At 63.4% G+C, this 56,138-nt stretch carries 55 protein-coding genes (2 of these 55 only partly in view); 25 read left to right on the forward strand and 30 right to left on the reverse strand.

Translation table 11 applies throughout. The annotated features are described in order from the left end of the window. The 6 genes in view from DTX69_RS17265 to pcaF are tightly spaced (at most 3 nt apart) and all read left to right on the forward strand, a layout consistent with a single transcriptional unit that may run on beyond the window. Window positions 1-129 carry the final stretch of an enoyl-CoA hydratase family protein gene (locus DTX69_RS17265; protein ID WP_119302793.1) on the forward strand. Its footprint begins 705 nt before the window's first position, so only the last 129 of its 834 coding nucleotides appear in the window; its start codon lies off the left edge, out of view; it ends in the stop codon at window positions 127-129. Further along, complete coding sequence (locus DTX69_RS17270) at window positions 129-1,301, forward strand: acyl-CoA dehydrogenase family protein (protein WP_119302794.1); 1,173 nt, start codon at window positions 129-131, stop codon at window positions 1,299-1,301. The genes DTX69_RS17265 and DTX69_RS17270 overlap by 1 nt, the downstream gene beginning before the upstream one ends. Beyond that, a complete protein-coding gene (locus DTX69_RS17275; RefSeq protein WP_284735846.1) occupies window positions 1,298-1,735 on the forward strand; it encodes an acyl-CoA thioesterase in 438 nt (145 codons plus the stop codon). The genes DTX69_RS17270 and DTX69_RS17275 overlap by 4 nt, the downstream gene beginning before the upstream one ends. Continuing rightward, a complete protein-coding gene (locus tag DTX69_RS17280; RefSeq protein WP_119302796.1) occupies window positions 1,713-2,108 on the forward strand; it encodes a RidA family protein in 396 nt (131 codons plus the stop codon). The genes DTX69_RS17275 and DTX69_RS17280 overlap by 23 nt, the downstream gene beginning before the upstream one ends. A gap of 3 nt (window positions 2,109-2,111) precedes the next feature. Continuing rightward, window positions 2,112-4,088 (forward strand): 3-hydroxyacyl-CoA dehydrogenase NAD-binding domain-containing protein, encoded by a 1,977-nt coding sequence (locus DTX69_RS17285; protein WP_119302797.1) that lies wholly within the window; start codon window positions 2,112-2,114, stop codon window positions 4,086-4,088. Continuing rightward, on the forward strand, window positions 4,085-5,290 hold the full coding sequence (gene pcaF / locus DTX69_RS17290) for a 3-oxoadipyl-CoA thiolase (RefSeq protein ID WP_119302798.1): 1,206 nt from the start codon (window positions 4,085-4,087) through the stop codon (window positions 5,288-5,290). The genes DTX69_RS17285 and pcaF overlap by 4 nt, the downstream gene beginning before the upstream one ends. A gap of 23 nt (window positions 5,291-5,313) precedes the next feature. On the opposite strand, the gene DTX69_RS17295 is transcribed toward pcaF, so the two are convergent. The 9 genes from DTX69_RS17295 to DTX69_RS17335 form a co-directional block, all read right to left on the reverse strand. Beyond that, window positions 5,314-6,000 (reverse strand): class II aldolase/adducin family protein, encoded by a 687-nt coding sequence (locus DTX69_RS17295; protein WP_119302799.1) that lies wholly within the window; start codon window positions 5,998-6,000, stop codon window positions 5,314-5,316. A gap of 24 nt (window positions 6,001-6,024) precedes the next feature. Then, the gene (locus DTX69_RS17300) at window positions 6,025-7,098 is read right to left on the reverse strand and encodes an ABC transporter ATP-binding protein (protein ID WP_119302800.1); all 1,074 of its coding nucleotides are present in this window, start codon (window positions 7,096-7,098) and stop codon (window positions 6,025-6,027) included. A gap of 22 nt (window positions 7,099-7,120) precedes the next feature. Beyond that, window positions 7,121-7,939 carry an HAD-IIB family hydrolase gene (locus DTX69_RS17305; protein WP_284735848.1) on the reverse strand — a complete coding sequence of 273 codons (819 nt, stop codon included), beginning with the start codon at window positions 7,937-7,939 and terminating at the stop codon, window positions 7,121-7,123. Then, window positions 7,932-9,461 carry a xylulokinase gene (locus DTX69_RS17310; protein ID WP_119302801.1) on the reverse strand — a complete coding sequence of 510 codons (1,530 nt, stop codon included), beginning with the start codon at window positions 9,459-9,461 and terminating at the stop codon, window positions 7,932-7,934. The genes DTX69_RS17305 and DTX69_RS17310 overlap by 8 nt, the downstream gene beginning before the upstream one ends. Window positions 9,462-9,529: 68 nt before the next feature. Then, a complete protein-coding gene (locus DTX69_RS17315) occupies window positions 9,530-11,050 on the reverse strand; it encodes an ABC transporter substrate-binding protein (protein ID WP_119302802.1) in 1,521 nt (506 codons plus the stop codon). Between the two features lie 43 nt (window positions 11,051-11,093). Further along, window positions 11,094-11,984 (reverse strand): carbohydrate ABC transporter permease, encoded by an 891-nt coding sequence (locus DTX69_RS17320; protein WP_119302803.1) that lies wholly within the window; start codon window positions 11,982-11,984, stop codon window positions 11,094-11,096. After that, window positions 11,984-12,922, reverse strand: a complete 939-nt coding sequence (locus DTX69_RS17325) for a carbohydrate ABC transporter permease (RefSeq protein ID WP_284735849.1) — start codon at window positions 12,920-12,922, stop codon at window positions 11,984-11,986. The genes DTX69_RS17320 and DTX69_RS17325 overlap by 1 nt, the downstream gene beginning before the upstream one ends. Then, a complete protein-coding gene (locus tag DTX69_RS17330; protein ID WP_119302804.1) occupies window positions 12,923-13,645 on the reverse strand; it encodes an SDR family oxidoreductase in 723 nt (240 codons plus the stop codon). 86 nt (window positions 13,646-13,731) lie between these two features. Beyond that, window positions 13,732-14,733: a sugar-binding transcriptional regulator gene (locus DTX69_RS17335; protein ID WP_119302805.1), complete on the reverse strand. Its 1,002-nt coding sequence runs from the start codon at window positions 14,731-14,733 to the stop codon at window positions 13,732-13,734. Window positions 14,734-14,898: 165 nt separating this feature from the next. Between DTX69_RS17335 and DTX69_RS17340 the strand changes: the two genes are divergently transcribed. The 3 genes from DTX69_RS17340 (at window position 14,899) to DTX69_RS31020 (ending at window position 16,932) form a co-directional block, all read left to right on the forward strand. Continuing rightward, complete coding sequence (locus DTX69_RS17340) at window positions 14,899-16,212, forward strand: iron-containing alcohol dehydrogenase (RefSeq protein ID WP_119302806.1); 1,314 nt, start codon at window positions 14,899-14,901, stop codon at window positions 16,210-16,212. Between the two features lie 120 nt (window positions 16,213-16,332). Continuing rightward, window positions 16,333-16,710 (forward strand): DUF805 domain-containing protein, encoded by a 378-nt coding sequence (locus DTX69_RS17345; RefSeq protein ID WP_284735867.1) that lies wholly within the window; start codon window positions 16,333-16,335, stop codon window positions 16,708-16,710. 39 nt (window positions 16,711-16,749) lie between these two features. Next, the gene (locus DTX69_RS31020; RefSeq protein ID WP_119302808.1) at window positions 16,750-16,932 is read left to right on the forward strand and encodes a cbb3-type cytochrome oxidase assembly protein; all 183 of its coding nucleotides are present in this window, start codon (window positions 16,750-16,752) and stop codon (window positions 16,930-16,932) included. On the opposite strand, the gene DTX69_RS17355 is transcribed toward DTX69_RS31020, so the two are convergent. From DTX69_RS17355 to DTX69_RS17420, 14 genes are all read right to left on the reverse strand, one after another. Next, complete coding sequence (locus DTX69_RS17355; RefSeq protein ID WP_119302809.1) at window positions 16,917-17,687, reverse strand: SDR family NAD(P)-dependent oxidoreductase; 771 nt, start codon at window positions 17,685-17,687, stop codon at window positions 16,917-16,919. The two genes, DTX69_RS31020 and DTX69_RS17355, sit on opposite strands and share 16 nt — an antisense overlap. An 11-nt stretch (window positions 17,688-17,698) precedes the next feature. Further along, window positions 17,699-18,616, reverse strand: a complete 918-nt coding sequence (locus DTX69_RS17360) for an SRPBCC family protein (RefSeq protein WP_119302810.1) — start codon at window positions 18,614-18,616, stop codon at window positions 17,699-17,701. A gap of 11 nt (window positions 18,617-18,627) precedes the next feature. Further along, window positions 18,628-19,821 carry a Tm-1-like ATP-binding domain-containing protein gene (locus DTX69_RS17365; protein WP_119302811.1) on the reverse strand — a complete coding sequence of 398 codons (1,194 nt, stop codon included), beginning with the start codon at window positions 19,819-19,821 and terminating at the stop codon, window positions 18,628-18,630. After that, a complete protein-coding gene (locus DTX69_RS17370) occupies window positions 19,822-20,673 on the reverse strand; it encodes a sugar phosphate isomerase/epimerase family protein (protein ID WP_119302812.1) in 852 nt (283 codons plus the stop codon). It abuts the gene before it with no gap. A 128-nt stretch (window positions 20,674-20,801) separates the two neighbouring features. After that, window positions 20,802-21,590, reverse strand: a complete 789-nt coding sequence (locus tag DTX69_RS17375; RefSeq protein ID WP_119302813.1) for an AraC family transcriptional regulator — start codon at window positions 21,588-21,590, stop codon at window positions 20,802-20,804. 111 nt (window positions 21,591-21,701) lie between these two features. After that, on the reverse strand, window positions 21,702-22,460 hold the full coding sequence (locus tag DTX69_RS17380) for a type 1 glutamine amidotransferase domain-containing protein (protein WP_162917306.1): 759 nt from the start codon (window positions 22,458-22,460) through the stop codon (window positions 21,702-21,704). A 31-nt stretch (window positions 22,461-22,491) separates the two neighbouring features. Then, entirely contained in the window at window positions 22,492-23,322 is an 831-nt protein-coding gene (locus tag DTX69_RS17385; protein ID WP_119302815.1) for a phosphoenolpyruvate hydrolase family protein, read from the reverse strand. Further along, entirely contained in the window at window positions 23,323-23,787 is a 465-nt protein-coding gene (locus DTX69_RS17390; protein WP_119302816.1) for a hypothetical protein, read from the reverse strand. Beyond that, window positions 23,784-24,872, reverse strand: coding sequence for an ABC transporter ATP-binding protein (locus DTX69_RS17395; RefSeq protein WP_119302817.1), 1,089 nt, complete (start codon window positions 24,870-24,872; stop codon window positions 23,784-23,786). The genes DTX69_RS17390 and DTX69_RS17395 overlap by 4 nt, the downstream gene beginning before the upstream one ends. A gap of 2 nt (window positions 24,873-24,874) precedes the next feature. Next, window positions 24,875-25,825: a carbohydrate ABC transporter permease gene (locus DTX69_RS17400; RefSeq protein WP_284735850.1), complete on the reverse strand. Its 951-nt coding sequence runs from the start codon at window positions 25,823-25,825 to the stop codon at window positions 24,875-24,877. Then, entirely contained in the window at window positions 25,822-26,901 is a 1,080-nt protein-coding gene (locus DTX69_RS17405) for a carbohydrate ABC transporter permease (protein ID WP_119302819.1), read from the reverse strand. Before DTX69_RS17405 ends, DTX69_RS17400 begins: the two co-directional genes overlap by 4 nt. A 188-nt stretch (window positions 26,902-27,089) precedes the next feature. After that, complete coding sequence (locus DTX69_RS17410; protein ID WP_119302820.1) at window positions 27,090-28,523, reverse strand: extracellular solute-binding protein; 1,434 nt, start codon at window positions 28,521-28,523, stop codon at window positions 27,090-27,092. Window positions 28,524-28,580: 57 nt separating this feature from the next. Beyond that, complete coding sequence (locus DTX69_RS17415) at window positions 28,581-29,666, reverse strand: ABC transporter ATP-binding protein (protein WP_119302821.1); 1,086 nt, start codon at window positions 29,664-29,666, stop codon at window positions 28,581-28,583. 266 nt (window positions 29,667-29,932) lie between these two features. Next, complete coding sequence (locus DTX69_RS17420) at window positions 29,933-30,586, reverse strand: GntR family transcriptional regulator (RefSeq protein WP_119302822.1); 654 nt, start codon at window positions 30,584-30,586, stop codon at window positions 29,933-29,935. A 241-nt stretch (window positions 30,587-30,827) separates the two neighbouring features. Here DTX69_RS17420 and DTX69_RS17425 point away from each other — a divergent pair, with 241 nt between their 5' ends. The 3 genes from DTX69_RS17425 (at window position 30,828) to DTX69_RS30720 (ending at window position 32,588) form a co-directional block, all read left to right on the forward strand. Continuing rightward, complete coding sequence (locus DTX69_RS17425; protein WP_119302823.1) at window positions 30,828-31,664, forward strand: alpha/beta hydrolase; 837 nt, start codon at window positions 30,828-30,830, stop codon at window positions 31,662-31,664. 76 nt (window positions 31,665-31,740) lie between these two features. Continuing rightward, complete coding sequence (locus tag DTX69_RS30715) at window positions 31,741-32,310, forward strand: TauD/TfdA dioxygenase family protein (RefSeq protein WP_284735851.1); 570 nt, start codon at window positions 31,741-31,743, stop codon at window positions 32,308-32,310. After that, on the forward strand, window positions 32,277-32,588 hold the full coding sequence (locus DTX69_RS30720; RefSeq protein ID WP_284735852.1) for a TauD/TfdA dioxygenase family protein: 312 nt from the start codon (window positions 32,277-32,279) through the stop codon (window positions 32,586-32,588). Before DTX69_RS30715 ends, DTX69_RS30720 begins: the two co-directional genes overlap by 34 nt. 3 nt (window positions 32,589-32,591) lie before the next feature. On the opposite strand, the gene DTX69_RS17435 is transcribed toward DTX69_RS30720, so the two are convergent. Beyond that, complete coding sequence (locus tag DTX69_RS17435) at window positions 32,592-33,467, reverse strand: DUF1028 domain-containing protein (RefSeq protein ID WP_119302825.1); 876 nt, start codon at window positions 33,465-33,467, stop codon at window positions 32,592-32,594. 150 nt (window positions 33,468-33,617) lie between these two features. On the opposite strand from DTX69_RS17435, the gene DTX69_RS17440 reads away from it, so the two are divergent. The 5 genes from DTX69_RS17440 (at window position 33,618) to DTX69_RS17460 (ending at window position 40,830) form a co-directional block, all read left to right on the forward strand. Further along, window positions 33,618-35,207 (forward strand): ABC transporter substrate-binding protein, encoded by a 1,590-nt coding sequence (locus tag DTX69_RS17440; RefSeq protein ID WP_119302826.1) that lies wholly within the window; start codon window positions 33,618-33,620, stop codon window positions 35,205-35,207. A 91-nt stretch (window positions 35,208-35,298) separates the two neighbouring features. Beyond that, window positions 35,299-37,224 (forward strand): S9 family peptidase, encoded by a 1,926-nt coding sequence (locus tag DTX69_RS17445; RefSeq protein WP_119302827.1) that lies wholly within the window; start codon window positions 35,299-35,301, stop codon window positions 37,222-37,224. Window positions 37,225-37,235: 11 nt separating this feature from the next. Then, window positions 37,236-38,186: an ABC transporter permease gene (locus DTX69_RS17450; RefSeq protein WP_284735853.1), complete on the forward strand. Its 951-nt coding sequence runs from the start codon at window positions 37,236-37,238 to the stop codon at window positions 38,184-38,186. After that, window positions 38,183-39,031 (forward strand): ABC transporter permease, encoded by an 849-nt coding sequence (locus tag DTX69_RS17455; RefSeq protein WP_119302829.1) that lies wholly within the window; start codon window positions 38,183-38,185, stop codon window positions 39,029-39,031. The genes DTX69_RS17450 and DTX69_RS17455 overlap by 4 nt, the downstream gene beginning before the upstream one ends. After that, window positions 39,028-40,830 (forward strand): dipeptide ABC transporter ATP-binding protein, encoded by a 1,803-nt coding sequence (locus tag DTX69_RS17460; protein WP_119302830.1) that lies wholly within the window; start codon window positions 39,028-39,030, stop codon window positions 40,828-40,830. The genes DTX69_RS17455 and DTX69_RS17460 overlap by 4 nt, the downstream gene beginning before the upstream one ends. Before the next feature lie 236 nt (window positions 40,831-41,066). Here DTX69_RS17460 and DTX69_RS17465 read toward each other — a convergent pair whose 3' ends face one another. Next, window positions 41,067-42,638, reverse strand: a complete 1,572-nt coding sequence (locus DTX69_RS17465; protein ID WP_284735854.1) for a winged helix-turn-helix domain-containing tetratricopeptide repeat protein — start codon at window positions 42,636-42,638, stop codon at window positions 41,067-41,069. A gap of 722 nt (window positions 42,639-43,360) precedes the next feature. Continuing rightward, the gene (locus DTX69_RS17475) at window positions 43,361-44,920 is read right to left on the reverse strand and encodes a winged helix-turn-helix domain-containing protein (protein ID WP_119302874.1); all 1,560 of its coding nucleotides are present in this window, start codon (window positions 44,918-44,920) and stop codon (window positions 43,361-43,363) included. A 197-nt stretch (window positions 44,921-45,117) separates the two neighbouring features. Here DTX69_RS17475 and DTX69_RS17480 point away from each other — a divergent pair, with 197 nt between their 5' ends. The 8 genes from DTX69_RS17480 (at window position 45,118) to DTX69_RS17515 (ending at window position 51,981) form a co-directional block, all read left to right on the forward strand. After that, entirely contained in the window at window positions 45,118-46,119 is a 1,002-nt protein-coding gene (locus DTX69_RS17480; RefSeq protein ID WP_284735855.1) for an adenylate/guanylate cyclase domain-containing protein, read from the forward strand. An 88-nt stretch (window positions 46,120-46,207) separates the two neighbouring features. Further along, window positions 46,208-46,648 (forward strand): DoxX family protein, encoded by a 441-nt coding sequence (locus tag DTX69_RS17485; protein WP_119302876.1) that lies wholly within the window; start codon window positions 46,208-46,210, stop codon window positions 46,646-46,648. Between the two features lie 578 nt (window positions 46,649-47,226). Further along, entirely contained in the window at window positions 47,227-47,970 is a 744-nt protein-coding gene (locus DTX69_RS17490) for an SDR family oxidoreductase (protein ID WP_119302832.1), read from the forward strand. A gap of 49 nt (window positions 47,971-48,019) precedes the next feature. After that, window positions 48,020-48,433, forward strand: a complete 414-nt coding sequence (locus DTX69_RS17495; protein ID WP_119302833.1) for a cupin domain-containing protein — start codon at window positions 48,020-48,022, stop codon at window positions 48,431-48,433. An 11-nt stretch (window positions 48,434-48,444) separates the two neighbouring features. Next, entirely contained in the window at window positions 48,445-49,203 is a 759-nt protein-coding gene (locus DTX69_RS17500) for an SDR family NAD(P)-dependent oxidoreductase (RefSeq protein ID WP_119302834.1), read from the forward strand. 30 nt (window positions 49,204-49,233) lie between these two features. Continuing rightward, window positions 49,234-49,971 carry an acetoacetate decarboxylase gene (locus DTX69_RS17505; RefSeq protein WP_119302835.1) on the forward strand — a complete coding sequence of 246 codons (738 nt, stop codon included), beginning with the start codon at window positions 49,234-49,236 and terminating at the stop codon, window positions 49,969-49,971. 18 nt (window positions 49,972-49,989) lie between these two features. Further along, entirely contained in the window at window positions 49,990-51,174 is a 1,185-nt protein-coding gene (locus tag DTX69_RS17510) for a DUF3734 domain-containing protein (RefSeq protein ID WP_119302836.1), read from the forward strand. Window positions 51,175-51,198: 24 nt separating this feature from the next. Continuing rightward, on the forward strand, window positions 51,199-51,981 hold the full coding sequence (locus tag DTX69_RS17515; RefSeq protein WP_119302837.1) for a 3-hydroxybutyrate dehydrogenase: 783 nt from the start codon (window positions 51,199-51,201) through the stop codon (window positions 51,979-51,981). Window positions 51,982-52,259: 278 nt separating this feature from the next. Here the strand turns inward: DTX69_RS17515 and DTX69_RS17520 are convergent, their stop codons facing one another. The 4 genes in view from DTX69_RS17520 to DTX69_RS17535 are tightly spaced (at most 23 nt apart) and all read right to left on the reverse strand, a layout consistent with a single transcriptional unit that may run on beyond the window. Beyond that, complete coding sequence (locus DTX69_RS17520; protein WP_119302838.1) at window positions 52,260-53,480, reverse strand: NAD(P)/FAD-dependent oxidoreductase; 1,221 nt, start codon at window positions 53,478-53,480, stop codon at window positions 52,260-52,262. A 7-nt stretch (window positions 53,481-53,487) separates the two neighbouring features. After that, window positions 53,488-53,805, reverse strand: coding sequence for a 2Fe-2S iron-sulfur cluster-binding protein (locus DTX69_RS17525; protein WP_119302839.1), 318 nt, complete (start codon window positions 53,803-53,805; stop codon window positions 53,488-53,490). Window positions 53,806-53,817: 12 nt separating this feature from the next. Further along, window positions 53,818-55,107: a type I glutamate--ammonia ligase gene (locus DTX69_RS17530; protein WP_284735856.1), complete on the reverse strand. Its 1,290-nt coding sequence runs from the start codon at window positions 55,105-55,107 to the stop codon at window positions 53,818-53,820. A 23-nt stretch (window positions 55,108-55,130) separates the two neighbouring features. Continuing rightward, window positions 55,131-56,138 carry the 3' portion of a cytochrome P450 gene (locus tag DTX69_RS17535; protein WP_119302840.1) on the reverse strand. It continues 252 nt past the right edge of the window, so the window shows 1,008 of its 1,260 coding nt (coding positions 253-1,260); its start codon lies beyond the right edge, outside the window — the gene reads right to left on this strand; the stop codon is at window positions 55,131-55,133.

Consider the following 56,138-nt stretch of genomic DNA (forward strand, 5'->3'; position numbering starts at 1 on the left):
ACCATGGGGCTCGACGAGCTGATTGAAGCGGAGGCGCAAGCCCAGGCGACCTGCATGACGACAGGCGATTTCCGCCGCGCCTATGAAGCCTTCGCTGCCAAGACGAAGCCGACGTTCGAGGGCAACTGATGGCGACCGGTCCGACCCGCGATCATCTCCAGTGGCCCTTCTTCGAGCCGAAGCACCACGCGTTCGTGGAGCGGCTCGATTCGTTCGTGGCCGGCGGCACGCTCGCGCAGATCGATCATCACGACGTGGACAATGCTTGCCGCGCTCTCGTGCGGATGCTCGGCAAAGCCGGCCTGCTGGAGTCGGCTGTTGCAGAATCGGCACCGGGCGCCCCGCCGATCGATTCCCGCCTGGTCTGCGTCGCGCGCGAGACTCTGGCCTGGCACGATGGCCTCGCCGACTTTGCCTTCGCCATGCAGGGCTTGGGCACCGGCGCGATCGCGCTCTCGGGTTCACCCGAGTTGCGCGCCGCAATCCTGCCCAAGGTGCGATCGGGTGAATGGCTGGCAGCCTTCGCGCTCTCCGAGAAGGATGCCGGTTCGGATGTCGGCGCGATGACCTGCGCCGCGCGGGACGACGGCGAGTCCTACGTGCTCGATGGCGAGAAGACCTGGATCTCCAACGGCGGCATTGCCGACATCTACACTATATTCGCGCGGACCGGGGAGGCTCCGGGCACGCGCGGCATATCGGCCTTTGTCGTGTTCGCAGACGACCCTGGCTTCTCGGTCGTCGAGCGAATCGAAGTGATGGCCCCACATCCGCTCGCGACCATCCGGTTCGAGAACTGCCGCATTCCGGCCTCGCGGCGGCTGGGTGCGCCGGCGGAAGGCTTCAAGATCGCCATGCGCACGCTCGACATCTTCCGTGCGTCGGTCGCCGCAGCGGCACTCGGATTCGCGCGCCGCGCAATGGACGAAGCCATTGCTCACGTCAAGGCGCGCCGCCTGTTCGGCGCGAGCCTCGCCGACCTGCAGTTGACCCAAGCGGCGCTCGGCGATATGGCCGCTGGGATCGACGCCGCTGCGTTGCTGACCTACCGCGCCGCCTGGCGCCGGGACGTGCAGAAGCTGCCGGCCACGCGCGAGGCGGCGATGGCCAAGATGAACGCGACCGAGACGGCGCAGTGGGTGATCGACCGCGCGCTCCAGATGTTCGGCGGGCGCGGTGTGCGCTCCGGAGAGGTGATTGAGAAGCTCTATCGCGAGATCCGAGCGCTGCGCATCTACGAAGGAGCGACGGAGGTGCAGAAGCTCATCATCGCCCGCGAGCTGCTGAAGGATGCGCAATGATGGCGACGTTCGAAACCACCCGTATCCTGCATTTCGGCGATTGCGATCCCGCCGGCATCGCCTATTACCCGCGTTATTTCGACAAGCTCAACAGCGTGGTCGAGGATTGGTGGGGCAGCATGGGCGTGCCCTGGAAAATCCTCTTCCTGGAGAGGCGCATCGGGCTGCCTACCGTACGATTCGAAGTTGATTTCCGCGCGCCGGCTTTCCTGGGAGATAGCTTGGTGTTTTCCCTCGCTGTCGCCCGAATCGGCCGGAGGTCCGTCGACCTCGATCACAGCGTGCGACGCGATGATGCAATCCTGTGGCAAGCCAAACAAGTCCTCGTCCCCACGTCTCTGGAGACGCACAAGTCGATCACCTGGCCCGACGATCTGCGCGCCGCGCTGATATCCTTTCAGGAGTCACCCGATGCACACCATCCTGCAACCTGAAGGCTGGGCCAATCCCGTCGGCTACGCCAACGGCATTGCGGCGCGAGGCACGCTGGTCTTTGTCGGCGGTCAAGTCGGCTGGAACCGAGACTGCAAGTTCGAGACCGACGACCTGGTCGGGCAGGTCCGCCAGGCGCTGCAAAACGTCGTCGACGTGCTCGCGGAAGCCGGCGCAGGGCCGCAGCATCTCACCTCCATGACCTGGTACTTTACCGACAAGGCCGCGTATCTCGCGAACCTGAAGCCAATCGGCGATGTTTATCGCGAACTCATGGGCCGCCATTATCCCGCCATGGCCGCCGTTGAAGTGACGGCCTTGATCGAGGATCGAGCCAAGGTGGAGATTCAGGCCATAGCCGTGATCCCGGACTGAGTCATGCTGGCGTTTTCCGACACCGTGCGTGGACGCATCGTCGACGGCGTTCTGGCCATCGAGATCGATCACCCGCCGGTCAACGCGCTGTCGATCGATGTGCGTGCCGGCCTCAGCGCTGCGCTGAGACGCGGGCGCGATACGCCCGATGTCGACGCGATGGTCATCACCGGCGCCGGCAAGATCTTCATCGGCGGGGCGGATATCCGCGAGTTCGGCCAGCCGCCGGCCGAGCCCATCCTGCCCGCCATTGTCGCGGCGATCGAAGCTTCGGCAAAGCCGGTCGTGGCCGCGATCAATGGCGCTGCGCTCGGAGGTGGATTGGAAGTGGCACTGGCGGCGCATCGGCGGATCGCGATGCCTTCGGCCACGTTTGCGGCGCCGGAGGTGAAACTCGGCATCGTGCCAGGCGCTGGCGGAACCCAGCGCTTACCGCGCCTCATTGGGATTCCCGCCGCCATCGACCTCATCGCCAACGGCAGGACCATCGGCGCCGAAGAGGCGCTCAAGCTCGACATCCTGGACCGGATCGAGACCGGCGATCTCCTGGCTGCGGCCATTGGAGAGGCACGTGCGCTGATGGGCAAGCCGCTGCGCAGGACAGGCGAATGCCAGGCTCCGGCCCTGCCGCACGAGGCGATCGACACCGCAGAGAAGAAGGCGCTTGCCCGTGCCCGCGGCCAGATTGCACCGCGCGAAGCCGTGCGGCTCGTCCGCCTCGCAGCCGAGCGCCCGCTGCCGGAAGGTCTGGCCGAGGAGCGTGCAACGTTCCTCCGCCTCCGGGATTCGGAGCAGGCGGCAGCCTTGCGCCACGTCTTCTTTGCCGAGCGCGCGGCGGCCAAGGTGGAAGGCCTAGAGAGCGTCACCCCGCGCGACGCCCGGACCATCGGCATCGTGGGGCTGGGCTTGATGGGCTCGGGCATTGCGACGGCGGTGCTTGACGCCGGCCTCACCGTTATCGCGGTGGAGCAGAACGAGGATGCCGCCTCCAAAGGACGCGTGCGCATCGAAGGCCTGCTGGACCGATCCCTGCAGTCGGGCCGAATCGACGCGGCCGGAAGACAAGAGCGACTGAGCCGGCTCAGCACCAGCGGCGACATGACGGCACTGAAGGATGCCGACCTGATCATCGAGGCGGTGTTCGACGATCTCGACGTCAAGACCAACCTGTTCCAGCGGCTCGATGATGTCGTCCGCCCAGAGGCGATCCTCGCCACCAACACGTCTTATCTTGATCCGGACCGGATCGCGACCACGACCGCACGGCCCGAGCGCGTTCTGGGCCTGCATTTCTTTTCGCCGGCGAACGTCATGCGCCTGGTGGAGGTGGTACGCTGCGCGCGCACGGCGCCGGACGTGCTGGCGGCCGGCGTGGCCTTTGCCAAGCGCTTGCGCAAGCTGCCGATCGTGTGTGGCGTGACTGAAGGCTTTATCGGCAATCGCATCTTCTCCGCCTATCGGCGCGAAGCGGAGTTCCTGCTGGAGGATGGCGCGCTGCCGCACCAGATCGATGCGGCCATGGAGGAGTACGGCTTTGCCATGGGACCCTTTGCGGTCTTCGACTTGGCCGGGCTGGAGATCGCCTGGGCGCGTCGCAAGCGACAGGCCGCCACCCGCGATCCCAAGGAGCGCTATGTCGACATTCCGGACCGCCTGTGCGAGGCCGGCCGCTTCGGCCAGAAGACCGGGCGTGGCTGGTACCTGTATCAGGACGGCAAGCGCGTCATCGACCCGGAGGTCACCGCCATGATCGAAGCCGCGCGCGCGGCCAAGGGACTCGCGCCGCGTGCGATCTCTGCTGGAGAGATCACGCAGCGCCTGCTGGCGGCGATGGCAACGGAAGGCACGGCATTGCTGTCGGAAGGTATCGCGGCACGACCGAGCGACATCGATCTCGTCATGATCAACGGCTACGGCTTTCCGGCCCACAAAGGAGGGCCGATGTTTGTGGCTGAGCGTATGAAGGAACAGCGCACATGACTGAAGCCTTCATCGTCGATGGGGTGCGCACGCCAATCGGACGCTATGGCGGCGCCCTCGCCCACGTCAGGACCGATGATTTGGCGGCCCATGCCGTCAAGGCACTTCTGACCCGCTTTCCTGCGCTGCAAGGCGACAGGATCGATGAACTCGTCCTAGGCTGCGCCAATCAGGCCGGCGAAGACAACCGGAATGTCGCCCGCATGGCCGTCCTGCTTGCCGGCCTCCCGACTTCTGTTCCCGGCACCACCATCAACCGCTTGTGCGGCTCGGGTCTGGATGCCGTCGGATATGCTGCGCGTGCGATCCGCGCGGGCGAAGCAGATATTGTGATCGCCGGCGGTGTCGAGAGCATGACCCGGGCACCACTGGTCCAGGCGAAGGCGGAGACCGCATTCCAGCGCGGCGCCGAGATCCATGACACCACCATCGGCTGGCGCTTTGTCAATCCGCTGATCGAACGTCAGTACGGCATCGATTCGATGGCCGAGACTGCGGAAAACGTTGCGGAAGAGTTCGGCATCTCGCGCGCTGACCAGGATGCCTTTGCCTTGCGCAGCCAGGAGCGCGCGGCAGCGGCCCAGGCGAACGGCCGGCTGGCCCGGGAAATCGTGGCCGTTCCGGTCAAGGAGCGCGGGCGCGAACTCCGGCTGGTCGAGCATGACGAGCATCCGCGCGCGACGACCCTCGAGAAGCTTGCCGCGTTGCCAGCGCTGTTCCGGAAGAACGGGACCGTAACCGCCGGCAACGCTTCCGGCATCAGCGATGGCGCAGCGGCCTTGCTCATCGCATCACAGCGCGCGATCGAGCAGCACGGATGGACGCCGCTTGCCCGCATCACGGGAATGGCGACGGCGGGCGTACCGCCGCGCATCATGGGCATCGGTCCCGTTCCAGCCGTACGGAAGCTGCTGGAGCGCACTGCCCTCGGCATCAGCACGTTTGATGTCGTCGAGCTCAACGAAGCGTTTGCGGCTCAGGCTCTCGCATGCCTGCGACAGATCGGCATTCGGGATGACGCAGACTTCGTCAATCCGAACGGGGGCGCCATTGCGCTTGGTCACCCATTGGGCATGTCCGGAGCACGCCTGGCGCTGACAGCGGCACTGGAACCCCGCGCGCGCGACGCCAAGCGCGCGCTGGTGACCATGTGCATCGGCGTCGGGCAGGGAATTGCACTTTCGCTGGAGCAGGCCCGATAGCGCAACGCACCGAATGCCCTTGATCAGGCTCGGCCTGCCGTCGACGCCTTGCGTGGTTTCTGGCGCGGGCCGTAGTTCTTGAATTTCTCGATCACATGCGCGATCTCGGCATCGGGGAGGATCTGCGCGTTGTCGAGCGTCAGCGACAGATAGTACTGCCGCGCCAAGGTCTCGATCTCGACCGCCAGCCACAAGGCGCGCCGCACGTCCGGCCCGGTCGCGATCACGCCGTGGTTGCGCAGCAGGCAGCAGGTCCGCCCTTCCATTGCCTTGATCGCCAGGTCCGACAGCTCCTCCGTACCGTACGTCGCGTAGGGCGCAACGCGGATGTCCGGTCCGCCGGCAGCAGCCACCATGTAATGAATGGCCGGGATCGGCTTGTTGCAGATCGCGAGTGTCGTCGCGTAGGTGCTGTGCGTATGGACGACCGATCCAACCTCGGGCCGCTCCTGCAGGATGCGCAGATGGAAGCGCCATTCCGACGACGGCGCCAGCGTGCCACTCCATTTCTCGCCATTGCCGGCGACCGGCGTGGTGACGATATCCTTCGGCCTCAACTCTTCATAAGGCACGCCGGAGGGCGTGATCAGCATCAGCTTGCCGCAGCGCGCGCTGATGTTGCCCGAGGTGCCCTGATTGATGCCGAGGCCGTTCATCGAGCGGCAGGCATCGATGATGCTCTGCCGAAGCTTCAGTTCTGCTTTATCCATTTCACTTTCCTTGACTGTGCGCGGTCAGGCGACCAGAGCCTTGCCAGTGGCCTGATCGAACAAATGCACCCGGTCGAGCATCGGCACCAACCGCACCTCGTCGCCGGTGTCGAGCTGCAGCCGGTCTTGGGTCACCGCGCAGACCTCTTTCCCCGCCAGATCGGCATAGATGTGAATCTCGGCGCCGGTTGGCTCCACAACCATGACCTTCGCGCCGATACCAACTCCATTGCCGGACGGCCTCAGATGTTCGGGCCTTATGCCATAAACCACCTTCTGGCCTGGATTAACGGCCACCTTTTGCGGCAGCGGCAGTGTGATGCCGCCGGCCTTCACGACGGGCGCGCCATTCTCCGCCGCGACCTCGCCACGCATCAGATTAATGCCGGGCGAGCCGATGAACTCGGCAACAAACAGGTTGGCCGGGCGGTCATAGACTGCGAGCGGACCTCCGATCTGCTCGATCCGGCCGTCCTTCAGGATGACGATGACGTCGGCCATGGTCATGGCCTCGATCTGGTCGTGCGTGACGTAGATCGTGGTGGTGGACAGCCTCTGATGCAGCGCCTTGATCTCGGTGCGCATCTGGACACGCAGCTTCGCGTCCAGGTTCGACAAGGGCTCATCGAACAGGAATACCGCCGGGTCGCGCACGATCGCGCGGCCCATGGCGACGCGCTGGCGCTGTCCGCCGGAGAGCTGCCGCGGATAGCGACCGAGATAGGGTGTGAGGTCGAGGATCGAGGCCGCCCACTCGACCCGTTTCTTGCTCTCCGCCTGCGGCATCTTCTTGAGCTGCATGGAGAACGCCATGTTGTCGAACACCGACATATGCGCGTAGAGCGCGTAGTTCTGGAACACCATCGCGATGTCGCGATCCTTCGGATGCAGGTCGTTCACCACCCGCCCTCCGATTACGATCTCGCCAGAGCTGATCTGCTCCAGTCCCGCGACCATGCGCAGCAAGGTGGATTTGCCGCAGCCGGACGGGCCGAGCAGAACGACGAAGCGGCCATCCTCGATGCCGAGGTCGATCCCGTGGATCACCTGCAGATCTCCGAAGCTCTTGGTGACGTTGCGAACCGTGACAGCAGCCATATGCCCTAGCTTTCCCCTGCGATCAGGCGCGTTGCCGCACCGATAAGATCCTGTTTGCGATCTCGACAAAGCCGGCGCCCCCGCGCGCTGGCGCGACAAACGCCGGCAGCGACTGCATGCGTGCGGCGAAGTCCCGCACGTTAGCGACACCGCAGGCGAACGGAAAGAACGCGAACATCGGCTCGTCATTTGGGCTGTCGCCGCAGAAGACGAACTGTGACTTGGTTGTTTCGAGATCAAGGCCGAGTGCATCCCGCACGAAGATGCGGGTCATCGACAGCTTGTCGTATCGGCCGAACCAGCCGTTAACGTGAATCGAGGAGACCTTGGCGACCGCGCCAGCCTTGTGAAACAGCGCGACAATGCGATCCACGGCCTCCGCCGTCAGCGGCGCGACATCTTCCCGGAAGTCGATCGCGAGATCGGCCTCACGATAGAGCTGATCGGCTGCGATCGCGGCGCCCGGCACCTCCTTGAGGATGTGCTCGGCCAGGCGCTCTAGCTTGCGGCGGTTCTCCACGCGCTCCGCGGGGCTCGCGGCGAAATGGCGGATCATCTTGCGCGCGGGGTGGTCGTAGCGGAAATAGAAGGCGCCGTTCTCGCCAACCACACCGGCAACCGGCCAGAAGCGTGCGACCATGTCGCACCAGCCGGCCGGTCGGCCCGTGATGGGAACGACAGCCAAGCCGGATTCATGCAGCCGTTCCAATGCGGCGTAGGCGTCAGCCGGCAGCCTGCCGTCAGTCGTGATCGTGTCGTCGATATCGGTGAACACGCCGATGAGGGCGCGCGCGACCTCTGCCGGCAGGGTAGAGATCGGCTGCATGCGCGCGTCAATCATGACCGCGCTCAACGAAGGCCGCCATGCGGGCATTCCAAGCAGAAAGCGTCGGCCACAGATCTTGATAGATCGTCCGCAGCTCGGCATAGCGCGCGACACGTTTCTCATCGGGCTCGAACGTGCGGGTGATTTCGCCCGCCATGGCGACGGAGGCCTCTGCGAAGGTCGAGAACCACCCGCAGCCCTTTGCCGCCGCCATGGCCGCCCCGAGCGATGATGCTTCCACCGTGGTCGACCGCTGCACCGGACGCGCGGTCGCATCGGCGATGATCTGGCTCCACAGATCGGAGGCCGCGCCGCCGCCGATCGCGACGTAGCGATCGATCTTTGCCCCCGTCGCCTGCTCCGCCTGGTTGGTGCAGATCGCCTGCTCCAGCGCGATGCCCTCGAGCAGCGCGCGATAGATGTCACCGCGATGGGTAGAGCCGGAAATTCCGGCGATCACGCCACGCGCCGCGCTGTCCCAATGCGGTGTCATGCAGCCCTGCCAATAGGGCACCAGCGTCACGCCGCCGGCCCCGATTGGGCTCGCCGCTGCCTCCGCTTCAAGCTTGCACAAGAGCTCGCGCCGGTCGCTCGACTCGGCCAGGAACAGTTCGCGCGCCAGCCAGTCGACCAGAAACGTGCCGGAGCGCAGGCAGGTCTCGAAGATGTAACCTGCGTCAGCAACCGCGATCTCAGTCCGGAAGGCGCGGTCATAGGCGTATTCGGTGCCATAGCTGCCGGACACCACGGCCGTGCCGAGATTGACGTAGGCCAGGCCCGGCGCGCCCACGCCGACGCCTGCGCCCGCGCATTGGCCGTCGCCCCCGCCGACCACCACTGGCGTGCCGGGTTTGAGCCCGGTCACAGCAGCGACGGCTTCGGTAAGTTCTCCCACCGGCGTGCCCGGCGCCACGAGCCGCGGCATCTTAGCGGAGTCGATGCCGGCGGCCTGGAGGATCTCCTCCGACCAGACGCGTCTGCGCATATCGAGCGCACCGGTGGGATCGGCCGAAGCGAGGGAGGTCGTCCATCGGCCGGTCAAGCGAAAGGTGAGATAGGCCTGCACTTCCGCAAGGCGGTGCGCGCGGTCGAGGATCGCAGGCTCGTGCTCGCGCAGCCAGATCATGCGGTAGAGGCACGGAATGACGTCCAGCGGCTTGCCGGAGATAGCATGCACCCGCTCGGCGCCGAACGTCTCGCCGAAGCGCTTCTGCTGCGCCCGCGCCCGATCGTCGAGCCAGACCATCCCGGGCCTCAGCGCCGTTCCGTCCTCGGTGAACACGCCGAAGGTCTCGCGCTGATTGGAAAGGCCGACGGCGGCAATGCGCGCGGGGTCGACCTTCGCAGCTACATCCTTCAAGGCCTGCGCGGTGGACTGCCACCACTCGTTCGGGTCCTGCTCGAAGAAGCCAGGCTCGGGGTTCGACATGGCAATCGGCGCCCGCCCTTCCGCGAAGGCCCGGCCGCGCCGGTCCCACGCGATCGCCTTGGTCGCGGAGGTCGAGGAGTCGATGCCGATGACGAGATCAGAAGTCATGTGCCGTCGTTGGAAAGAGGTGGGCGGAAGCAGTGGGAGCTACCTCCGCCCGAGTCATGGCGATCCGGTTAGAGTTCCGCTTCCTTCACCTTGGAATCGACTATTTTGGCCACCGCGTCCATGCAGGCCTTGGCGCTGCCGCCATAGGCCTGGCCGGTCAGCAGCTTGCCGAGCTCGGTCGGGATCTCGTTGGTGGAGAGGCCCGCCCACAGCGGCATGTCCGGCTCCGAGGCCATCACATTGTCGATGGTCCATTTCACGATGTCGAGGTGGCGGGTCGTGCCGGGCATGACCTTTGCCTTTGCCTTCACGCGCTCGTCGGCGAAGGAGGATTCGCGCATCGGCGCGAAGCCGCCGGCCAGGGTGCACTGGGTCATGATCTCCTTCGAGCAGGCCCACTGCATGAAGATCCAGGCTGCTTCCTGATTCTTCGAATAGGCGGAGAGGCCCATGATCGAGCCCCCCTGGTGGCCGAGATTGGGAATCTCGCCGAAGCCCGCCTCCGAGACGGACCGCAGGCCGACGCTGGATTGTAGCGGCTTGGCCGGCTCCCACAGCCCCTTCACCTTCGAATCGTCTGCGTCGAGACCGGGGAAGAACTCATCCCAGCTCTGCACCAAGGCCACTTGGCCCGACTGCATCATCTGGAACTGGCCATCCCAGGTCGCGGCGGTCGAGTTCGGCGGCGCGACGGTCAGCAGATCCTGGTACCACTCGAGGCCCTTGATGCCCTGCTCGTCATTGCCGGCGAAGGTCTTGTCCGGCCGGAAGATTGAGCCGCCATGGCCCCACACCGCCTGGGTCCAGTCGCATTCGAGCGAATAGTGGCCGGACTTCGCCTGTAGGCCGGTGCCGAACACGCCGTTGGCTTTCTCTGCATCATAGATCGCGTGTGCGGCCTTGGTGAATTCCTCGTAGTTGGTGGGCACCGCGATGCCGTGCTTCTCGAGCAGGTCCTTGCGGTACATCAGCACGAAGATCGGGATGTCGAAGGGAACGCCGACCAGCTTGCCGTTGTAGCGGGCGAGACCTTCGACCAACGGCTCGGAGAAATCGTCCCAGTCGAAGCCCGGCATCGCGAGGTCCGGATTGGAGTTGTACAGCTCGACCGGATCGACGCAGTCAGGCGCGAAGGTCGCGACCCAGGACTGATCGAGATAGTACAGGTCATACGTGCCGAGTTGGCCCTGCACGTCCTGCGTCGCCTTCGCCAGCACCTGCTCCAGCGGCACGATCTCGACTTCGACCTCGATGCCTGTCAGGTCGGTGAACTCGTTCTTGATCTGATTGAGAACGACGGTGGGTGGCGTCGCCTCGCTGGTGTAGCGGATCCTGGCGCCCTTGAACTGGCCGCCGACCTCCTTCAGGAACTTTACCTGGTCGTCCGGCAAAGCGGCATTCGCCCGGCTGACCAGGCCCGGATTGCGGAATGGCCGCGTGTTGCCGAGCATCGCCATCGAGAAAGCCGAGAATCCGATACCGGCGAGGCCCATGCGGCGCAAGAACTCGCGTTTCGTGATGCGGCGGCTGGCAAAGGCAGCAGCCGAATCCGCGATGAACGTCTGCTTGTCGTATTGCTTGAAACCCATAGCGCTCCTCCGTTGTGTGTCGAGCTTCGCGCTCGTTCCGTTGTCATTCCTTCAGTGACCCGAGGGTCAGTCCGCGCACCAGTTGCTTCTGCACCAGCAGGATGAAGATGAAGCTCGGAACGATGGCGGACGTGCCAAGCGCCGAGATGAAGCCCCATTCCGATCCGGTGGACGTCACAAAGGTCGAAATCTTGACCGGTAGCGTTCGTATCGAGCTGGTCAGGAATAGTGAGAGCAAGAATTCGGTCCAGGAGAATATGAAGCACAGCACCGCGGTCGCCGCGACGCCGCCGGTCACCATCGGCAGCACCACCTTCCGGAAGATCTGGAACCGTGTCGCGCCATCGAGCATCGCGGCTTCGTCGATCTCCACCGGCACGTCGTCGAAGAAGCTCTTCATCAGCAGAACGGCCAACGGCACGTTGATGAGCGTATGGATGAAGATGAGGCCAAGCAGTGTGTCGCGCAGGCCAAGAAAATGGAACATGAAGACGACCGGCACGATGATGGCGATCGGCGGCACGAAACGCTGCGACAGGATCCAGTTGAGATAGCCCTGCCGGCCGCGGAATTTCATCCGCGAGAGAGCGTAGGCTGCGGTGACGCCCGCGAACACAGTCAGGGCCGTGGAGCAAACGGCGACGATGATGGAATCGATGATGGTCTGGCGCGAATCGTAAGAGCTGGCGCCGCCAACGCCGAAGGTATTCCCGGATTCGATGGCGAGCTCCGCCCGCGACTTGCCGAGCAGCACCACCTCGTAATTGACGAGGGTCGGTTCGAAATCGAAGAACACCACCTCGTCCTTGTTGAAGATGGCGGAGGTCGGCTTGAACGAGGTCAGCCCCCACCAGAATAGCGGGAACATGAAGATGCCGACCACGATGATGGCGGTGAGATCGCGGAGCAGGCGCTTGGCGAGGCTGGGCGACATCAGAACCTCACCTTGAAGATCTTGATGAACATGGCCGAGGTGATCAGCAGCAGGATCAACGTCAGCAACGCGATGGTCGAGGCGTACGGAAAGTCGGCATTCTTGAAATAGATCGTGCCGGCATAGGCGGTCAGGGTCTCGGTCGCGGTGCCCGGGCCGCCCTCGGTCATCACTTTGATGTAGTCGTAGATGCGGAACAGGTCGACGCCGCGGATCAGCACGGCGAGCGCGATGATGCGCGAGAGCATCGGCAAAGTGAGCCTGAAGAAGGCCTGGGTCGCGCTGGCCCCATCGATGGCAGCCGCCTCGAACGGCTCCTTGGGCAGCGCCCGCAGGCCAGCCATCATGATCAGCACCATGAACGGCGTCCATTGCCAGATGTCGGCGAGCAGGATCCCGAACAAGGCGGTGCTCGACGTCGCCAGGATCGGATAGGCTGGCGACCACAGGCCCAGCGCATAGAGCGTGCGGCTGAGCACGCCGAACGAGCCGTCCAGCATGAGCAGGAACATCATGCCGGTGACGGCCGGCGGCACCACTAACGGCAGGGTCATGAGCGCACGCAGGACGCCGTAGCCTTTGCGATCCGAGTCCAGCAGCAGCGCGATTGCGAGGCCGAGAACGAGTTCGACGAAGATCGCAATTCCGGTATAGAGATAGGTGTTCCCGATCGCGTTCCACACGCGCTCATCCCCGAGAATCTTGACCCAGTTCCAATCAGGATCGAACACGCTGAGGCGCGTCACGGGGTTGCGCTTGTGCAGCGACAGCCAGAGCGCATAGAGCAGCGGATAGACGCCGAACGCGATCAGCACCGCCGTCACCGGGAACAGCCACGGCAGGGGATGCTCCGAGCTCAGGATATGCCGGAGGTTCAAGCGGCCGGGCCGCCGCATGCTGCCGTCGCCGGCGATCGAGATCTCCATCCGCTCCGCCACTCAATACTCCTGCCGGGTCGGCGTGATGCAGATCTCCTGGATCAGGACGTTCTGCGGCAGCTTGTAGGCGAACAGGATCGACTGCGCGACGTGATCGGCCGAGATGCCGCCGCCCATCTTCACCTTGTTGGCCTTGTAATTGGCGAGGGTATTCTTGTCGGTGACGTGATCCAGCACCTCGGTCTCGATTACGCCGGGTGATATGACCATCACGCGCACATCGTGCGGCGCCAGGTGCTGGCGCAGGCTGTCGGATACGCCGTGCACGAAATACTTGGTGCCGCAATAGACCGTGTGGTCGGGGTAGACCTTGCGGCCGGCGATCGAGCTCATCTGCACGATGGTGCCGTGGCGGCGGGCGATCATGCCGCCCATGACGGCGTGGATAGCGTTCATCACGCCGTTGACGTTGATGTCGATCATCTCGTCCCACTCGGCGGGATTCTGCTTCGTGATGTCGCCGAGCCGGGCGATGCCGGCGTTGTTGAACAGGCAATCGGTGGGGCCGTACTGCGCCTCCGCTTCCTTGATAGCCCTAACGACAGCGTCGCGATCGCGCACGTCGACGGCGCGGCACATCGTGTCGGGCAGGCCGAGCTCTTCCATGCGTCCCAGCCGCCGGGCCAGCAGCAGCAAAGGATGCCCCTCGGCGGAGAATGCTTGCGCGGTCGCAGCGCCGATTCCGGAGCTGGCACCAGTGATGACGACGAGCGGTTTTGCCATTCCGTCTTCCTCCCGGTCTTCCATCTCGTTCCAGGCTCTTTGGCCCGGTTTGTCAGAGAGCGCGTGCTTGTGCCGCGCCCAATTCCCTATTCGCGCTCGACCAGAGCCTGCGCGGTCGTTTCGTCCGTCACCAGGATGGTCGCGTAACCGCCGCGCAGCATCGCATCGATCGCCTCGACCTTCTCCGGACCGCCGGCGACGCAGATGCGCTCCGGAATCTTGGCGATCTCGCGCAACGAGATTCCGATCATCTGCTCGTCGAGCGGGCCAAGAACGGGATTGCCCTCGCGGTCGAAGAAACGCCCGGCCATAACGCCGATCGCCCCGCCGGCGACATAGGGCCGGAGCTTTTCCGGCGTCATGTAGCCGCTGCGCAGGGCGGTGCTGGCGCTGCTGAGATTGGCGACGCCGAACAGGATCTTGTTGCAGGACCTGATGAGCTTGAACTGCTCGACCAGGGCCGGTTCCTGCATGAACAGCTTCTTCACCTCCGGCTTCGAGACGATGCCCGGCGCGTGCAGATTGATGCAGCGCGCGCCCAGCCGGTTGGCGATGTTGGAGGTGCAGAGTTCCGGCGAGAATTCGAACGTGCCGATCGCGCTGCCGGTGATCTGCACCACGGACACGGCCGGCAGGCGGACCCGGGGCAAGGCGGCGGCCAAGGCAAGCACCGTGCGGCCCCAGGAAACGCCGAGAATATCGTTGGGTTCCAGTATTTCGGTGAGCAACCGCGCGCCCGCACGTCCGATGCGTTCGTGTAGCGCAAGCCGGCCGCCATCGTCGGGAATGACCACGCAGCTCTTGAGACCGAAGCGCTTGCAGAGGTCGCGCGAGGCCCGGACGGCCTGCAGATGCTCCGATGCGACGGCGATGGTCACGGCGCCGCGATCCCGCGCTTCCTGCAGGAAGTTCACCACGGAAGCGCGCGACACGCCCAGCCGGTCCGCCACCTCTTCCTGCGTCATGCGCTCCTCGTAATAGAGCCAAGCCGCCCACACGATCGGGTCGCCCACGAACTCCGGCGGAGGCGATAAGGTGCTCCGCTTGACACGGGTCTGCGTCGCTTTGCGCTCCAGGATGCGCGCCATGCTTCGCCTGTTCTGATGAGCGTTTCAGATAAACGACACTACAGATTGACATTTGTCAAGGTCGCTGGAACTATGCCACTCGCTCGTGACGTTTGTTGTGCACTGCAACAGCGGTTGGATCGCTCGTCGCGAAGAGTTGCGCGTTTGATTCGGGAGCATGCGCGGATGGCACGCTGGACATCGCTGATCGACGACATGGTCGCAGGCCGATGGACGAATCCCGAGACCGGGAAGCCCGGGACCGTTCCCTACAAGATGGTCGTGATCGAGGAGCGGCTGGACGGCGCCGAGGCGGACCTGGTCGGCAAGCTTGGTTTCCGTGGCCGGCTCGCGGTGGTGTCGGACGAGAATACCCATGGCGTGATGGGCGCGCGCGTCGAAGCAGCGCTGAAGAAAATCGCGACAATTGACAGCGTGGTCCTCGATCACCCGCACGCCGATGAAGGGACCATCGCGCTGCTGCAGGATCGCGTGCGGCACGCCGATGCCGTGGTCGCAGTCGGTTCGGGCACGATCAACGATCTCTGCAAATACGTGACGGCGCAGGACGGTCGGCCCTATTGCGTGTTCGCCACCGCGCCATCGATGAACGGGTACACGTCGACCACCGCCTCCATCGCGCAAGCCAACGGGCTGAAGCTTTCCAAGCCGGCGCACGCACCGAAGGGCGTGTTCATCGACCTTGCCGTCAATGCGGCGGCGCCGACCTACCTGATCGCGTCAGGCTTCGGCGATTGCCTGGCACGGTCGGTGGCGCAGGTCGATTGCTGGCTCTCCAAGACGATCATGGGCACCTCCTATTCGGAGGTGCCTTTCCAGCTCGAGTTGGCAGACGAGGCGGAACTGATGAAGCGTGCCGCGGGTCTCGCCAAGGGCGACATCGAGGCGGTCGGCTACCTGCACCGGGTGCTCACCCTGTGCGGCTTCGGCGTCAGCTTTACCGGCACGACCAATCACGGCTCGATGGGGGAGCACCAGATCTCGCACTACATCGATTGCTTCGCGGGGGAGCGGCACCCCGGCACCTTGCATGGCCAGCAAGTCGGCGTCGCCAGCCTGACTATGGCACGGCTCCAGGCGAAGCTGCTTGCTTCCGACAAAGCGCCGGTCATCCATCCCACGCGGATCGACGAAGCCGACATGCGGCGGCGCTTCGGCGCAGATGCGGCGAAGATCTGCCAAGCGGAGATGGCGCTGAAATCATTCGACGCGGCCGGCGCCGACAAGCTCAACGCCAAGCTGGAAGCGATCTGGCCTGAGCTGCGCGCGGAATTGACCGAGTTCACTGTGCCGGTGCAGGTGATGCGAGACGCCCTCGCGGTCGCGGGCGGGCCGACCACGGCCGCGGAGCTGGGCCTCGACGTCGCCTTCTATCGCGAAGCCGTATGCCATGCGCGCGAGATCCGAAGGCGCTATTCCGCACTCGATGTGGCAGCCGATGCCGGCATTCTCGAGGCGTTCGCGGCCGGCGAAGGGTAAGCGCTATTCCGTGGGTCTCGCCACTCTCAGCCCGCGGCCATACGCGGCCATTTTCCAGTTACCTTGACAGTCTACAATCTTTGAGGGAGCATCCAAGCAGCTTCGCAACGTCTGGGGACAATCAATGCGGGTGCCGCAGGTTCTGCTTTCACTGAATGGCCGGATAATCGGCTAACCTTCTGGGTGGTCTTCGTTCCTTGGTTGGTCCTGATCTTCTTGTTCAACGGCGCAGTTGGTGGGTTGGCCGCTTACGATAACCGCACAGGGGCCGTCCCGGTCTGGGTCTGGCTGGTAGGCCTGATCGTTTCGATTTTACTCATCTGGATTTATTTCGCGATCCTTGTTAAGCGGCTTCATGATCGCGACAAGTCGGCAAAGTGGCTGCTCCTTTCTGTCGTGCCGATCATTGGTTTCATCTGGGTTATCGTTGAGCTTGGGTGCTTCAAAGGCACAGTTGGAGCGAACCGATATGGCTCAGGCGGCAGCTTCCAGATATGATTCTCAGGCACCGACATCTGCGCGCCGACCCGGTGAGGCTTGCCGGCGGAGGGAAAGAGTTGGCGACGAGCTGATCTCAAAGAGCATCCCGGCGCTCTGGTCTGGCATCGCGGGTACATCCGCATAGCGCCCAGCCGTGGGCCGCTGCGCAGCGGGCAATACGACGACCTGGACAGCGCCGCCAGCCGGATCCTGTTCGACGACGATCAGACGGCCGTGTAGCCGCCGTCGATAAGGATATCCTGGCCATTCACGAGGTCTGACGCCGAGGACGCGAGATAGAGGATCATGTCGGCGACCTCCACTGGCTTGCCGAAGCGGGCCGCCGGAATCTTGGCCTTCATCGGATCGCCCTTCTCCGGCTTGCCCCACACCTGCTCGCCCATCGGCGTCAGGATCACCGTCGGGCACACGGAATTGATCTGGATGTTATGCTTCGCCCATTCGACGCACATGACCTTGGTGAGCATGTTGAGGCCGCCTTTGGACGCGGCGTAGGCGCCGTGCGCCTCCAGGCCGACGACGCCGGCCTGCGAGGAGATGTTGATGATCTTGCCGCGCCGCTTCTGGATCATGCCGGGAACCAGCGCCTTGGCCAGCAGCCACGGCGCGCGCAGATTGACCGCCATGGTCATGTCCCAATCCGCGACTTTGGCTTCGAGCAGCGGATCGATCAGGGCGATGCCGGCATTGTTCACCAGGATGTCGATCGCACCGAAGGCGGTGAGCGCGTCCTTCGCCGCGCGCTCGGGGCCGTCAGCCGTCGCCATGTCTGCCGCGATCGCCACGCAGCGGCGGCCTTTCGATTCGACCGCTGCCTTGACCTCCGCGAGGCCATCCTTATCGCGCCCCACAGCGGCGATGTCGGCGCCCGCATCGGCCAGCACCTTGCAGGCCTCGATCCCGATTCCCTTGGTGGCGCCGGTCACCACCGCGGTCTTTCCATCAAGCGCAAAGCGTTTCGTCCACTCAGGCATCGTCCGTCTTCCTATTTTCTGCGGAGCTTCCGTTCGACCGTGGCAAAGGCCTTTTGGTAGACATTCTGCTCGGTTCGCGGGATCAGCACCAGATCATCCTGCGGGCTGGCGTCCCAATCGCCGGTCCACACACCGAACGTCGTGTTGTTGGCCGTGACGGGCCAGAGCCGCGGGCCGGAAACGTAGTTGATCCACGGGATCTCGCATTTTGTGATGCGATAGGAGAACGAGCGGGTGCGGTCGCAGAGATGCAGCAGCTCCTCGTTCAAATGGCCGTCGCCGAAAAAGAAGTCGCGGACGCCCGAGACCTTGTCGGAGCGCACGCCGAGCATGTGCATCTTGCTGATGTCCTCGTGCCAGGCGCCCATGCCGGCAAAGTCGCGCATCACGCGCCAGACCTTTTCCACCGGTGCCCGGATGACTCGTGAGGTCCAGACCTTGTTCGGCGCGAAGCCCTTCCAGCGTACGGCACCGTCCGGCTTTTTCGGCTTCTTGGCGGCGATGATCTTCGCGAGATTGGCCCAGTTCGCGGCAAAGACCTCGCGCGAGATGATGCGCTCGTATTTGCCTTCATCGCCCGGCGCCTCGTCGAAGGTCGCTTCCCACTCGGCGAAGGTCTGGTCCGCCTCGGTGACCGGATAGAGCCTCAGGGTGGCGATGTAGTTCTTCACCGGGAAGGCCGGCTTCTCGAAATTGTAGGTGTAGGTGTAGTTGGCGTCGTCGAGCGTGAGCAGCCGCTCGCGGACATGCTCGCCGTCCTTGGTGTGGAAGGACCGGACGCAGCCCACGACATCGGACTCGAGCCCGTCCTCGATCTTGGACCGTGCGATCGCGGGCGCCCAGTTGGGCAGGCTGTTGAAGTCGCGCACCTGGCTCCACACGGTTTCCACCGGCGCTTTCAGGATGATTGAAGCATAGGCACGCGCCATGATTTTCTCCGTCAGGAAATGTCGTCGAGGGCCGCAACAGCAGCGGTGGCAAAGGCCGGATCGTTGATGTGAAGGTCGAGCTCGATGAGCTTGCGGTTCTTCGCGCGCTTCCAACCTTTGCGGATGGCCTCGAACAGCGCGACATCGGCCGCAGGGTCATGGAAAGGCTGGCCTTCCGCGTCGATCGCCGAGACGCCCTTGAGCGGCAGGAGGAACCGCACGGGCCCCGTCATGCGATTCAAGCGCTCAACGATGAATGCGCCGATCTTCGCATTCTCCTCCGGCGTGGTGCGCATCAAGGTGACATGAGGGTTGTGGACGTGGAACTTGCGCCCGGCAAAGCGTGACGGAACGGTGTCCCGCGCACCGAAATTCACCATGTCGCAGGCACCAACCGACCCGACATAGGGAATCGGATTGCGCATGAACGCGCCGAAGCGATCCTCCGTGCAGGGGAGAATGCCGCCAACGAGGTAGTCCGCTACCTCCGTCGTGGTGATATCAAAGACGCCGTCGAAGAAACCGGAATCGGCAAGCTTCTCGAAACTCTGCCCACCGGTGCCGGTGGCGTGGAAGACGAAGCTTTCACTGGCCGGCTCGAGGCGCCGCCTGATCTCGTTCACGCAGGCCGTGGTGACGCCGAACATGGTGTAGCCGATGGCGGGCTTCGACTTCCTCGCCTTCGGCACGCGGCTTCGCGCCATGCCGGCGGCGGCATGGGCCGCGTTGCCGATGACGGTCCGGCTGATCGCGTTGAGGCCCGCAATGTCGGTGACCGCATGCATCATCATGATATCGGTCGGCCCGACGAAACTCGCCACATTGCCGGAGGCGAGTGTCGAGACCATGATCTTCGGCACGCCCACCGGCAGAGCGCGCATCGCCTCCGTGACGATCGCGGTGTTGCCCGACCCGCCGAGGCCCAAGACGGCACCGACATCCTTCCGCGACAGGAGGTAGCGTTTCAGTGCCTCCGCCATGGTGGAGACGGCTTGGCCGCGATCGGTCAGGCCCAGGACCGCAGCACTGCCGTTGGGGTGGTGGCTGGCGACCGTTTCGGCCGTTATGTCGGCTTCCTCGTCCGGCGTAGCGGTCGAAACGTCAACCAGGATCGGCTTTGCTCCCGCCTTGCGGATGCAATCGCAGGCAAAGCGCAGCTCATCGCTTTTCGTGTCGCAGGTGCCGACGACATAGATCTTGGACATTCACCGCCCCGCATTGGCCCAGCCGTGCTTCATGTGCTTGAAGCCAAACTTATAGACCTCCTCCTTGTTGGGGAAGAAGTCGCGCCAGACGCGGGTAGCGGCCGCGAGCGCCGGGATTCCACGGCCGAACGCCTCGATCGTCAGCCGGCCATCGTATTTCGCGGACCGCAGCGCCTTGTAGGTCGCGGCCCACGCCACATGACCCTTGCCCGGCGTGCCGCGGTCGTTCTCCGAGATATGGACGTGGATCATGTGCCGCTTGATGGTCTTGATGGCGGCCGGCAGGTCCTTCTCCTCGATGTTGGCATGGAACGTGTCGTACATGCCTTTGACCGCAGGATGGTCCACCTCGTCCAGATAGTTGGCCAGCTGCTCCATGGTGTTGAGGAAGTAGCATTCGAAGCGGTTCAAGGCCTCGAGGGCGAAGCGCACGCCATGCTTCGCAGCATAGTCACCGGCCTGCCGGTGGAACTCGATCCCGCGCTTGCGCTCTTGCGCCGTGGGCCCCTGACCGGTGAAGTGGCCGAGCTGCGAGTGCATCGGGCCGGCGATGATCGACCCGCCGAGCGCCTTGGTACAATCGATGACCCATTTCGCCCGCTCGACCGCGGCTTTCCGTTCTGCCTTGTCGTCGGCCAGGCAATTCTGCCCAGGCCCCAACACGCTCACGGTCGTGACGTCGAACTCCAGCTTGGCGAGCTGCTCCCCAAGCCGCGCATAGTAATCGGGCGTGCCCTCAAAGATCGGGATCTCGACGTTGTCATAACCGGTCTTCTTGAGCGCCTTGAGTACCGGCGCATGTTCATCGGTGACGTGCCCCGTCCAAAGCAGCAGGTTGAATCCGTATTTCATCTCATCTCCCCCTCAATGCGGACGGCGATCGCTGTCCTTCCTCCAGGCTCCCAGTCTGGCTTTTACCCCGCCACCGGTCTTGTGGGGACTGAGGCGATTCTTGTAGGAAACGCTCGCCGCCGATCCGTTCAATCCGGCATGCTGCGTTTGCCCCCACGATCGCGATACCGCTTCGGCGTCAGGCCGAAGAAGCTGGAGAACTGCCGCGTGAAATAGCTCTGGTCGCAGAAACCGCATTGCAGAGCGATTTCCGCGATCGGATCGTCGCTGGACAGCAGCAGCTTTGCCGCCGTCTGGACGCGGATGCGATTGATGAACTTCGACGGCGGTATCTTGAAGAGTTTGACAAAGCGCTTGCGGAACTGGCTTTCCGAAAGGCAGGCGATCTCAGCCAGCTCGGAAACCTCAAGCGACGTGCGATAACGGTCCTCGACATGGGCGATGACCTTGGAGAACTGGCGGTAGCCCTCGGGCAGCATGTCTGTCGTGCTGACCGGCCGGGTCAGTCCCAAAAGCCCACAGATCTGCCCATCCTTGTTGCGGGCCGGTGTCTTGGTCGTCAGGACCCAGAGCAGGCGACCGGCCTGGTCCACGATGACCTCGAGCTTGCTGACAATCGGCCGACCGGTCTCGACGACTGAGCGATCGTCCTGGATGATCTCCTTCGCGATCTCTTCCGGGTAGAAGTCCCAATCGGTTTTGCCCAACACATCCGACTTCTTTGCGGCATTGAAGAGAGTCAGAATCGCCGAATTGCATTCCTGCCAGCGGCTGTTGACGTCCTTCACATAGAAATAGACATCCGCGAGGTGATCGAGAAGCTCGGGGAGATTATCGGGGTCGCAGGGAATGGTTGCATCCCGACCAAGATCTCGGAATTCCACGTCACGGTATCTCACCCTTCCCGCATAGTTCATGGGTTGCCCCCTCAGGCAGTCTCCTCCATCCACCCGGTGAAAAAAGAGCGAGGCCAAGCGCGGCCGAGCGTTTCCACCCGGCGGTGCAAGGTCACGAATCCGCGATCGCGCTCACTGTGCCGCAGACGCCTGGGTCTTCGTCAGCTGCTTCACCATGGCCTGAACCAAGCGCGGCAGGTCATAGGGAAAGCGAGCCGTGATCAGGTTTCCGTCGACCACACACGGTTCGTCGAGCACGGTGGCGCCGGCATTCTCGAGGTCGATCTGGATGTTCCACACGGCGGTGGCGCGCTTGCCCTTGAGGATCTTGGCGCTGACCATCACCCATTGGCCGTGGCAGATGGCGGTCGTCGGCTTGCCGGCTTCGTACATGGCACGCACAAAGGCCAGGGCGTGCTTGTCCATGCGCAGCGCATCGGGGTTCCAGCAGCCACCCGGCAGAAGCACAGCATCGTAGTCCGATGCCTTTGCCTCATCCGTGTAGCGGTCGATCTTCAGCCAGCCGGCGTTCTCCATGAGGCGGATGGCCAGCACGTGGGTGGCGCATTGCGGCGGGAACCGCAGCCCCAGCGTCGGATGGAATTCGCCGATTCGCGGCGAGACGATGTGGACCGTGGCCCCGTGCTCGGTGAGCCAGCGGTGGGCACCGAGGATCTCCACCTCCTCCACGCCGTTGGTGCAGCAGATGGCGATGCGCTTGCCCTTGAGCAGGTTGGGATCGGATGGCGGGTCGAACAGGAAGCTCCTGAGCTCGCGGTTCAGCTCACCGTCGGCCGTGGACAGCAGTTCGGTGGAAATGGAGGGAACCGGCGACGATGACATGAGCTGCTGCATGCGCTGGACGGCGGCAGGTTGGATAGAATTGCTCATCTTCATTCTCCCGAAAGAAGTTGATTCAACATCAGAACGCGATCTTCTTGAAGGTCCGGACCTGCTCGGTGAGCGCTGTCTCGACCGGCAGGCGTTCCATCGAGCTGGCGCCGTAGAAGCCGTGAATGCCGGGAACCGTCTTGAGGATGTAGGCGGCATCCTGTGGCGACGAGATCGGCCCGCCGTGACAGAGGACAATCACATCCTTGCGCACCTTGCGCGCGGCTTCCGCCCACTCATCGATGAGCTTCGGGCAGTCCTCGAGTTTCAAGGCGGTCCCGGCGCCGATGCTGCCCCCGGTGGTAAGACCGAGATGGGTAACGATGATGTCGGCACCCGCCTTGGTCATTGCCGCGGCCTCTTCCGCATTGAAGACATAAGGCGTGGTGAGCAGGTCCTTCTCGCGCGCCTTTGCGATCAGATCCACCTCCAGCCCATAGGCCATGCCGGTTTCCTCGAGGTTCTGGCGGAAGACGCCGTCGATCAAGCCGACCGTGGGAAAGTTCTGGATGCCGGAAAACCCCAGGGTCTTCAGTTCATCGAGGAAGTGATCGGTCAGGAGAAACGGATCGGTGCCGTTCACGCCCGCCAGCACCGGCGTGCGCTTGACCACCGGCAGGACCTCCCGGGCCATCTCCTTCACGATCTCGTTGGCGTTGCCGTAGGCGAGAATGCCCGCCAGCGAGCCGCGCCCCGCCATACGGTAACGGCCGGAATTGTAGATGATGATCAGGTCGGCACCGCCGGCTTCCTCGCACTTGGCGGACAGGCCGGTTCCTGCTCCCGCGCCGACGATCGGTTCTTTCCGAGCGATCATCCCACGGAATCGTTCCAACAGTTCCTTGCGCGCGATGCGAGGCATTTATCTCCCCTCTGCCGGATTCCTGCGGCGGCTCTGCAGCGTCAGCAGGCCGGCCAGGACGCAGGCGACGATCGCGATGGTCCAAGTGAAACCGTGCATGTACCAGGGCTTTGCGCTGAGCTGGGCCTTACCCATGATGGTGTTGGGATCCGGCGGCTTCAGGAAGAAGTGGCCATAGAGGTACGCCGCGAAGATCGCGACCAGCAGGACGATGCAGAAGATCAGGGCGACGATCATCCCCGCCTTCACCACCGAGCGCTTCGGCACGCCGGGCTGCGCCAGTGGCAGCAGATTGTTCATTAGTGCCGCCAGCACGACGAGGCCGCACCCCGCCGTGAAGAGCGCGATGTTGAACGGCTGGAAGATCATCAGGAGCGCCAGCACACCGAGCCCGATGACCGTGTACTCGAGCCGCCGCGCGGCCGCAGGCGTCATTCCGCCGTTACCTTGGTCGCTGCTGCTCATACGCGCACCGCCTTTCCGTCTTCTGCGAAGATGTGGGTCTGCGCTGGATCCGGAACGAGGTAGAGCGCTTCGCCGGTCTTCACCTTCTTGTCGCGCGGAACGACCACTCTGATGTCGCTGCCGGTCTTCGTTCGGGCGTGGATCAGCGTTTCCGCTCCCATCGGCTCTATGAGCTCGGCCATCGCGTCGATCGTATCCGCGGTATCCTCGGGGACGACCGAGAAAGCGCGCGGGCGCACGCCGACCGTGACCCTGCCCGGTCTCAGGTTCGCGACCGCGGGATTGACGCTGAGATCGACATCCTGCTGGTCGAATGTGACCGTCGCCTTGCCATTGCCGTAGCCCTTGAACTCCGCCTCGATCAGATTCATCTGCGGCGTCCCGATAAAGCTCGCGACGAAGATGTTCGCGGGCCTGGCGAAGACCTCGTGCGGGCTCCCAACCTGCTCGATCAGGCCGTCGCGCATGATGGCGATGCGGTCCGCCATGGTCAGGGCCTCGAGCTGGTCGTGGGTGACGATGACCGTGGCCTTGGAGAGGTTTGACAGCACGGCCTTGATCTGGCCGCGCATGGAATGGCGCAGCTCCACATCCAACCGCGACAGCGGCTCGTCGAACAGGAAGCAGTTGGGGTCGCGGACGATCGCGCGGGCGACGGCGACGCGCTGCTTCTCCCCTTCGGAGACTTGTCCCGGCAACCGGTCCAGAACGTCGCTCAGATGCAGAATGTCGGCGACCTTGTTGACACGCACAGCTATCTCGGCGGTCCCGATGCCTTCGTGGTGGAGCGGCATCGCGATGTTCTGGCCGACCGTCAGCGCCGGATAAAGCGCGTAGAACTGGAAAACCATGGCGATGTTGCGCTTCTCCGGCGATAGATCGTTCATGCGCTGCCCTGCGATCACGACGTCCCCGGCAGTCGCGCGCTCGAGGCCGGCAATCATGCGGAGCGTCGTCGTCTTGCCGCAGCCCGACGGACCGAGCAGGCAGACGACTTCTCCTGCCGCGACCGACAGGTCGGCATCCCGGACGGCGACAAACTCGCCGAACTTCTTGGTGATTTTGCGTACTTCGATCGTCGACATGACTACTTCCTGACCGTGCCAAACGTGACGCCGCGCAGCAAATGTTCCTGCAGGAAGAACGTGACCAGGAAGACCGGTATGAGGAACAGCGTCTCAATCGCTGCCAGCAGCGTCCAATCCGTTCCGCGGCCGCCGGAAGAGACAGCCTGATTCATCGCCACCGGCACGGTGCGCGTGTCGGGGCCGGTCAGCAGGAGGGCGAACAGAAACTCGTTCCAGGTCAGGATCAGGCCGAACACGAAGGTCGCGGCCAGGCCCGCGATGACTTGCGGCAGACAGATCTTCAGGAACACCTTGATCTCGGACGAGCCATCGATGCGGGCCGCGTCCTCGACATCGGGCGAGAGCTCGTCGAAGAAGCTCTTCATCATCCAGATGGTGAAGGCCAGGTTAAAGGCCGTGTAAAGCATGATGATGCCGAGGTAGGAGCCCGAGAGGCCCGCGGCGCGGAACATCAGGATCACCGGAATGATGACGACGATCGCCGGCAGCATGCGTGTCGTCAGGATGATGAATAGATAGGTGTCGTTGCCCTTGAGCGGATAGCGCGAGAAACCGTAGGCCGCCAGCGTGCCGAGGACGAGGGCAAGCAGGACGGACACGGACGCGATCACGATCGAGTTGAAGAAGAAGCGGTCGAAGCCGGTGGGCTCCGGCTGCCCGCCGGCCGTCATCACCCGGGAGAAAACCGAGCCGAAATTCTCGAGCGTCGGGGTGAAGACGAACTGATCGGGGATGAGACCGAACAGCGACGTCGGCGACAGCGTCGGCGGCACCGACAGCGCCAGCGCCTGCGGCTTGATGGCGGTGAAGATAATGAACAACACCGGCAGGAAGTAGATGAAGCTGACGCCCGCCACGACCAGGGTATGACCCCAGCCCGCCTCTGCGACGCCGCTGCTCTTGCGGAAACCCATGCGTTCCCAGATGGAGGTGCCGGATTCCATGGTCATGCCTCCCGGTTCCTGCGCTTGGCGAGATAGAGATAGAGGTTCGTCAGCACGATCACCATGAACAGCATGACGTAGGAGATGGCCGCGCCCTCGCTCGTCTTGTTCTGCTCGTTGGCGATGCGGATCAGATGGTACGAGATCGTCATGGTGTCGTTGCCGCCCTTGGTGAGGAGGATCACGAGGTCGGCAAGCTTGAAGGCTTCGATGGTGCGGAACAGGAGCGCCAGCATCAGGAGCCCGCGGATATAGGGAAACGTGATGCTCCAGAAGCGCCGCCAGGCCGAGACCCGGTCGATGGCCGCCGCCTCGTAGAGATACTTCGGCACCGACACCAGGCCCGCGAGGACCAGCAGCATGACGAAGGGCGACCACATCCAGGCGTCGGCAAAGACGATGCCCGCCACGGCGCCCGCCTTGCTGTCCATGAGGATGAACTGGCCGTCGGTGATGCTGTTCATCACATAGCTGAGGATGCCGAAGGTGGGGTCATAATAGTAAGTGAAGAACACGCCTGAGGCGACGACCGACAGCATCATCGGCGTCAGCACCAGGATGAGGAGGTATTTGCGGAGCGGAAACTGCTTGGCGAAGAGCATCGCCAACAGGAAGCCGACAATCATCTGGGTCGAAACCGTGAGCACGACGAACATCGCCGTGTTGATCAAGGCGTTCCAGTTGTCCGGCGCCGCAATGTCGTTGGTTAGAACCTTGATGTAGTTGTAGAGGCCGACGAACCGGATCGACTGCTGGTTCGACTGGTAGGCAAAGAACGAAAGCCCCAGGGACCACAGCAGCGGGAAGATGTTCATCACGAACAGAACCGCTATGGCCGGCGTGACGAGAAGCCCGCCGTAATAGCGGCGGCGGTAGGCGTTCACCACAAACGCCGCAGCGACCATGGCTGCCATGGCACCGACGATCCAGAAGGAAACGGATGCCGGCAGGGCTGCCACGCCAAGCGCGGAGACGACGACGCCCACGAGTATGGCCAGCCGCCAGTTGTCGGCGGAAACCTCGAGAAGGGCCGGCGACGTCCGGGCAGTTCGTGGGACTGACGTGACTGGTGTGACTGACATGAAAACGCTGACTCTTCGAAAACGATCCAGTTTTAGCGAGTTGCGGCACGCCTTGCCGCCGCCGCGGCATCCGGTCGTGCCATCCGATTGGCTAGACGGGGGAGCCGAAGCTGCGGCTGACCCGCCCGCCTATGGCTCGGGCCGCTGCCGTCGTCCCGGAGGAACGTGCGGCAGCGGCCTTCGTCACGTCATTGGATCAGTCCCACTTCGGTGAGCAGGTTCTGCTGGAACTTGGCGATATTGTCCAAGGTCGTCTTGGCATCCTGCTTGCCGGTGATAGCAAGGTCGAACTGGTCCTGCTGCTGGGTCAGCAGCTCGAAGAACTGCGGCACGTGCCACACGTCCTTCTGCCAATCGAGCGAAGGAGCCCAGGCCCTGTTCCAGGGGCGGTACGTCACATACTTGGGATCTGAATACACCGACTTGACGGCCGACTGGCCCCCCGCCGCCGCGAACTGGTGCTGGATGTCGGACGACAGCCACCACTTGACGAACTCCACCGCTTCCTTGATCTGGGCGTCGGTCGTCCAGGTGGTCAGCACGAAGGGCTGTCCACCAATATTGGACCAACGGACCATCTTTCCGTCGGGGCCCTTGGTTCCCGGCATCATGCCGAACACCAGCTTGTCCGAAACCTTTGAGGTCTTTGGATCGAGCGAGGCTTCGCCAAGGCCGATCCAGTTGACGGCCATGGCCACCTTGCCCTCGCGGAACAGTTCATCCTCCTTGAAGATGTCCATGGTGCCGGTTTTGGCCACCGGCGGCATGTATTCGATCAGGCTCAGGTACGTCTCGAGAGCCTTCACCGCCTCCGGCGAATTCACGACGCCTTCCGCCTGGCCGCTGGGCGCCTGCGTCTCGTCCCAGATGTTGCCGCCCATCTGCCAGATGAAGCCATTGATCTGCATGGACGAGAAGTCGTACGCCTTGCCCGCCTGGAAGGCGATGCCGTAGAAATCGTCCTCGGCGGGCTTGCCGGCCAGCATCTCGCCCTTCTTGCGCCGGAAGAACTCGCCCACGTTCCTGAAGTCGTCCCAGGTCATGGCGTCGAGCTCTTCACCCGTGCAGGGCAGCTTCTTATTGTACTTCGCCTGGAAGTTCTTCTGCTCCTCTTCGTGGCAAATGATGTCCTTGCGCGCGAAGTTCACCAGCACGTCGGGGAACTGCGGGAAGCCGTAATAGTTCTCCGACTTGTGCGGATAGGTCGCATAGGCGTTCAGCGGATTCGGATGGATCTCCATGAACGTCTTCTTGAACTCAGGATCGGCATCAAGCAGATCATTGATCTTGCGGAAATAGCCGCCCTCTACGAAGGCGCCCAACCACTGCGAGTCCGACACGATGAAGTTATACTTCTGCTCACCCGAGGTGAGCGATGCATTGACACGGGTATAGAAGTCGGGCCAGGGGATGAAATCAACATCAAGCTTCACAGTGTTGCCGGACTTCGGCTTGTACTGCTCGTCGAAGAACTTCTTCATGATGCGCGTCGGCGGCCAATCCGGTACGGCCATCGTCAGCGTCACCTCGTCGGCGTAGGAAATCGTCGCTCCGCCCACCATGAGCGAAGCGGCAAAACCGGCCGCCGCCATTACGCCCTTGATCTTCGTTGTCGCGGTCATCTTCAGGTCTCCTCCCATGTGTTGTTGGCCGTCTTTTTCTTCTTCTGGCCTCTGGCGTCAGGTGATCGCCTGTCCGCTCGAGGCTCGGAAGACGTGGAACTTTCCTGGATCGAGAACGACGGACGCCGGCTGACCGGGCTGCAGGCCCGAAGCGGCCGATTCCGGCAGTACCATGCGAAGCGTCTCTCCACCCGCTTCTACGGAAACCACCGTAACATCGCCCAGGGGCTCAAGCATCGCAATGCTCGCCGCAACGCCGCTTTCGCCGCTCGCCGCGAGCCGGATGTCGCTTGGGCGGATGCCGATCACGGCCGCTTCGCCGGCCTCCGCTGCGTTAAATTTCCGCCGCAGGGTCCCGATCGCCGACTCGATGGTGGTGCCGTCCGGTGCCAGCTTGCCCTTGATCATGTTCATGTGGGGCGAACCGATCTTGCCAGCGACGTACACATCGCGCGGCGTTTCGTAGAGCTCGTCGGGTGTCCCGATCTGCACCACGGCGCCATCGCGCAGTACGGCGATTTCCTCGCCCATGGACAGCGCCTCGAGCTCGTCCGGGGTCGCATAGACGATGGTGAGTCCGAACTGGCGATGCAGCCGCTTCAGTTCCGCGCGCATGTCGTGCCGGAGCTTCGCGTCCAGATTCGTTAGAGGTTCATCCAGCAGGAGGACCCGGGGGCGGCGGATCAGCGACCGCCCGAGCGCCACGCGCTGCTGCTCGCCGCCCGAGAGTGTGCCAGGCTTGCGGTCCAGCTTCGTGTCGAGCCGGAGCATCGCTGCCGTCTCCTTGACGCGGCGATCGATCTCCTCACGGCCGAGCTTGGCTTCGACCAGGGGATAAGCGAAGTTCTCGTAGACAGTGAGGTGCGGATAAAGCGCGAAGGACTGGAACACCATCGACACGCCGCGGCCGGCAATAGGCTCGTGCGTCCAGTCCTTGCCAAAGATCTCGACCCGGCCCCGATCCGGCGGGACCAGGCCGGCGATCGTGCGGAGCGTCGTCGTCTTGCCGACCGAGCTTGGCCCGAACAGCACGAAGAAGCGGCCCTCTGCAACGCTGAAGGACAAATTCTGCAGAGCTCTCACGTGGCCGTAGGACTTGCTGACGTTCGTCAAGCTCAGCGCGTAGCCATCGACCTGTCCCATCGACACTCCCCCAGTCACTGCCACAGGAAGCCATCCCGGTCCGACATCGGAGGAATGCCGCCAGACGGCATCGGCATTATGCGGCCCTTCTCCCGCCTCTGCCCTACGCTGTGTTGAGCAGACTGCCACGTCTTGTGGGTATCGGGGAAGTTTTTGTATAAATCGCTCATTCCAACCGCTCCTGAACGGCAGTCATACTCGGTTGCTTGGCCACTCTTTTGCCGTCTGACCCGACAGGCTCCAGGACGGGAGGACGCGGCCAAACATCACTCAAAAGCCATCAGGAGCCGCCCGCGCGAACGTTCGATGTGCTCACGCATGGCGCGCTCCGCCCCCTCCTCGTCGCCAGATGAAAGGGCCACCAGAACAGACTCGTGCTCCGTGAGTGCCTCTTCGGTCACCCGGGCGTGGAACAGCAAACGGAAGATGTGGAAATGTGTGTGCAGATGCGCCAGCGTATCGCGGATCAACTCGTTGCCAGCGATCTCCATGATCCGGTCGTGAAAATCCGCATCGAGCCGTGCGAATCTGGTGTAGCCTGATCTTTCCGCGGTACTGTTGAGGTTGCGCATCTGCTCGGCAGTTTCCCTCAGTTTGCGCATTCTTGGTTCGGTGATCCGTTGAGCGGCGCGGCGCGAAGCGTCCGGCTCCAGCAGGAGACGAAGCTCGTAGAGTTCCTCAAAGCGCCGGCGCGTGATTTGCGGTGCTGCGCTGTAGCCGACGAGGTGAGTCTTGACCACGAGCCCCTCACCTTCCAATCGCCCCAGCGCCTCGCGAATGGGTGTGTGGGAGACCTCCAGTTCCCGGACCAATCCGTCGACTGTGATGCGCCCGCCAGGCGCGATTTCCAGGGACATGAGTTTGTTGAAAATCGCCCCATAGACATCATCGGCCAGGCCCCTCGACCTCTGGATAACCATGACGCTCCCGACGCACCCAGCCGATTGATGGTCGTGCTCCTCGCCACGCGTCGTATGCTTCTCTTAGCTTGACACCGGGCGAAAGCACAGAACCTAGTCTTATCGTATACGATAGCATATACGATCTCAAGCCCTCCGGACTGCGGACGTCTTCCGAGGGCGGGTCGACGGCATTTACCATTTGCTCGCGACCCGGTACATCGCGGCTTCGATCTGAGTTTGGAAGTCGGAGGCGCGCGCTATGGCCAAGGATCCTTTCCGCAATCGGGATTACGTGGCGAACTTCGACGCCTTGGTCGAGGAGTACAAGGCCAGGAGCGCGATCACGCGCGAAACGCACCAGATGAAGCGCGACATCGCCTATGGCACGGGTGCGAACGAGAGGCTGGATCTCTTCTTCCCGAAGGGGTCAAGCGGCGCGGGCCCTGTGCACCTCTTCATACATGGCGGCTACTGGCGCATGTTCTCAAAGGACGATTTCTCGTTCATCGCCGATACGGTCACTGCCGCGGGCGCCATCGCCGCTATCATGGACTACGATCTGATGCCTGACGTGCGGCTGAACACAATCGTCGCTCAGGTTCGGAAAGCGATCCAGTGGCTAACCAACAACAGCGGCACCTATGGCGGCGACACAGGACGCTTGTCCGTCAGCGGCCATTCGGCGGGCGCGCATCTGGCGAGCTTCACCTTCTGCCAAGGTGCCGGTGTCCCGCGGCCAGCAAGCGCCCTGCTTCTCAGCGGAGTCTATGATCTGAAGCCGCTCCAGTCGTCGTTTCTGCAGCCTCTCATCGGCCTCACGGACCAGGAGGTGACCGCGTTCTCGCCGCTCCTGCTGCAACACGAACGGGGCACGCGCGTCATCGTGGCTTACGGCGCGCGGGAAACGGATCCCTTCAGGAACCAGGGCTCAAGCTTCGCGCAGCACCTTGAGCATCAGGGGCTCTTCGTGTCCGAGCACATGCTGCGCGATGCGGACCACATGAGCGCTGTGAGGGACCTGGGTATCCCCGGAAGCGCCGCCGGAGACCTGCTGATAAGAGCCATCCGCGACTCACAACCCTGCGCCCAGCCTTAGCGCCTTCCGTCGTCACCGTACCATCGCCTATATTCGGACCATGGTCGCTCCCTACACCCGCATCGAGGTCCGGCCGATGGCTGGCGCGCTTGGAGCCGATGTTCATGGCGTGGACCTTGCCCAGCCGCTCGACGACGCGACTTTCGCGGAGATCGAGCGCGCATTTCAGGATCGTCTCGTGCTGTTCTTCCATGACCAGCGCCTGACCCCGGAGCAGCATCTCGCCTTCTCGCGCCGGTTCGGCCCGCTCAGCCGCTCGCCCTACATCAAGCACATGGCGGAATACCCGGATATCATCGCTGTGCTGAAGGAGGCCGACGAGCGCAACATCAGCACCTTCGGCAACGCCTGGCATTCGGATTTCAGCTTCCTCGAGGAGCCGCCGCTGGGCTCAGTGCTCTATGCGCGCGAGGTGCCGGATTTTGGCGGCGATACGCTGTTTGCCAATATGTACAGCGCCTACGACGCGCTGTCAGAGGGCATGCGGCGCATGCTCGACGGCCTCAATGCGATGCATGCCGGACGGCCCTATGGCGTCGGCGGCGTGGTCGCCGATCTCAAGGTCTCGCGCTCGATCGGCATCGAGCGAAACCAGCCGGAGGCGACCGCGAGGTGGCACATCCCGTCGTGCGCGTGCATCCGGTGACGGGTCGCAAGGCGCTGTTCGTCAACGCGATCTACACCACGCGCTTCGACGGCATGACCGAGGCCGAGAGCCGTCCGCTTCTCGAGTTCCTCTACGCCCACGCCATCCGGCCCGAGTTCACCTGCCGCCTGCGCTGGGCTACCCACGACCTGGCGATCTGGGACAATCGCTGCGCCATGCATTACGCCGTCAACGATTACGATGGCGCCCGCCGCCTCATGCATCGCACGACCATCAAGGGCGAGCGGCCCATCTCCGCCCCCGGCAAGGACTCTTAGCCTTCAAAGCCGTCCACGCAGGTATGTCAATACCGGTGCGTCGATCGTCCGCTTCTTGAGATCGATACGTTCCTCGAAGTTCTCCGATGCGATGAATGCATCGAGCGCCTGCCTGGTCGCCTGATCCCAAGGACCCGAGGCGTCGCCGTGATAGAAGCCCTTCAGGATCATCAGGCGCTTCAGATCTGCGAGCACGGCGCCTTCGATCTTCAGCTTCTCCGCGGCTGGACTCGTTCCGAAATACAGATCGCGCAGATCGAGCAGGCGGACCAGCTCCGCAACCGGCTCAGGATGATCATCGACGCGCAGATCGACGAGCACATCGTTCATCCCGCCATAGCCGCCCTTCGGACGCACGACATAGAGCGCGGAGGCCTGCTTGCCCCGCTTGTCGCCACCCGCCTTCTCACCGGCGGCCAATGCGGTCACCAGGCGGCTGGCGAGCGCGCCCTTCGAGGCCTGGAAGGCGTCAGCCATGGCCTCAACTGTCTCTTGGCCGACCAGGATGTTGCCCTGACAGGTGAACCCATCGCCCACGCGATGTCCGGCCCATGCGTGGCAACCGGGACCGGTATGAGCCGCTGCGCCGCCACGCGCATCGACCAGCCCCACTTGGCGCAGATCGCGATCGGCATCGTCCACCAGCAGTCGGACCAACGCTTCCTGTGCGGACAAGCCGTCACGCATCATCCTGATGGCATCAGGCCCGTACGCCGTGTTGGCATAGCTCTGCGTCGCCACCGCGCCCGCGCCGGCCCTGGCCCATGGCACCACGGCGCCACAGGCGAGAAACTTCGATGCGACGGCGATGCCGAGATCACCCGTCGCAAGATCGGCAGCGACGATGGAGAATGTTGTAACGATACAATTGCGCCGCACTTCGTTTTCCCTCGTGTTTTCCTCATTGCGTCAAAATCTTCGCGGCATGACGGAGTCCGATAGGATTGACCTCCATCTTGCATCGACATTGACTCACCCTGCACTTCTATCAAGACTCCGTCTCACACAAAAAAGAACAGGGAGGTTGCCATGCATGCGCATATCACGCGCCGCCTGTTTGTAGCTGGCTCGACAGCGTCTGTCGTCATGCTGAGCCGTGCCATCCGGGCAAGCGCGCAGGAACCGATCGAAGAGGTCCGCTGGGCTCTGCCCTCTATTAATGACACGATGTTCGTGCCCCGCGCCTGGAGCACTTACGTGGGTGCCATCATGTCCCTGGTGCAAGAAGGACCGCTGGCTTTCGGCGATGATCTGTCCTTGCAGCCGGCGGTCGCGGAATCCTGGAAGCAGGTTGACGATACGACCTACGTCTACACTCTTCGCCAGGGTGTCACGTTCGGCGACGGCTCGCCGCTGACGCCGGACGACGTCGTTGCGTCGTTCCTCTATCAGATGGATCCCAAGTCAGGGTCGCAGCTCGCCGCCTTCTTCAGCTCGGTCGATACAGTCACGGCGAGCGGCGACAACGAAGTGACGGTGAAGCTGACGGCGCCGAACGTGCAGTTCCAGTATACGCCTGCCCATATGGCGGGGTTCCTCTTCAGCAAGAAACAGCTGGAGGAATTCCCGGAGGATATCGGCACGCCGGATGCTCTGCCGCTCGGTACCGGGCCCTACAGGCTGGTCGAATTCACGCCCGCCGACACCGTGGTGCTGGAGGCGCGCGACGACTACTGGGGCACAAAGCCGGTCGCCAAGCGCATCATCTTCTCCGCGATCCCGGACCGCCAGACCCGCCTGCTGGCCGCGAAGAATGGCGACATCGACGGCACGTTCGATCTCGCCATTTCCGACATCGACCAGTGGAAGGCGCTCGGCAATGTCGACGTCATCACGGCCCCCTCGCTTGGGGTGTTCATGTTGACCATGGATCAGTCGGCGCCCCCGTTCGACGACATCCATGTCCGCAAGGCGATCGCCTACTCGGTGGATCGCGAAGGACTGGTCAAGGCCCTGCTCAAGAGCAACGGCGAGCCCGCGACAGCGCTCAACCCACCTGAAATGTGGGCCGGGATCATGTCGCCCGACGAAGTGCGGAAGTTCTATGCCACGCTTCCCTCCTACCGGTTCGATCTCGACAAGGCCAGAGCCGAGCTGGCGCAGTCCAAGCATGCAGGCGGGTTTGAGGTCACCGTGCCAGGGTCGTCGGCCGACCCGTACATGATCAACATCCTGCAAAGCGTGTCAGAGAATCTGAAGCAGATCGGCATTACCATGAAAGTGCAGGAAGTTGACGCGAACCAATGGCTCGCAGGCTATTTCCGGCATGAGGACCTGGGCATGCAGATCATGGCATACTATCCGGATTTCGCGGATGCAGCGAACTATCCGTACCTATTCTACGCCAGCGCCAATGCGGTCAAGGACGGCATGAACGGCTCCAATTTCAAGAATAGCGAGGTCGACAAGGCGCTCGATGTCGCAAACCAAAAGTCGGATCCGAAGGAGCGCGCCGAGGCCTTGAAGACGGTGTTCAGGATCGTCAATGAGGATGCCGCCCTGGTGCCGATCTTCTGGCCCGATTCGGCCATGGCGATCAGCAATGAGTACAAGCTGACCGGCTACAACGCCTTCTGGTACAATGTCCCGTGGGCGATCCGCGGGTTCGGCTTGAAATAGGCGGTACGAGGGGCCGCATCGTCGCGGCCCCTTCCCTCTCCGCTTGGCGGCATGACCGCGGCGGCAATCTCATTCAGAGGGTCTGGTCCATATGGACAAGCTCGCAAAGGTGTTGGCACGCCTCGACCGCGTCCGGTTTCCCTCCGACATCTCCTTTCACCGTAGCGGCCGGGCGCTCGCTGCCACGATTCGCCCGTCTGGCCGTGATGCCAATGAAAGCTATCAAAGCCGGATCTGGCGCTACGAGCTGGACGGCACCGCCACCGAATTGACCCATGGGCCGAACGGCGATTATTCGCCGCGCTATTCGCCGGTCGATGATCGCCTGGCCTTCGCATCCGATCGTCTGGTCCGCGGCAAGGCCGACCTTTTCGTCCTGGATGAAAGTGCCGCGAAGCCGTTGGGCCGCATTCCCGGCACGATCGAGGACATGCGCTGGACCAGCGACGGCTCCGCGCTCATCGTGCTGGCCGCCGACCGTGGCCTGGACGGGGGCGCCACTGACGACGCCGTGCGACTCTGGTGGGACGGTACCGAGGATCCGGCTGTCACCAACCCGATCGATGCGCGCCGGCGCTTGTTCAAGGTTTCGGCATCCGACGGTGCGACCGTCGAGATCGGTCCACCCGATGCCACGGTTTGGGAGTTCGACTTGTTTGGCGACGATGCCGCCATCGCCCTGGTATCGGCCGATGCCAGCGAGCGCGGTTGGTATCACGCCAAGATGGCACGCATCGACTTCGCCGCGCGAGCCGTCACGATCCTGCATCGGTCGCCGTGGCAATTGCAGAGCCCGGCGGTCTCGCCTTCGCGCATCAAGATCGCATTCCTCGAAGGCTGGTCGAGCGATCGCGGCCTGGTCGCCGGAGAGATGCGCATTCTCGATCTCGCCACGGGCAAGGTCAGTCCACTCGTCGCTGCCGAGCAGTCCAACATCACGTCTCTATCCTGGCGGGACGAGGAGAGCATGTGGTTCGCCGGATGGTCGCGGCTTGGCTCCATCTACGGAATCGTCCGGCTGGACGGAACGTTCGAATGGATCGAGCGGGAAGATGCGGTCGTTGGCCCCAACAGCTTCCTCGCTTCCATCTCACCTGCACCCGACAATAAGAGCCTTGCCGCCATTCGCGAAGCTGTGGGGGCTCCGCCCGAGATCGTATTCAAGGCTGCGCCAGACTCCGATTGGTCGCCGGTGACTTCGCTCAACGCAGCAATCATGGCGGACTATGCAGAGTATCCCGAGGTGCGCGAAGTGCACTGGACAGGCAAGGACGGCCTTTCGATGGAAGGGCTCGTCCTGCTGCCGAAAGATCGCAAATCCGGTCCCCTGCCGACCATCGTCGACATCCATGGCGGTCCGACCTGGTCGGCCAAGCACGCCTTCGATCCGGGCTTTGCGCTCCACGAGGTCGCGGCCGGATACGCCGTGTTCCTGCCGAACTATCGCGGCAATACCGGCTGGGGGCAGTCCTACTCGCGGCTCAATATCGGCGATCCGGGCGGCGCAGAGTGGGATGACATCATGGCCGGCATCGACCATTGCATTGGGGAGGGGATCGCCGATGCCGACCGGCTCGGCGTGACAGGCGCGAGCTATGGTGGCTACATGACCGCCTGGGCGGTCGCTCGCACCAATCGCTTCAAGGCGGCGGTGATGGTCTCCGGTATCGCCAATCAATGGAGCTGCCACTATTCCTGCAACCATGATTTCGGCGAGTTCATTGTCGGCGGCCCATTGAAAGAGGAGCGCTACCGCAAGCTCGCCATCGACCGCTCGCCATTGTTCCGGCTCGACAAACCGACAACGCCGACTCTGATCATTCACGGTGAGCTGGATCGCTGCACGCCGCTCGGCCAGGGCCAGGAATTCTATAGCGCCTTGGTTGAGCGTGGCGTCCCGGCGGAGCTCGTGGTCTATCCGCGCGAGGGCCATGGATTCCAGGAATGGGGCCATCGCCTGGACAAGGCCCGGCGGATGGCGGCCTGGTTCGACCGCTACATCAAGGCGGCGCAATGATGCGATCGGGCATGGCACGCCTCATCCTCATGCGGCTTGCGATCGCCGTGCCGCTGCTGCTCATCATTTCATTCGGCGTTTTCTCCCTGGTCCATCTCGCGCCGGGTGATCCGGTTCGGGCCCTGCTGGGCACGCGCCCGTCCGACCCCGAGACGCTCGCCACTCTGCGCGCGCGCTATCATCTCGATGATCCTTTCATCGTCCAGTACGGCAAGTGGCTGGGGCAGGTGCTGCAGGGCGATCTGGGACGATCGATCAACGGCAACCGGCTGGTCCTGAGTTCGATCAAGGAACGTGCCGGCGTCACGATATATCTTTGCCTGATCAGCACGGTGATCGTTCTGGTGGCGGGCATCCTGCTCGGCATGCTGGCGGCCTTCCGCCGTGGGGGGCGGCTGGACCGTTTCGTCGTCATGTTCGGGGTATTCGGCATCTCATCGCCGGCTTTCGTCACCGGCATATTCCTGCTCTATGTGTTCGGCGTGGTGCTCGGCTGGTTTCCGACCTTTGGCGCGGGCCGCGGCTTTCTCGATCGCTTCTGGCACCTGACGTTGCCGTCTCTCGCCCTTGCCCTCTCGATCATGGCGATCGTTGTCAAGATCACGCGCGCCTCCATGATCGAAGTGATGGATCGCGACTATGTCGCGTTTGCCCGCGCCCGCGGCATGAGCGCCGCGCGCATCACATTCGCCTACATCCTACGCAATGCCTTGATTCCGGTGGTCACCGCCGGCGGGCTCATCGTGATCGGATTTCTCGCCAACGCGATTTACGTCGAGGTGACATTCGCGCTGCCCGGCCTCGGCTCCCTGATCGTCGATGCCGTGCAGAGACGCGACATTCCCCTGATCCAGGGCACGACACTGGTATTCGCGTTGTTCGTGGTCATCATTAACCTGGTTGTCGACATCATCTACACCATGATCGATCCCCGAATCCGCTTCGGTAAGGTAGCGTCATGACTGAACATGTCGAAGCGACGCAGCCAAAGGAAAGGGCACCGCGCGACGCCATTCCGCCGGCCATCGTGATCGCCTTCATAGTCGTTGCGATCGTCGTCATCTGCGCGTTCTTCGGCGGCAGCATAGCGCCGGATTCTCCATTTACCCAGCGTCTGGAAATCGGCGACACTCCGCCATCCGCCGAGTTCCCAGCCGGTACCGATCTGCTTGGGCGCGATGTCCTCTCGCGCGTGATCCACGGGGCCTGGACCGCACTGATCGGACCCGTCGTTGTAGCGGCCGGCGCTTTCGCCATCGCCACGGTGCTCGGGTTGCTGTCCGGCTATCTCGGCGGGGTGGTCGATTCCGGTATCATGCGCTGGGTCGATTTCATGCTCGCCCTGCCAGGGCCCCTTGTCGCCATCGTCGTGGTCGGTGTGGTCGGCGGCGGATATTGGACGGCTGTCGCAGTGCTGATCATCTTGTTCACTGCTCCGGACACCCGCATCGTGCGCAGTGCCGTGCTGGAGCAGCGGCCGCGGCCCTATATCGATGCGGCGCGGGCGCTTGGCGTTTCCAAGACGCGCATCCTCTTCGTCCATATCCTGCCGAACGTTCTTCCCATCATCCTTGCCTATGTCGTGCTCGATTTCGCCTTCGCGCTCGTCAACCTGGCGGGTCTCTCTTTCCTGGGACTTGGCGTGGAGCCGGGCACTCCCGACTGGGGCCGCATGCTCTTTGAGAACCGCACGATACTTTTCACCAACCCCGTCGCGCTGCTGCTGCCGGCGGCCATGGTCATCCTGACGGCGGTTAGCATGAATCTAATAGGCGACTGGCTGTTCGCGCGGTTCACCAGGCAATGACCGCAAAGTCGCTGCTGACGGTTCGGGGCCTTGCCATCACCGCCGCCGGGCGTGCCATCACGACCGGAACGAACCTGGAGATCGCGCGTGGAGAGACGATTGCCATCGTAGGCGAGTCCGGTTCCGGAAAGTCGTTGACCGCGAAGGCGATCGCGCGCCTCTTGCCGCCCGGTGTCTCCGCGACGGGACAGGTTAGCTACGACGGGATCGATCTGCTTGCCCTGCCGGAACGCGAAATGCAGCAGATTCGCGGCCGCCGCCTATCGCTCATGCTGCAAGACCCGTTCACCATGCTGAACCCGCTCATGAAATCGGGACTGCACATCGCCGAGATGCTGCGCGATCGGCCCGAGTTCCGCGATCGCGCCGCCCTCAATGGCGAGGTTGCGCGCCGCCTCACTGAAGTGGGCATCACAGATCCGGACGTCGCCGAGCGCATGCCCTTTCAACTATCCGGCGGCATGAGCCAGCGGATCGCGCTCGCGGCGGCCTTGGCGCGCGATCCCGAACTGCTGATTGCCGATGAGCCGTCAACCGCCCTCGACGTCACGACGCAGGCAGAAATCATCAAGCTCCTGAAACGGGTGCAACAGTCGCGCGGCATGGGCCTCGTGCTCATTACGCACAACCTGCGCCTTGCGTTCTCCACCTGCGACCGGATCTATGTTCTCTACGCAGGCTCGCTTCTTGAGGTCGGGTCAGCACGCGCGGTGGAGGCGGACCCCTTTCACCCCTATACGCTTGGACTTCTGCTGTCGGAGCCGCCCGCCGACAAGCGCGTGCCCAAGCTGATCGCCATCCGCGGGAAGGTCCCGCGCGCGGATGAAGTCGCCGGTCGCTGTGCCTTTGCGGATCGCTGCGATTGGACGAAGGATGCATGCCGCGCAGCCGCGCCCGCTCTCGCGGAACTGGCGCCGGGCCGACTCACAGCCTGCATTCGGCGCAGGGAGATCGCTGCCGAGATGCAGGCCTTGCGGGGTAGCGCGCTCGCAGCGGCCAGTCCATCCGCTGCACCGGATTCCGCGACCCGGCCGATCGTTCGCGCCGCGAGCCTCGTGAAGGACTTTGCCGGCCGAGCCGGCCGCGTGGTGCAGGCGCTGAAAGGAGTATCAATCGAGGTGCGGCCGGGCGAGAGCGTGGGGCTGGTAGGAGAGTCAGGCTCCGGCAAGACGACCCTCGGTCGGATCCTGGTCGGATTGGAGACGCCGACCAGTGGCAGGATTGACATTGGTGGTTTCGATGCTTCGGATTTTTCGGCGATGACCAGCGCCGAACGCGCCGCCACGCGCCGCATCATCCAGATGGTGTTCCAGGACCCATATTCGACGCTCAATCCACGTCACTCGGTACGCCGCAGTCTGACTGAGGCGATCGGAACGATCGGTCGCTTCCCCCGATCGGAGATCGACGCCCGGATTGCCGAACTGCTGCGGGAGGTCGGCCTGCCGGAGTATTATGCCGAGCGCCGGCCGTCCTCTCTGTCAGGCGGCGAACGCCAGCGGGTGGCCATCGCGCGGGCCTTGTCGGTCAAACCGAAGATCCTTGTCTGCGACGAACCCGTCTCCGCGCTCGACGTATCTGTGCAGGCTCAGATCTTGAACCTGTTCAAGCGCCTGAAGCTGGAGCTCGGGCTCTCCTACCTGTTCATCACGCACGATCTCGCCGTCGTGCGGCAGATCGCAGAGCGAATCTACGTACTGTACCTTGGTGAAGTCGTGGAGCATGGTTCGGCCGAAGACGTGATCAGCCGACCACAACATCCGTACACGAAGCGTCTGATCGATTCGATTCCCCGCTGATCATCCACCAAAGCTGCCGTCACACTGATAGGTGTGGCACCGGCCGCATCCTGGCGAAATCTCCGCTGGCGCGCCGCGATCGCGGGCAGCGGTCTACCGACGCGCAGGTGTGCTCGGCCTCGGCTCTGCCCTGCAGGAGTCGGACCGCAGCTGCGCCTCCAATACCCAGGCCAGAAACCGGCGCTCGGTACCAAGAGCTCACCAATTCTATATGCTCAGCAGGCAATGGTCCTCCATCACTCCGGCAGCCCTGCTTTGCGCAGGCCGTCCGCGAAGACGGCGAGGTCTTGTGGTCGGCGGATCGGGAGCCAATCCGTAAGATTGGCGATGCGGAGGGTGGGATCGAGCTGGCGCAGGCGTTGCATCGCTCGCTCTGCTTCGTCGGTCCGTCCGGCAAGCGCATGGCTGGCCGCGATGATCGCGACCACCATCAGAAAGCTCGGCAAGTCCCGGAACGATTTCCCGGCCCACGAGGAAGCGTCGTCGAAGCGTCCAGCGAACAGATGCGCCACCGCCATTCCGGCCTGCATGCGGTACATTTCCGGGTCGAGCGGGCTGAGGCGCATCGCCTGGGTGAAGTGCGCGATTGCACCTTCCGGTTCGCCGCGCCAGACCCGGACGAACCCACCGAGGAACCAGGCGGCCGCCAGATTGGGATTGAGCACCGCCGCACGGTCGAGCAAGCCGAGTCCGCCATCGAGGTCGCCAGCGAGATGGACGAGTGCATGGCCGGCGCGCGTGAGGGCGACCGCATCGTCCTTGCCCAACTCGACGGCACGGCGAGCCAATCGCGTTCCCTCGGCGATTTCCAGCGGGCGATCACTTATCCAGCCATTGACCTTGCGCCAGAAGTGGCACCAGGCCGCCATGCCATAGGCCGAGGCGAAGGCCGGGTCGAATTCGATGGCCTTGTAGAACAGAGGCAGCGCCTCATCGATCGCCTCCCTGGTCCCGCAATGCAGGTTCGCCATCGCGCGAAGATAGTAGTCGTAGGCGTGAAGGCTTTCGGTCGGCTTATGCTTGGCGCGCTTGATTTCCGCCCGCTCCAGCTGCGGAGCGATTGCGCCGACGACGTTGGCCGTCATCTGATCCTGCAGTTCGAAGATATTGTCGATCTTGCCTTCGAACCGCTCCGACCAGATATTCGCGCCCGTGCCCGCGTCGATCAGCTGCCCCGTGATCCGCACGCGGTTTGCCGACTTGCGCAAGCTGCCTTCGAGTACGTAACGTACGCCCAGCTCTCGGCCCACCTGCTTCACATCGACCGCCCGGCCTTTGTATGTGAAGCTCGAGTTTCGCGCGATGACGAACAGCCAGCGCATGCGTGACAATGCCGAGGTGATGTCCTCCACCACCCCGTCGACAAAGTAATCCTGCGTAGGGTCGCCGCTGAGGTTGAGAAACGGCAGGACGGCAATGGATGGGCGATCAGGAAGCACCAACGCTTGCGCAGCTGGTTCATCCCGCTTTGCCAGGCCTAGCCTCTCCGAAGCATCGGCTACCCTGACTTCGCCCACGAACCGGTAGCCCTTGCGCGCGATCGTGCGGATCAGGCGCTGCTCTTCGCCGGTGTCTCCGATTGCCTTGCGCACCGCGTTGATGTGGCTGGTCAAGGTGGATTCCGAGACGATCCGGCCGCCCCAGACCACATCGATGAGGTTGTCCTTGGTCACCACCCGCTCGCGGTTTTGCACCAGATGAAGCAGCAGATCGAAGACCTGCGGTCCGACCACGATCGTCTCGGATCCGCGGATAAGTTCCCGCCGTTCCGGATCGAGCACGTGATCTCCGAAGGAAAATCTCATCATTCCATGGCGCGGGTGAGCATCCATACCGCCAGTCCACAAGTATCTGATAAAAGCGGGATTCGGTCCGAGTTCGGTGATGTATGCGATCTCTCGGCACGCCATACTACCGTGATCGCGGGCGTTTTTGGACAAAAACCCAAGACAAATTCGAGATCGTTTGAAAGTCTTGTAGCTCCGTTTGGCCCATCCTCCACCCATCAGCCTCGGATGGAGGAGTGGCCGTGAAGATCGTCGTCATCAGAGTTGCAACATCCGGCATCTCGTCGCCAGCGGCCATGTTTCATATCGTGATACGGTGCTGGCAAAAGCAAGTAGCGCGTCTATTTGACCCATATCGGCCTGAACTTCACTACATGCGCGGCCCAGGTCCGAAGTGGCTCGAAAAGCACGGTCTGCCTGAACGCGCACTCTGATCGTTAGTGGACCATCAAGCAACAGAGGCCGATCCGGCCGGTTAGATGCCGCCTGGATGCGCAGTACGATCCTGGCAATGGACGGCAAAGCATCGCCCCGGGACTTCTGGCCGCGCTGGATGAAGTGTGCCCTCGCACCGCACGAGCGCGAGATGGCGACGCCCCGTCAGCCCATTCCAGTCATCGACATCGAGGCCGGAGCGAGCGAGGCCGAAACGGTATCGACTAACCGAGCTTGACGGCATATCAACTTGCGCAGTCGACCGACTGTCCTTCAGATCGCGCAACGGTTGGCTGCAATCTTACCAGTCACTCCGGCAAACCAGCCTCGCGAAGAGCATCGGCGAAGGTCGCGAGATCCTGGGGGCGCTGGAATGGCAGCCATTCACCAAGATTGGAGAGTCGCAGCGCCGGATCGAGCCGGCGAAGCTGTTGCATCGCCAGCCCGGCCTCATCGCCGCGTCCAGCACGCGCATAGATGGCGGCGAGGATGGTGATCGGCAGCGCTTGATCCGACATATGCCTTGATGCCTTTTCCGCCCATGACAAGGCGTCCTCCGTGCGACCCGCCAGCAGATGCGCCATTGCGGTTCCCACCTCCATCCGCTGCATGTCCGGACCCAACGGACTCAGCCGCATCCCCCGGGCGATCCGATCGATCGCCTCGTCCAGCTCGCCGCGCCAGATTCTCAGGAACCCGCCCAGATACCATCCAGCCGCGAGATTCGGGTCCAGCACCAGCGCCCGATCCAGCAATGCAATGCTGCCGTCGAAATCGTGGGCCAAATGCGCCAGCGCATGCGCGCTCGCCGCCAGAGCAACGGCGTCGTCCTGGCCCAATTCCACAGCCCGGCGGGCAAGACGCGTGCCTTCTGAAACCTCCCGCTCGAGATCGGTCACCCAGCGACTGAGCTTGCGCCAGGAATGGCACCAGGCGGCCATGGCATAGGCCGAAGCGAAACCTCGATCGCGCTCGATTGCCTCGTAAAACAGTGGCAGCGCCTCGTCGATCGCGCTCCTGGAAACCTGCCGGAACTTCCACATGCCGCGCGAATAGTAGTCGTAGGCGTCAAGATTCTCGGTCGGTTTGTGGCGTGCGCGCTCGATCTCCGCACTCTCCAGGTGCGGCACGAGCGCGCCGACGATGCTGGTGGCCATCTGGTCCTGCAATTCGAAGATGTCATCGAGCGCGCTTTCGAAGCGCTCCGACCAGAGAGTCGCTCCCGTGTTCGCGTCGACGAGCTGACCGGTGATCCGCACCCGGTTTGCCGCCTTGCGAATACTGCCTTCGAGCACGTAGCGCACGCCAAGTTCCCGGCCAACCTGCTTCACGTCGACCGCTCGTCCCTTGTAGGTGAAGCTCGAATTGCGCGCGATGACGAACAGCCAGCGCATTCGGGACAGGGCCGAGATGATGTCGTCCACCACTCCGTCCACGAAGTAATCCTGGCTTGGGTCGCCGCTGAGGTTCAGGAACGGCAGGACAGCGATGGATGGCCGGTCTGGTACTGCCAAGCCTGTCCCGTCGGGCTTGGCGGCATCCGCGCTTTTTGATGCATCGGCCTCCCGCACATCGCCTACGAACCGATAGCCCTTGCGCGCGATCGTGCGGACCAGGCGTTGTTCTTCGCCGGTATCTCCGATCGCCTTGCGCACCGCGTTGATGTGGCTGGTCAGGGTGGATTCCGAGACGATCCGGCCGCCCCACACCACATCGATCAGGTTGTCCTTAGTTACGACGTGCTCGCGGTTTCGCACCAGGTGAAGCAGCAAGTCGAAGACCTGCGGTCCGAGCGCAATCGTCTCGATCCCACGGGCGAGTTCCCGCCGATCTGGGTCGAGCACAAAGTCCTCAAACTGGAATCGCATGTAGCGCCCGCCTGTTTGCCAGAGCCCAAGCAAGCGGGCCCACGCGATGGTCGAATGGATGAAGCGACCAGTTTCCGCCTGGCCGTAGGGTCCTTGGACGAACAATGATGCGAAATTCAAGCATACTGCAAGGTGGCTGCAAAGCCTTTCGACCTCCCAATCGGCAAAACTCCGTTCACTCGAATGCAGCACGGCACATGGACATGGCAGCGGAAAGAAACGTGCGGCGGCTCTGTGCTATCCTGGCGGCGGACGTCGCCGGCTACAGCCAGCTCATGGGCGCCGACGAGGACGGCACCCTGACCGCGCTGACGGCGCACCGGCGCGACCTGATCGATCCCGCCATCGCTGAGCACGCCGGCCGGATTGTCAAGACAACCGGCGACGGCCTGCTCGTCGAGTTCGCCAGTGTGGTCGATGCGGTCAGGTGTGCTGTCGATGTCCAGCGCGGCATGGCCGAGCGGAACCACGCCGTGCCCGAGAACCAGCGGCTGGCATTTCGGATCGGCCTCAACCTTGGCGACGTGATCGTGCAGAACGACGACCTCTACGGCGATGGCGTCAACGTCGCCGCCCGCCTTGAGGCCTTGGCGGAGCCGGGCGGCATCTGCTTATCGGCCTCCGCGCACGAGCAAGTGCGAGACAAGATCGCCACCGTGCGGTTCGAGGATCTGGGCGAACAACGCGTCAAGAACATCGCCCGGCCCGTCCGGGCCTACCGCGTCGCCCTCGGCTTGGCCGGACCGGTGCCTTCACCCGTTCCCACCCTTTCGAGCTCGCCCTCGATCGCGGTTCTGCCGTTGGACAACATGAGCACCGACCCCGAGCAAGAGCATTTCGCCGATGGGCTGGCCGAGGACCTGATCACCGACCTCGCAAGGGTTGCCGGGCTGCTGGTCGTCGCGCGCAACTCGACCTTCACCTACAAGGGTCGTCCGGTGAGCATCACTCAGGTCGGTCGCGAGCTCGGGGTCCGCTACGTGATGGAAGGCAGCGTGCGGAAGGTCGACAATCGGGTGCGCATCACCGCCCAGCTGATCGACGCCGCGACGAACGCGCACGTCTGGGCGGACCGTTACGACCGGGATCTCACCGACATCTTCGCCGTCCAGGACGAGGTCACGCGCGAGATCGTCGGCGCGCTCAAGGTTCGGCTGACCCCGGACCAATCCGGACACCTCGTTCGAGCACGTGGGTAGCGCCGAGACGCGCGCCGAGCTACTCTCGCGCGCGGTTGGATTGCAAGAGCGCCGGAGCACCAGCTCGACATTCAGCGACGGGGAATCCATGACCAGCAGCACGTCCCAGCCCGGTTGGACTGCCATCACCATTCTTGTCGGCCGTCTGATCTTCCTCGCGTTCTTCACCATGGCCTTCAGCGTCAAGTTCATGGATATCAATGGTACGGCGGGCTATATCGCCTTCGCCGGCTTCCCGGTCCCAACCGCGCTGGCGTGGCTGGCGGTGATCTTCGAGGTGCTGCTGGTCCTTGGCTTCCTGACCGGCGCCTATTTCGCCGAGACCTGCCTTCTCGCTGGACTCTATGTGACCTTCCTGGGCCTTACGTTTCATGGGCCATCGTATTGGCAGGGCGAGGTTGGGCAACATGAGTTCCGCGCGTTCCTCATGCACTTCACAATGCTGGCCGGCCTGCTGTTCGCTGCCGCACATGGGCCGGGCCGCATCCTGGCGTCGCGCAAAACGATCATCGGCAGGTATCCTGCATAGACGTGCAGGTACCCAGCGGACCTGGAGCCTATGGTGACTTGGCCATGCGCGACCGGCGTTGTGGATCTCCCTCCACGCAATACTACTACCGTGATTGCGGACGTTTTGGACAATGATCCACGGCAAATTCGAGGTCGTCTGAAAGTCTTGTAGCTCGATGTGGCCCATCCTCCATCCATCAGCCTTGGATGGAGGAACAATCATGAAGGCCATCGTCATCGCGGCAGCAGGTCAACGTCTACGTCGTGCAGTGAGCTGCCGGCAAGAAGCCCTGAACCATCGGATGCAGGAGTTCGTTCTGGAGCTGCTCGCGGCGATCGTTCTGATCGCACTCTTCATAATCGTGACAGAGCCGGCGCCGCCCAAGACCGGCGCGCCGTCTCGCCGTCAGTCCGACAGGGTGATATTAAGGAATTTTGCGAGGCCATATCGCGCCTGTGTGTCTCTTGTCGGTCAATGTTACCGGGACCTCGGGCACTATTGGACAGAAACTCAAGGCAATTTGGACGTTGCGGCAAAGTCTTTTCGCGCGTCCTCGGCCATCTTCCATCCATCACCCACCAGATGGAGGAGCAATCATGAAGATCGTTGTCATCGGCGGCACCGGCCTCATCGGCAGCAAGGTCGTCTCGAACCTGCGCCAGAAGGGCCATGAGGTTATCGCGGCGGCGCCCAACACGGGCGTCAACACCATTACCGGAGAAGGGCTTGCCGAAGCGCTCGCGGGCGCGCAGATCGTCATTGACGTCGCGAACTCCCCCTCGTTCGCGGACGATGACGTCATGAACTTCTTCAAGACGGCGGGCCGCAACATCGCCGCCGCGGAAAAGGCTGCTGGCGTGCGGCATCACATTGCCCTTTCGGTGGTCGGCAGCGACCGACTGCCGGAAAGCGGCTATCTTCGGGCGAAGGCCGCCCAGGAAGAGCTGATCAAGGCGTCCGGAATCCCCTACACGATCATCCGCTCCACCCAGTTCTTCGAGTTCCTCGGCGGGATCGCCCAATCCGCGACAGACGGCCAGACTGTTCGCCTGTCGCCCGCTCATCTGCAGCCCGTCGCGTCCAACGACGTCGCCGCTTTAGTGACCAAGGTGGCAACGATGGCGCCGGCGAACGGCGTGATCGAATTGGCCGGGCCGGAACGCATCGGCCTCGACGATCTCGTGCGCCGCTATCTCGCGGCAAAGCACGATGCCCGCAAAGTGGTCACCGACGTCCACGCGCGCTATTTCGGCACGGAGCTGAACGACAAGTCCCTCACCCCCGGCGACAATCCGCACATCGGGTCCACGTCGTTCGAAGCGTGGCTCGCCCAGGCATAGCGCCGAGCGGATCAAGCGCAAGCAATCACACCAAGCCCAGGAGATTCAGATGTTCACGCGACTCATCGGCGGGATCATTCTCGCAACCCTCGTGCTCACCCCTGCATCGGCCGGTGACTTATCCAAGGTCAGGGTGGTGTTCGACCATCCGCTGCCGAACGTGCCCGGCAAGAGCATGAAAGGGGTGCTGGTCGAGTACGAACCCGGCGGCTCGTCACCGGCGCACACCCACCCGGATTCCGCCTTCATCTACGCGACCGTCCTGGAAGGCGCGATCCGCAGCCAGGTCAACGGCGGTCCGATCACAGTGTATCGCGCCGGCGAGAACTTCGCCGAGATGCCGGGCGATCACCACGGTGTCAGCGCGAATGCCAGCGACACTGAACCTGCCAAGCTACTGGCCGTGTTCGTTGTCGACACCGACGAAACCAACCTCGTCATCGACGACCCGGTAACGCAGTAAGAAGCGCCGACATGCAAGGATTGAAGAACAAAGTCGCCATCGTCACCGGTGGGACCTCGGGTATCGGGCGCGCCGCGGCACTCGGCTTCGCAACGCAAGGTGCGAAGGTGATCATCACCGGGCGCCGCGCCGGCCCCCTCAAGGAGGCGATGAGCAACCATCCGAACATTGCCGGGTTGACAGCGGACGTCTCTGTGCCGACCGACGCCGCACGCACGATCAACGAGACGCTCAATACGTGGGGGCGCGTGGACATCCTGGTGAACAATGCCGGGGCGGGCGCAATTCTCCCGATGACGGACGCGACGGCCGAAAAGATCGCCGGCATGTTCGCGGTCAATGTGCTCGGCCCCAGTCTGCTGTCCGCGGCGGCGCTTCCCTACCTGGCGGCGTCGAAGGGATCCATCATCAACGTCTCGAGTACGTTCGGCCAAAAGCCGGCGGCCGGGCTGTCCCACTACGCGGCGAGCAAGGCTGCGCTGGACCACTTGACGCGTTGCTGGGCGCTTGAGCTTGCGCCGCAAGGCGTGCGCGTCAACGCGGTCGCGGCGGGTCCCACTGAGACAGGGGCATTGACAGGAATGATGGGGCTCTCTCCGGAACAGGCCGAGGCGGTCAAGGATCGAGAGCGCGAACGGATCCCGCTCGGGCGCCGCGGCATCCCGGAGGAAGTCGCACGATGGATCGTGTGGCTTGCCGATCCCGCCTCCGAATGGGTCACGGGGCAGGTGATCACCGTCGACGGCGGACTTGGCATCGCGTGCCCCTGATCGAACCTCTAGCCACCGGAGAAAAACACCATGGATGGATCCATCCTGCGCAAGACCGCATTCGCCATGCCGCCAACGAGCCCGGCCTTCCCGCCCGGACCCTATCGCTTCGTGGATCGGCAGTATTTCATCATCAAGTATCGCACCGATCTCGAGGCGTTGCGCTGCGTGGTGCCGGAGCCGCTCGAAGTCATCGAGCCGGTGGTGAATTACGAGTTCATCCGCATGCCTGATTCGACCGGCTTCGGCGACTACACCGAGAGCGGCCAGGTGATCCCGGTCCGCTACCGGGGCGAGGCCGGAAGCTATACGCACCAGATGTTCCTGAATGACCATCCCCCGATCGCCGCCGGCCGCGAGCTTTGGGGCTTTCCCAAGAAGCTGGCACAGCCAAGCTTGGCGGTCGAGACCGATACGCTGGTCGGCACGCTGAACTACGGATCGGTCCGGATCGCGACCGGCACGATGGGCTACAAGCACCGCGCTCTCGATGTGATCGCGGAGACCAAGGGCCTCGGTGCTCCGAACTTCCTGCTCAAGGTCATCCCGCATGTCGACGGCAGCCCGCGGATCTGTGAGCTGGTGCGGTACTACCTCGAGGATGTGACCGTGAAAGGTGCATGGACCGGACCGGCCGCTTTGCAGCTCTCTCCGCACGCCCTCGCGCCCGTCGCCGAGCTGCCCGTGCTGGAGGTGCTGTCGGCCAAGCATGTAGTCGCCGACCTGACGCTTGGTCTCGGCACTGTCGTGCATGACTACCTTGGCTAACATTCCAGGAGGACTGAGATGCGTCGATTGAAGCGGAAGGAATTGGTGAGTGCTGCCGGCCGGTTCGAGGCGCCGGACTACGACGTGATCGCCCTCGTGCTGCAGGGCGGCGGTGCCCTAGGCGCCTATCAAGCAGGTGTCTATGAAGGCCTGCACGAGGCGGGCATCCGGCCGAACTGGGTGGCGGGCATCTCGATCGGGGCGCTGAACGCTGCGATCATCGCGGGCTCGCCCGAGTCCCAGCGTATGGATCGGCTTCGCGAGTTCTGGGAAACGATTTGCGCCAGCCCGGTCGAATGGCCGGTGAACGAAGGTCTGACGGAGGGCTTGCCGTTCACGATGGATCTGCGCTCGGCCCATAACATCGCAGCCGCGATGCGGGCCTTGCTCATGGGCCAGAGCGGGTTCTTCAAGCCGCGCTTCCCGCCGCCGTTCCTGTCGATGTTCTCTGGCGACTCCGCCACGAGCTTCTACGATACCGCTCCGCTGCGTGACACGCTGGAGCGGCTGATCGACTTCGATCGCCTGAATTCCGGCGAGGTCAGGGTCAGCGTCGGTGCGGTGAACATTCGCTGCGGCAATCTCGTCTATTTCGATACGGCGCAACGTCGTCTGAGAGCGGAGCACTTCATGGCATCGGGTGCCTTGCCGCCAGGGTTCCCGGCGATCGAGATCGATGGCGAATATTACTGGGATGGCGGCATGGTCTCGAACACGCCGCTCTCGCGTGTCCTATCAAGCGAGCCGCGGCGCGATACCCTGACCTTCCAGGTGGATCTGTGGTCTGCGAAGGGCCGGCTGCCCTACGATCTGATGGAGGTCGCGAGCCGGCAGAAGGACATCCAGTATTCCAGCCGGACCCGTGCCATCACGAACCACATGCTGCAGATGCAGAAGATGCGGCATGCGCTGCAGCAGCTGATGGAGAAGCTGCCGAAAGCGGCCAGGAGTGATGCGGACGTCAAGGCGATCGCCGACCTGGCCTGCCATCGCGCCTATAACATCGTCCATCTGATCTATCAGTCCAAAGCCTTCGAAGGCCATTCCAAGGACTATGAGTTCGGGCTGGACGCGATGCGCGAGCATTGGCAGAGCGGCCTGGAGGATATCCGCCGCACATTGGCTGATCCGCGCCGTCTGGACAGGCCAGCACCAGAGCTGGGCATCGTCACCCACGACGTCCATCGTGAGCATCGCGCATAATTCTCATCACAAGGAAAGATAGTCATGTTGAAGGGCAAGGTTGCGATCGTCAGCGGATCGACCAGCGGCATCGGCCTTGGAATCGCCAAGGTGCTGGCCAGTCACGGCGCGGATATCGTGCTGAACGGCATCGGCGATGCCGGCGAGATCGAAACGATCCGTTCCGGCATCGAGCGCGAGCACGGTGTGCATGCTCTTTATGACGGAGCCGACATGTCGAAAGGCGAGGCGGTGCGCGGACTGATTTCAGCGACGATAGAGAAGTTGGGCCGCGTCGACATCCTCGTGAACAATGCGGGCATCCAGTTCACGGCGCCGGTCGAGGAGTTTCCGGCCGAGAAGTGGGACGCGATCCTGGCGATCAACCTGTCGGCCGCGTTCCACGGTATTGCCGCCGCCCTTCCGCAAATGAAGAAGCGGGGCTGGGGCCGGATCATCAACATCGCCTCGGCTCATGGCTTGGTCGGCTCGGTCCATAAGGTTGCCTATGTCGCTGCCAAGCACGGGATGGTCGGGCTGACCAAGGTGGTCGGTTTGGAGACAGCCGGCACCGGCATCACCGCCAACGCCGTCTGCCCTGGCTGGGTGCTGACCCCACTGGTCGAGAAGCAGATTGCAGACATTGCGGCCCGCGAGAAGATCAGCCGGCAGAAGGCGGAGATGAGCCTTCTTGGAGACAAGCAGCCCTCGCGGAGCTTCGTAACGCCGGAGCAACTCGGCGGGACAGTCGCATTCCTGTGCTCGCCGGCGGCCGATCAGATCACCGGCACGGCCATCTCGGTCGACGGTGCGTGGACTGCACAGTAGAGGGCTTACCGATCTGTGTCTGCGATTAGTGTATGGCGGCGCGAGGCAGCCGAAACGGTCCAGACTGTTGGCGACTTGCAAACCACCCCGCGTCCTCACGGCGGCCAGCGGGTTGTTCCCCATCCACATCGGATGGCTGGGGTCATAGTTGGCGCCGACGATGTCGCCGCCGGCGTTGCGCGGTCGTTGCAAGCTCGCCGGATTATAGACGGCCTGCGGCCCGTTCAGTTTCAGGCAGGTGCGCTGGAAGCGGGCGACTCGACTGCGGACGGTGATCTTCACGCTGACAGAAGCGCTCTCGTCTCGGTGCCGGGGTCCGCAACTGCGGCCTTCGGGACCGTGCGCCCTGCCTCGAGCAGCTTCTTGGCTATCCCGTACGAGAGGGCATCGTTCATCGCATCGACGGCGATCAAGGCATCGCCTCGGTAGTACCAGATCGAGGCGCTGCCCTCCCTCTTGCCGGTCCGGAGGATGCAATCGGTGTAGCCGCGGTTCAGCCCTGCGATCTGAAGCTTGACCTCATACTGGTCCGACCAGAACCAGGGCACCGGGTCGTAGTCGCTCTGCGCGCCCAGCATGGCGGCTGCGACGTGTTCCGCCTGGTCGATCGCGTTCTGCACCGACTCCAACCTGGTCGAAACGCCGCGCCACGGAAAGCGGGCGCAGTCGCCGGCGGCGTAGATTTCCGGCGCCGAGGTCCGACACAATCCGTCAACAATAATGCCATCGTCCACTACCAAGCCCGCCCTGCGCGCGAGCTCGTCATTAGGAATGATGCCAATGCCGACGATAGCGAGATCGGCCTCGAGTGTCCGGCCATCCTTGAGCGCCGCGCCGGCAACCTGACCGTTGTCTCCGACCAGGCGATCGAGTGCCGCCGATTCGAGGATTGTCACGCCGTGGCGTCGATGCAGCGCGCGAAAGTAGTCCGCGGTCGCGGAGGCCGCGACGCGCTGCAGAATGCGATCTGCCAGCTCGACGATCGTCACCTTCAGGCCTCTGGTCGCTGCGACCGCTGCCGCCTCCAGGCCGATATACCCGCCGCCGATCACCAGCAATCGCTTGCCGGGCACAAGCAGCGGCGCGATCGCGTCGACGTCGGCGACTGTGCGGGTCGTGAAGACGCCGCCGAGATTGCCGCTGAGCTCAGCCGGCAGCAGGCGCGGCCGTGAGCCAGTGGTCAAGGCAAGCTTGGCGTAGCGCAGCACCGACCCGTCGTCGAGCTTGACCGTCCGATCCATGGGATCGAGGGAAGCGACGGAGGCACCCAATCGAACCTCGACTTGCTGCTCGGCGTACCAACCCGGCGGCCGGATCAGAAGGCGCTCGAACTGCAACTCGCCCGATGCGTACTTCTTGGAAAGCGGCGGCCGCTGATAAGGCAGGACCGGCTCCTCGCCAATCATGACAAGCGGATCGGAGTAGCCCAGCACCCTGAGCTTCGCGGACAGGGCGGCGCCCGCCTGTCCCGTCCCAACGATGATGATGGGGTCAGCCATGCGCGTGCTAGATGTGGGGAACGTGCAGGACGAGGCCGTCCAGCTCCTCGCTCGCCTTGATCTGGCAGCTGAGGCGACTCACCGACCGGCGCTCGGCGGAGGTGATCTCCAGCATCTCGCTTTCCATGTCGCCAGGCCCGCCGGTCTTCTCGTACCAGGCCGGATCGACATAGACGTGGCAGGTGGCGCAGGAGAGACAGCCGCCGCATTCGCCGATCACCTCGGGCACGCTGTTGGCGACCGCGGCTTCCATCAGGTTGTGCCCGACCGCCACTTCCGCGGAGATCGAGCGGCCGTCGTGCAGGATCCAGGTGATTTTGGGCATCGGTGGCTCCGCTCAGACGTAGTGGATGTAGTAGTCGCGCAGGGCGTCACCCTCGAGTTCGCTGGTCTTCTGGATCTCGACCTCCTTGATGCCAATATGGTTCTGCACCAGCAATTCACCCACAGCCGCAACGAGCTTGGTATCGGCCGCCAGCGCCTGCAGCGCTTCTGCGAGAGACTCCGGCGCTGCAACCTTGGCGTCATGCCCGGTGAAGCAGTCAGCACTTTCGGCCGGCGGCAGCTCGTATTTCTCCGTAAAGCCAAGCCGCGCCGCCTGCAGTACCGTCGCGGTCAAGGTGTAGAGATTGGCCGCCGCGTCACCCATACGATGTTCGATGCGCGACTTCGCGCCATGTTCCGTCGACAGCCGGGTCGTGACGCCGCGGTGATCCACACCCCAGTTGCACCAGTATCCGGAGAGGCTGGCGGGCTTCAGCCGTTGATAGGAGTTGACGGTCGGCGCGATCAGGCCCGCCATACCGCGATGGTGACGCATCAGGCCGGCGATGCAGCCGCGCGTCAGGTCGGTCATGTGCGCGACGTCACCGGATTCGCCCACGGCGTTCCTGCCCTGCCGATCGAGGAAGCTAAAATTGACGTGCAGCCCGTTGCCACCCAGGCTGAGGATCGGCTTGGGCATGAAGGTCAAGACGATGCCGTGATCGAGCGCGACCTCCCGCGCCATCAGGCGGAACAGGAAGACATCGTCGACCGCCTTGACGGCGTCGTCATAGGTCAGCGTGAACTCGAACTGCGGCGAATCGTATTCCGAGGTGAAGCAGTCGATGTGGAACCCGACGTCGCTCGCCTTCTCCCAGATCGCGTCGGTGAATCGCAGCGGGTCGACATAGCGGCCGGTGCCGTACACATAGGCGCCGGGCGTCTGGTACGGAACCATCTTTCCGTCCGCATCGCGCTGGAATGCATAGGCCTCGAGCTCGAGGCCCACTTTCGGGCTGTAGCCGAGGTCCTGCCACTGCTTCAAGGTGCGCTTGAGCAGGCTGCGCCCGCAGAGCGGCAGCGGCTTGCCGTCGCTCGCAAACAGGTCGGCGATCACGACCTTGGTATTGGGTTCCCAGCCCTCGCGGATGTCCTCCTCGATATAGACCGCGTCCATGTCCGGCAGGCCTTCCAGCATCGAGCCTCCGGGTGCCGGCACCAGCTCCTTGTCGTAGGTCACCGCGAAGGTGCCCTGGCAGAACCGCGAGGAGCCGTTGCCCATCTTGCTGGCCGGCAGATACTTGCCGCGCGCCAGGCTGAGATGGTCGCAGAACAGCAGCCTCAATCTCCCCCCCACCGCCATCGATCTCTCCCAGACGTTCGGCCTCAATGATGGATGCGTACCGGCAGCCGCTTGATGCCGCCGATGAAGTTCGAGCGCAGGAATTCGTGTGGCCCCGTTTGCTCGACCCTCGCGATGCGCTTAACCAGCTCCTGGAGCAGGATCCTGACCTCCAGCCGCGCCAGCCACATGCCGAGGCAGACATGCGGCCCGCCCTGTCCAAACGCCACGTGCCGGTTCGGCGAGCGCCGCAGGTTGATCTCGAAGGGCTTGTCGAAAGCCGTCTCGTCCCGGTTGGCGGAGACGAACCACAGCAGGACCTTGTCGCCCGCCCTCACCCGCTTGCCGTGCATCTCGAAATCCCGCGTCGCGGTACGGCGGAAGTGCATGGTGGGCGAAGCCCAGCGGATGAGCTCGTCCGGCGCCGTTTCCCAGATCTGCGCATCGCCGTCCTTGAGCTCCGTGGCCAACTCCGGCCGGTTGGCGAGCGCGTAGAGCGAGGCCGCGATCGAGTAGCGCGTGGTGTCATTGCCGGCCGCCACCAGCAGGCAGAAGAAATTGCGGAACTCGATCTCCGAGATCACGTTGCCGTGGGAATCGGGCTGCAGGATGAGGTGCAGCACGCCGCTGGTGTCGCCGCGCTGTTCCTTGTCCCGCATCAAGGCCTTGGCATAGTCGAACAGCTCGGCGCCGGCGGGTGAGCGGAACGGCATCAGCCGATAGGCGTCGGTGTCGGCCTTGTCCAGCACATGTTCGGTGAATTCCGGATCGGTGTTGGCGATGAGCTGGTCGCCCTTCTCCACCAGCCAGTCGAGGTCCGCTTCCGGAACGCCGATGATCTGGCCCAGCATGCGCATCGGCAGTTGCCGTGCCACGTCCTTCACTGCATCGAACGCGCCGCGCGCGATCACGTCATCGAGGATGGAATCGCAGATTGCCCGGATCTGCCCTTCGAATTGCGCGACCACCGGCTTGGAGAAGGCCTTGCTCACCAGCACGCGCGTGCGCGAATGCTCTGGCGGATCGGTCTCCTGGAAGGTCCGCCGCGCCAT

The organism is Dongia deserti (assembly GCF_003574735.1).
In the GTDB taxonomy this organism is placed as follows: Bacteria; Pseudomonadota; Alphaproteobacteria; order Dongiales; family Dongiaceae; genus Dongia_A; species Dongia_A deserti.

Bases quoted from the DNA above. Each gene is read 5' to 3' on its own strand.
- DTX69_RS17340 (WP_119302806.1), top strand. From the start codon at position 14,899: ATGGCACGCTGGACATCGCTGATCGACGACATGGTCGCAGGCCGATGG.
- DTX69_RS17425 (WP_119302823.1), top strand. From the start codon at position 30,828: ATGGCCAAGGATCCTTTCCGCAATCGGGATTACGTGGCGAACTTCGAC.
- DTX69_RS17305 (WP_284735848.1), bottom strand. From the start codon at position 7,939: ATGATTGACGCGCGCATGCAGCCGATCTCTACCCTGCCGGCAGAGGTC.
- DTX69_RS17365 (WP_119302811.1), bottom strand. From the start codon at position 19,821: ATGTCCAAGATCTATGTCGTCGGCACCTGCGACACGAAAAGCGATGAG.
- DTX69_RS17270 (WP_119302794.1), top strand. From the start codon at position 129: ATGGCGACCGGTCCGACCCGCGATCATCTCCAGTGGCCCTTCTTCGAG.
- DTX69_RS17525 (WP_119302839.1), bottom strand. From the start codon at position 53,805: ATGCCCAAAATCACCTGGATCCTGCACGACGGCCGCTCGATCTCCGCG.
- DTX69_RS17505 (WP_119302835.1), top strand. From the start codon at position 49,234: ATGGATGGATCCATCCTGCGCAAGACCGCATTCGCCATGCCGCCAACG.
- DTX69_RS17315 (WP_119302802.1), bottom strand. From the start codon at position 11,050: ATGGGTTTCAAGCAATACGACAAGCAGACGTTCATCGCGGATTCGGCT.
- DTX69_RS17300 (WP_119302800.1), bottom strand. From the start codon at position 7,098: ATGGCTGCTGTCACGGTTCGCAACGTCACCAAGAGCTTCGGAGATCTG.
- DTX69_RS17445 (WP_119302827.1), top strand. From the start codon at position 35,299: ATGGACAAGCTCGCAAAGGTGTTGGCACGCCTCGACCGCGTCCGGTTT.
- DTX69_RS17455 (WP_119302829.1), top strand. From the start codon at position 38,183: ATGACTGAACATGTCGAAGCGACGCAGCCAAAGGAAAGGGCACCGCGC.
- DTX69_RS17405 (WP_119302819.1), bottom strand. From the start codon at position 26,901: ATGTCAGTCACACCAGTCACGTCAGTCCCACGAACTGCCCGGACGTCG.
- DTX69_RS17295 (WP_119302799.1), bottom strand. From the start codon at position 6,000: ATGGATAAAGCAGAACTGAAGCTTCGGCAGAGCATCATCGATGCCTGC.
- DTX69_RS17370 (WP_119302812.1), bottom strand. From the start codon at position 20,673: ATGAAATACGGATTCAACCTGCTGCTTTGGACGGGGCACGTCACCGAT.
- DTX69_RS17465 (WP_284735854.1), bottom strand. From the start codon at position 42,638: ATGATGAGATTTTCCTTCGGAGATCACGTGCTCGATCCGGAACGGCGG.
- DTX69_RS17285 (WP_119302797.1), top strand. From the start codon at position 2,112: ATGCTGGCGTTTTCCGACACCGTGCGTGGACGCATCGTCGACGGCGTT.
- DTX69_RS17390 (WP_119302816.1), bottom strand. From the start codon at position 23,787: ATGAGCAGCAGCGACCAAGGTAACGGCGGAATGACGCCTGCGGCCGCG.
- DTX69_RS17515 (WP_119302837.1), top strand. From the start codon at position 51,199: ATGTTGAAGGGCAAGGTTGCGATCGTCAGCGGATCGACCAGCGGCATC.
- DTX69_RS17485 (WP_119302876.1), top strand. From the start codon at position 46,208: ATGACCAGCAGCACGTCCCAGCCCGGTTGGACTGCCATCACCATTCTT.
- DTX69_RS17480 (WP_284735855.1), top strand. From the start codon at position 45,118: ATGGACATGGCAGCGGAAAGAAACGTGCGGCGGCTCTGTGCTATCCTG.
- pcaF (WP_119302798.1), top strand. From the start codon at position 4,085: ATGACTGAAGCCTTCATCGTCGATGGGGTGCGCACGCCAATCGGACGC.
- DTX69_RS17460 (WP_119302830.1), top strand. From the start codon at position 39,028: ATGACCGCAAAGTCGCTGCTGACGGTTCGGGGCCTTGCCATCACCGCC.
- DTX69_RS17380 (WP_162917306.1), bottom strand. From the start codon at position 22,460: ATGAGCAATTCTATCCAACCTGCCGCCGTCCAGCGCATGCAGCAGCTC.
- DTX69_RS17355 (WP_119302809.1), bottom strand. From the start codon at position 17,687: ATGCCTGAGTGGACGAAACGCTTTGCGCTTGATGGAAAGACCGCGGTG.
- DTX69_RS17385 (WP_119302815.1), bottom strand. From the start codon at position 23,322: ATGCCTCGCATCGCGCGCAAGGAACTGTTGGAACGATTCCGTGGGATG.
- DTX69_RS17320 (WP_119302803.1), bottom strand. From the start codon at position 11,984: ATGTCGCCCAGCCTCGCCAAGCGCCTGCTCCGCGATCTCACCGCCATC.
- DTX69_RS17450 (WP_284735853.1), top strand. From the start codon at position 37,236: ATGGCACGCCTCATCCTCATGCGGCTTGCGATCGCCGTGCCGCTGCTG.
- DTX69_RS17520 (WP_119302838.1), bottom strand. From the start codon at position 53,480: ATGGCTGACCCCATCATCATCGTTGGGACGGGACAGGCGGGCGCCGCC.
- DTX69_RS17415 (WP_119302821.1), bottom strand. From the start codon at position 29,666: ATGGGACAGGTCGATGGCTACGCGCTGAGCTTGACGAACGTCAGCAAG.
- DTX69_RS17330 (WP_119302804.1), bottom strand. From the start codon at position 13,645: ATGGCAAAACCGCTCGTCGTCATCACTGGTGCCAGCTCCGGAATCGGC.
- DTX69_RS30715 (WP_284735851.1), top strand. From the start codon at position 31,741: ATGGCTGGCGCGCTTGGAGCCGATGTTCATGGCGTGGACCTTGCCCAG.
- DTX69_RS17490 (WP_119302832.1), top strand. From the start codon at position 47,227: ATGAAGATCGTTGTCATCGGCGGCACCGGCCTCATCGGCAGCAAGGTC.
- DTX69_RS17440 (WP_119302826.1), top strand. From the start codon at position 33,618: ATGCATGCGCATATCACGCGCCGCCTGTTTGTAGCTGGCTCGACAGCG.
- DTX69_RS17275 (WP_284735846.1), top strand. From the start codon at position 1,298: ATGATGGCGACGTTCGAAACCACCCGTATCCTGCATTTCGGCGATTGC.
- DTX69_RS17375 (WP_119302813.1), bottom strand. From the start codon at position 21,590: ATGAACTATGCGGGAAGGGTGAGATACCGTGACGTGGAATTCCGAGAT.
- DTX69_RS17510 (WP_119302836.1), top strand. From the start codon at position 49,990: ATGCGTCGATTGAAGCGGAAGGAATTGGTGAGTGCTGCCGGCCGGTTC.
- DTX69_RS17395 (WP_119302817.1), bottom strand. From the start codon at position 24,872: ATGTCGACGATCGAAGTACGCAAAATCACCAAGAAGTTCGGCGAGTTT.
- DTX69_RS17335 (WP_119302805.1), bottom strand. From the start codon at position 14,733: ATGGCGCGCATCCTGGAGCGCAAAGCGACGCAGACCCGTGTCAAGCGG.
- DTX69_RS17280 (WP_119302796.1), top strand. From the start codon at position 1,713: ATGCACACCATCCTGCAACCTGAAGGCTGGGCCAATCCCGTCGGCTAC.
- DTX69_RS17410 (WP_119302820.1), bottom strand. From the start codon at position 28,523: ATGACCGCGACAACGAAGATCAAGGGCGTAATGGCGGCGGCCGGTTTT.
- DTX69_RS17530 (WP_284735856.1), bottom strand. From the start codon at position 55,107: ATGGCGGTGGGGGGGAGATTGAGGCTGCTGTTCTGCGACCATCTCAGC.
- DTX69_RS17500 (WP_119302834.1), top strand. From the start codon at position 48,445: ATGCAAGGATTGAAGAACAAAGTCGCCATCGTCACCGGTGGGACCTCG.
- DTX69_RS17495 (WP_119302833.1), top strand. From the start codon at position 48,020: ATGTTCACGCGACTCATCGGCGGGATCATTCTCGCAACCCTCGTGCTC.
- DTX69_RS17310 (WP_119302801.1), bottom strand. From the start codon at position 9,461: ATGACTTCTGATCTCGTCATCGGCATCGACTCCTCGACCTCCGCGACC.
- DTX69_RS17400 (WP_284735850.1), bottom strand. From the start codon at position 25,825: ATGACCATGGAATCCGGCACCTCCATCTGGGAACGCATGGGTTTCCGC.
- DTX69_RS17360 (WP_119302810.1), bottom strand. From the start codon at position 18,616: ATGGCGCGTGCCTATGCTTCAATCATCCTGAAAGCGCCGGTGGAAACC.
- DTX69_RS17420 (WP_119302822.1), bottom strand. From the start codon at position 30,586: ATGGTTATCCAGAGGTCGAGGGGCCTGGCCGATGATGTCTATGGGGCG.
- DTX69_RS17475 (WP_119302874.1), bottom strand. From the start codon at position 44,920: ATGCGATTCCAGTTTGAGGACTTTGTGCTCGACCCAGATCGGCGGGAA.